Annotated in this window: 49 protein-coding genes; 27 read left to right on the forward strand and 22 right to left on the reverse strand. The window is 44.4% G+C overall.

The features are described from left to right. The first annotated feature begins 172 nt into the window (after positions 1-172). From AC58U0_RS15945 to AC58U0_RS15980, 8 genes are all read left to right on the forward strand, one after another. Positions 173-1,996, forward strand: coding sequence for a sensor histidine kinase (locus tag AC58U0_RS15945; protein ID WP_497379942.1), 1,824 nt, complete (start codon positions 173-175; stop codon positions 1,994-1,996). Further along, a complete protein-coding gene (locus AC58U0_RS15950) occupies positions 1,989-3,509 on the forward strand; it encodes a response regulator (RefSeq protein ID WP_497379944.1) in 1,521 nt (506 codons plus the stop codon). Before AC58U0_RS15945 ends, AC58U0_RS15950 begins: the two co-directional genes overlap by 8 nt. A 175-nt stretch (positions 3,510-3,684) precedes the next feature. Next, a complete protein-coding gene (locus AC58U0_RS15955; RefSeq protein ID WP_497379946.1) occupies positions 3,685-5,157 on the forward strand; it encodes an ABC transporter substrate-binding protein in 1,473 nt (490 codons plus the stop codon). 76 nt (positions 5,158-5,233) lie between these two features. After that, complete coding sequence (locus AC58U0_RS15960; RefSeq protein ID WP_029199042.1) at positions 5,234-6,172, forward strand: ABC transporter permease; 939 nt, start codon at positions 5,234-5,236, stop codon at positions 6,170-6,172. A gap of 29 nt (positions 6,173-6,201) precedes the next feature. Further along, positions 6,202-7,119, forward strand: a complete 918-nt coding sequence (locus AC58U0_RS15965; RefSeq protein WP_497379948.1) for a carbohydrate ABC transporter permease — start codon at positions 6,202-6,204, stop codon at positions 7,117-7,119. A 46-nt stretch (positions 7,120-7,165) separates the two neighbouring features. Then, entirely contained in the window at positions 7,166-8,485 is a 1,320-nt protein-coding gene (locus AC58U0_RS15970; protein ID WP_497379949.1) for a glycoside hydrolase family 125 protein, read from the forward strand. Next, positions 8,482-11,613 (forward strand): beta-galactosidase, encoded by a 3,132-nt coding sequence (locus AC58U0_RS15975; RefSeq protein ID WP_497379950.1) that lies wholly within the window; start codon positions 8,482-8,484, stop codon positions 11,611-11,613. The genes AC58U0_RS15970 and AC58U0_RS15975 overlap by 4 nt, the downstream gene beginning before the upstream one ends. A 3-nt stretch (positions 11,614-11,616) precedes the next feature. Then, the gene (locus AC58U0_RS15980) at positions 11,617-14,346 is read left to right on the forward strand and encodes an alpha-mannosidase (protein ID WP_497379951.1); all 2,730 of its coding nucleotides are present in this window, start codon (positions 11,617-11,619) and stop codon (positions 14,344-14,346) included. 86 nt (positions 14,347-14,432) lie between these two features. Here AC58U0_RS15980 and AC58U0_RS15985 read toward each other — a convergent pair whose 3' ends face one another. Further along, a complete protein-coding gene (locus tag AC58U0_RS15985) occupies positions 14,433-16,034 on the reverse strand; it encodes a phospholipase D-like domain-containing protein (protein ID WP_497379952.1) in 1,602 nt (533 codons plus the stop codon). A 123-nt stretch (positions 16,035-16,157) separates the two neighbouring features. Beyond that, positions 16,158-16,361, reverse strand: coding sequence for a CsbD family protein (locus AC58U0_RS15990; protein WP_497379954.1), 204 nt, complete (start codon positions 16,359-16,361; stop codon positions 16,158-16,160). A 157-nt stretch (positions 16,362-16,518) separates the two neighbouring features. On the opposite strand from AC58U0_RS15990, the gene AC58U0_RS15995 reads away from it, so the two are divergent. The 5 genes from AC58U0_RS15995 (at position 16,519) to AC58U0_RS16015 (ending at position 21,757) form a co-directional block, all read left to right on the forward strand. Then, positions 16,519-18,003, forward strand: a complete 1,485-nt coding sequence (locus tag AC58U0_RS15995) for a mechanosensitive ion channel (RefSeq protein WP_497379955.1) — start codon at positions 16,519-16,521, stop codon at positions 18,001-18,003. A 159-nt stretch (positions 18,004-18,162) separates the two neighbouring features. Then, positions 18,163-20,697, forward strand: coding sequence for a transglycosylase domain-containing protein (locus tag AC58U0_RS16000; protein ID WP_497379956.1), 2,535 nt, complete (start codon positions 18,163-18,165; stop codon positions 20,695-20,697). A gap of 101 nt (positions 20,698-20,798) precedes the next feature. After that, positions 20,799-21,077, forward strand: coding sequence for a hypothetical protein (locus AC58U0_RS16005; protein WP_497379958.1), 279 nt, complete (start codon positions 20,799-20,801; stop codon positions 21,075-21,077). Further along, the gene (locus tag AC58U0_RS16010) at positions 21,074-21,262 is read left to right on the forward strand and encodes a hypothetical protein (RefSeq protein WP_497379959.1); all 189 of its coding nucleotides are present in this window, start codon (positions 21,074-21,076) and stop codon (positions 21,260-21,262) included. The genes AC58U0_RS16005 and AC58U0_RS16010 overlap by 4 nt, the downstream gene beginning before the upstream one ends. 150 nt (positions 21,263-21,412) lie before the next feature. Then, on the forward strand, positions 21,413-21,757 hold the full coding sequence (locus AC58U0_RS16015; protein ID WP_497379961.1) for a DUF3243 domain-containing protein: 345 nt from the start codon (positions 21,413-21,415) through the stop codon (positions 21,755-21,757). A gap of 99 nt (positions 21,758-21,856) precedes the next feature. Here AC58U0_RS16015 and AC58U0_RS16020 read toward each other — a convergent pair whose 3' ends face one another. Then, on the reverse strand, positions 21,857-22,465 hold the full coding sequence (locus AC58U0_RS16020) for a DUF2238 domain-containing protein (RefSeq protein WP_497379962.1): 609 nt from the start codon (positions 22,463-22,465) through the stop codon (positions 21,857-21,859). Between the two features lie 414 nt (positions 22,466-22,879). Between AC58U0_RS16020 and AC58U0_RS16025 the strand changes: the two genes are divergently transcribed. The 7 genes from AC58U0_RS16025 (at position 22,880) to AC58U0_RS16055 (ending at position 29,851) form a co-directional block, all read left to right on the forward strand. Beyond that, the gene (locus AC58U0_RS16025; RefSeq protein ID WP_497379963.1) at positions 22,880-23,782 is read left to right on the forward strand and encodes an NAD(P)/FAD-dependent oxidoreductase; all 903 of its coding nucleotides are present in this window, start codon (positions 22,880-22,882) and stop codon (positions 23,780-23,782) included. A gap of 24 nt (positions 23,783-23,806) precedes the next feature. Continuing rightward, positions 23,807-24,058, forward strand: coding sequence for a hypothetical protein (locus AC58U0_RS16030; protein ID WP_497379965.1), 252 nt, complete (start codon positions 23,807-23,809; stop codon positions 24,056-24,058). Between the two features lie 398 nt (positions 24,059-24,456). After that, the gene (gene gap, locus AC58U0_RS16035) at positions 24,457-25,512 is read left to right on the forward strand and encodes a type I glyceraldehyde-3-phosphate dehydrogenase (protein WP_497379966.1); all 1,056 of its coding nucleotides are present in this window, start codon (positions 24,457-24,459) and stop codon (positions 25,510-25,512) included. Then, complete coding sequence (locus AC58U0_RS16040; protein WP_497379968.1) at positions 25,491-25,667, forward strand: hypothetical protein; 177 nt, start codon at positions 25,491-25,493, stop codon at positions 25,665-25,667. Before gap ends, AC58U0_RS16040 begins: the two co-directional genes overlap by 22 nt. Further along, positions 25,667-28,348, forward strand: coding sequence for a pyruvate, phosphate dikinase (ppdK, locus tag AC58U0_RS16045; RefSeq protein WP_497379969.1), 2,682 nt, complete (start codon positions 25,667-25,669; stop codon positions 28,346-28,348). Before AC58U0_RS16040 ends, ppdK begins: the two co-directional genes overlap by 1 nt. Before the next feature lie 80 nt (positions 28,349-28,428). Next, complete coding sequence (locus AC58U0_RS16050) at positions 28,429-29,037, forward strand: helix-turn-helix transcriptional regulator (protein ID WP_497379970.1); 609 nt, start codon at positions 28,429-28,431, stop codon at positions 29,035-29,037. A 13-nt stretch (positions 29,038-29,050) separates the two neighbouring features. After that, entirely contained in the window at positions 29,051-29,851 is an 801-nt protein-coding gene (locus AC58U0_RS16055; RefSeq protein WP_057306662.1) for a pyruvate, water dikinase regulatory protein, read from the forward strand. A gap of 83 nt (positions 29,852-29,934) precedes the next feature. Here the strand turns inward: AC58U0_RS16055 and AC58U0_RS16060 are convergent, their stop codons facing one another. From AC58U0_RS16060 to AC58U0_RS16115, 12 genes are all read right to left on the reverse strand, one after another. After that, the gene (locus AC58U0_RS16060; protein WP_057306661.1) at positions 29,935-30,126 is read right to left on the reverse strand and encodes a hypothetical protein; all 192 of its coding nucleotides are present in this window, start codon (positions 30,124-30,126) and stop codon (positions 29,935-29,937) included. Positions 30,127-30,306: 180 nt separating this feature from the next. Next, the gene (locus tag AC58U0_RS16065; RefSeq protein WP_497379971.1) at positions 30,307-32,394 is read right to left on the reverse strand and encodes an AAA family ATPase; all 2,088 of its coding nucleotides are present in this window, start codon (positions 32,392-32,394) and stop codon (positions 30,307-30,309) included. 3 nt (positions 32,395-32,397) lie between these two features. After that, on the reverse strand, positions 32,398-33,060 hold the full coding sequence (locus AC58U0_RS16070) for a hypothetical protein (protein WP_497379972.1): 663 nt from the start codon (positions 33,058-33,060) through the stop codon (positions 32,398-32,400). An 80-nt stretch (positions 33,061-33,140) separates the two neighbouring features. Further along, positions 33,141-33,950, reverse strand: a complete 810-nt coding sequence (gene cas6 / locus AC58U0_RS16075; protein ID WP_497379973.1) for a CRISPR system precrRNA processing endoribonuclease RAMP protein Cas6 — start codon at positions 33,948-33,950, stop codon at positions 33,141-33,143. Between the two features lie 117 nt (positions 33,951-34,067). Continuing rightward, positions 34,068-34,730 carry a response regulator gene (locus AC58U0_RS16080; RefSeq protein ID WP_497379974.1) on the reverse strand — a complete coding sequence of 221 codons (663 nt, stop codon included), beginning with the start codon at positions 34,728-34,730 and terminating at the stop codon, positions 34,068-34,070. Continuing rightward, positions 34,708-37,071, reverse strand: a complete 2,364-nt coding sequence (locus AC58U0_RS16085) for a sensor histidine kinase (RefSeq protein WP_497379975.1) — start codon at positions 37,069-37,071, stop codon at positions 34,708-34,710. Before AC58U0_RS16085 ends, AC58U0_RS16080 begins: the two co-directional genes overlap by 23 nt. Before the next feature lie 64 nt (positions 37,072-37,135). After that, positions 37,136-37,303, reverse strand: a complete 168-nt coding sequence (comX, locus tag AC58U0_RS16090; protein WP_497379977.1) for a competence pheromone ComX — start codon at positions 37,301-37,303, stop codon at positions 37,136-37,138. A gap of 90 nt (positions 37,304-37,393) precedes the next feature. Beyond that, a complete protein-coding gene (locus AC58U0_RS16095; protein WP_497379978.1) occupies positions 37,394-38,308 on the reverse strand; it encodes a polyprenyl synthetase family protein in 915 nt (304 codons plus the stop codon). A gap of 19 nt (positions 38,309-38,327) precedes the next feature. Beyond that, on the reverse strand, positions 38,328-39,185 hold the full coding sequence (locus tag AC58U0_RS16100) for an RAMP superfamily CRISPR-associated protein (protein ID WP_497379979.1): 858 nt from the start codon (positions 39,183-39,185) through the stop codon (positions 38,328-38,330). 1 nt (position 39,186) lies between these two features. Then, entirely contained in the window at positions 39,187-39,870 is a 684-nt protein-coding gene (locus tag AC58U0_RS16105; RefSeq protein ID WP_497379980.1) for a hypothetical protein, read from the reverse strand. 189 nt (positions 39,871-40,059) lie between these two features. Then, a complete protein-coding gene (locus AC58U0_RS16110) occupies positions 40,060-40,914 on the reverse strand; it encodes a glycosyltransferase family 2 protein (RefSeq protein ID WP_497379981.1) in 855 nt (284 codons plus the stop codon). 12 nt (positions 40,915-40,926) lie between these two features. Further along, a complete protein-coding gene (locus tag AC58U0_RS16115; protein ID WP_497379982.1) occupies positions 40,927-41,898 on the reverse strand; it encodes a glycosyltransferase in 972 nt (323 codons plus the stop codon). 186 nt (positions 41,899-42,084) lie between these two features. Here AC58U0_RS16115 and AC58U0_RS16120 point away from each other — a divergent pair, with 186 nt between their 5' ends. From AC58U0_RS16120 to AC58U0_RS16150, 7 genes are all read left to right on the forward strand, one after another. After that, complete coding sequence (locus tag AC58U0_RS16120) at positions 42,085-43,113, forward strand: sugar phosphate nucleotidyltransferase (protein ID WP_497379983.1); 1,029 nt, start codon at positions 42,085-42,087, stop codon at positions 43,111-43,113. Continuing rightward, positions 43,106-44,905, forward strand: a complete 1,800-nt coding sequence (locus AC58U0_RS16125; protein WP_497379984.1) for a glycosyltransferase — start codon at positions 43,106-43,108, stop codon at positions 44,903-44,905. The genes AC58U0_RS16120 and AC58U0_RS16125 overlap by 8 nt, the downstream gene beginning before the upstream one ends. Positions 44,906-45,176: 271 nt before the next feature. Then, the gene (locus AC58U0_RS16130) at positions 45,177-47,009 is read left to right on the forward strand and encodes an assimilatory sulfite reductase (NADPH) flavoprotein subunit (protein ID WP_497379985.1); all 1,833 of its coding nucleotides are present in this window, start codon (positions 45,177-45,179) and stop codon (positions 47,007-47,009) included. A 38-nt stretch (positions 47,010-47,047) separates the two neighbouring features. Continuing rightward, positions 47,048-48,769, forward strand: a complete 1,722-nt coding sequence (gene cysI, locus AC58U0_RS16135; protein WP_497379987.1) for an assimilatory sulfite reductase (NADPH) hemoprotein subunit — start codon at positions 47,048-47,050, stop codon at positions 48,767-48,769. A 348-nt stretch (positions 48,770-49,117) separates the two neighbouring features. Further along, a complete protein-coding gene (locus tag AC58U0_RS16140; protein WP_497379988.1) occupies positions 49,118-49,447 on the forward strand; it encodes an ArsR/SmtB family transcription factor in 330 nt (109 codons plus the stop codon). A gap of 18 nt (positions 49,448-49,465) precedes the next feature. Beyond that, positions 49,466-49,975 carry an SRPBCC domain-containing protein gene (locus AC58U0_RS16145; protein ID WP_497379990.1) on the forward strand — a complete coding sequence of 170 codons (510 nt, stop codon included), beginning with the start codon at positions 49,466-49,468 and terminating at the stop codon, positions 49,973-49,975. 353 nt (positions 49,976-50,328) lie between these two features. Then, positions 50,329-50,478 (forward strand): aspartyl-phosphate phosphatase Spo0E family protein, encoded by a 150-nt coding sequence (locus AC58U0_RS16150; RefSeq protein ID WP_497379992.1) that lies wholly within the window; start codon positions 50,329-50,331, stop codon positions 50,476-50,478. Between the two features lie 105 nt (positions 50,479-50,583). Here AC58U0_RS16150 and cydS read toward each other — a convergent pair whose 3' ends face one another. The 7 genes from cydS to pdxR all read right to left on the reverse strand — a co-directional run bounded on the left by cydS (position 50,584) and on the right by pdxR (position 57,386). Continuing rightward, complete coding sequence (gene cydS, locus AC58U0_RS16155) at positions 50,584-50,688, reverse strand: cytochrome bd oxidase small subunit CydS family protein (RefSeq protein WP_437180065.1); 105 nt, start codon at positions 50,686-50,688, stop codon at positions 50,584-50,586. 5 nt (positions 50,689-50,693) lie between these two features. Beyond that, complete coding sequence (locus AC58U0_RS16160; protein ID WP_497379994.1) at positions 50,694-51,725, reverse strand: cytochrome d ubiquinol oxidase subunit II; 1,032 nt, start codon at positions 51,723-51,725, stop codon at positions 50,694-50,696. Beyond that, positions 51,722-53,065, reverse strand: a complete 1,344-nt coding sequence (locus AC58U0_RS16165) for a cytochrome ubiquinol oxidase subunit I (protein ID WP_497379995.1) — start codon at positions 53,063-53,065, stop codon at positions 51,722-51,724. Before AC58U0_RS16165 ends, AC58U0_RS16160 begins: the two co-directional genes overlap by 4 nt. 362 nt (positions 53,066-53,427) lie before the next feature. Beyond that, positions 53,428-53,751: a luciferase domain-containing protein gene (locus AC58U0_RS16170; protein WP_497379996.1), complete on the reverse strand. Its 324-nt coding sequence runs from the start codon at positions 53,749-53,751 to the stop codon at positions 53,428-53,430. Positions 53,752-53,782: 31 nt separating this feature from the next. Further along, positions 53,783-55,159: an MFS transporter gene (locus tag AC58U0_RS16175; RefSeq protein WP_497379997.1), complete on the reverse strand. Its 1,377-nt coding sequence runs from the start codon at positions 55,157-55,159 to the stop codon at positions 53,783-53,785. A gap of 59 nt (positions 55,160-55,218) precedes the next feature. Then, positions 55,219-55,788 carry a TetR/AcrR family transcriptional regulator gene (locus AC58U0_RS16180; RefSeq protein ID WP_497379998.1) on the reverse strand — a complete coding sequence of 190 codons (570 nt, stop codon included), beginning with the start codon at positions 55,786-55,788 and terminating at the stop codon, positions 55,219-55,221. Positions 55,789-55,943: 155 nt separating this feature from the next. Then, entirely contained in the window at positions 55,944-57,386 is a 1,443-nt protein-coding gene (gene pdxR, locus AC58U0_RS16185; protein ID WP_497379999.1) for a MocR-like pyridoxine biosynthesis transcription factor PdxR, read from the reverse strand. Positions 57,387-57,671: the final 285 nt, after the last annotated feature.

Raw genomic sequence — 57,671 nt, forward strand, 5'->3', positions numbered from 1 at the left:
AAAGAGGTCTAATAGTACAATTGGTTATTTGTCGCCATTGCAATTTGAACAGTTGTACTACGAAAGTGCAGCTTAGCTAAGTGGTGTCCACTTTCTTGACAGAAGAGCAAATTCATGTGCGGACGCTGATATGCTATAATGTACCCGATTAACAGCAGGAGTTGATGGCAGGATGGGGTTCCGTAAGATGTACCGAAATTACTTAAAAAATAACTTGTTTATGAAGCTGCTTCTCCTGTTCTCATTGATTACCGTCATTACGATTATTTCGTTTTCTTACTTCATGTATCATTCGATGTCGCAAGCGAATATCAATCGAGAGCTGGATATACAGAAGAAGGCAATGACGAATGTGAACAATTATTTGGGAGGGAAATACGATTCAGCGCAGTCTATCGTGTTCGGCTTATATCGGGATAGCTCGCTTGCCGCGGGCATCTCTTTCATGCTGCAGCACCCTTTCCAAGAGTATGTGCAGCATGGTCTGGAGCAATACAATTTAGGCGGCAACACCACGTGGAATGCTGGTCTGCAGTATTTTAAAAATCGGGTGGAAGATGACGAAGATATTCGCAGTCTGATGCTGTACAGCGTGGATCAACAGATCTTATACGTACTGGATCATAACCGGCAATTGAAGATCGTTCCTACGAATGCAGCCCACTCCTACATTCCTGAAGTCATGGCGCTTGATAACAAAAGCGTTACCTTGCCGAATATATGGGTCCGTGAAGCCGCTGGTCAATGGGATAACCATTTGTACTCGATTAGGACCCCCATCAACGACAAGCAAACCTTGAAAAATATAGGGCAACAGGTTGTGTACTTCAGCTCAGACGGTATTTGGAAGATTCTCTTGAATGATAAGGAAGAGTTAAAGGGAACGATTCTCGTTCTATCACCGGATGGAGGCGTCCTGTTTGATTCTTCGGATCAGTATTACGGCAAGCCTTATCCTTACATGAATCAGGTAAGTTCGTTATACGAGAATATTGGTTCGAATCAAAGCGGATATGTGACGAAGTTGACGCAGAGTAAAGGGGATTTTATTGTCGTCGGGATCATTCCGAAAAATGAACTTGAAGCATCCTCAAGGCGAATTGGCAGCACGATCTTTATGATTAGTGCGGTCTGTATCTTTTTCGCCATTTTGATTCCTTCCCTCGTTGTGATGAATGTCTCTAAACGCACCAACCAGATCATTCGCTTTACGCGGAAGGTCAAGCAAGGTGATCTGAATGTACGGATTCCAGATGTGCGAGAGGACGAGCTGGGACAAATTTCTCGGAGCTTCAACGAGATGATCGAAGAGCTGAATCAATATATCGATAGGGTGTATAAGGCGGATATTAAGCAAAAGCATACAGAGTTAACGGCCCTGCAAGCACGCGTCAATCCTCACTTTCTATACAATACACTCGAAGTTATTCGGATGAGGGCTATCTCTCATGGGGCTCATGACGTTGGCGAAATGATTTACAGCTTATCGGCGTTATTCCGCAGCCTGGTACAGCAGAAAAAGATTTACACACTGAAGGATGAGCTTGAAGCTTGCCGCTTATACCTCGAGCTGTTCCAGATTCGCTATAAGGACAAGTTCATGTATTCGATCGAGTGGGATCGGAAGCTGGCATCTACACGCATAATGAAAATGTCGCTGCAGCCTGTAATTGAGAATTATATCGTTCATGGCTTGCGAAGCGAAAGCACCGATAATGAGCTTCATATCCGTGTAAAACAAACGGAAGAGTTCCTTCATGTGCAAGTGGAAGACAACGGAAACGGTATTACGCCGGAGCGTTTGAGCGAGCTGGAGTCCTTCTTACAAGCAGAGGAAACCGAAGGCGAGTCCTTCGGCTTGCGGAGCATCAATCAACGCCTAAAGCTGCTCTACGGCAGCAGGTTTGGCTTACAATTAAATAGCGAACCAGGTAAAGGTACGGTAGTAGACATATGGCTGCCTATGGACGACGGAAAAGAGGGTTATGATGTTTAGGGTTTTTCTTGTGGACGACGAGCCTTTCATTATTGAAGGGTTGTATGACATTATTGATTGGGCCGAAGCGGGTTTGGAAATTGTCGGACATGCCAGCAATGGGCAAAAGGCATTAGATGCCCTGCAGGAAACGTCGGTGGATATTTTGTTGACGGATATTTCCATGCCGGTGATGACCGGTTTGGATCTGATTCGCCAAGCCCGAACGGTTCATCCCGATTTGAAAGTCATTGTGCTCAGCGGTTTCGATGAGTTTACCTACTTAAAAGAAGGCATGCAGCTCGGGATCGAAAATTACCTGCTGAAGCCCATCAATATCCAAGAGCTGAAGGCAACGCTTCACAATACAGTCGAGAAGCTGAATACATTTGAAGAGAATCGGCAAGTTCAGGCCTATAGCAAACAAGTATTGAAAGACAACACGCTTCATCGTTGGTTAACCCATCAGATTGCGCCTTTGGAATTTTATGAACGCGCGGACCTTCTGGGCATGAACCTCGATCGTGCCTATTTGTTAGCTTCTGTAATCCGAGTGGCATCCGATGCAGATGAGGTTTTCGAATTTATCTATGATAAGGTACAAGCCTATGATTGGATCACCGCATTCTTCGATATGGATGGCGATATCGTTCTGCTTGCAGCTATAGATGATGCTGACAGTGGCAGAACGGATTTGACGGCTTTGCTTGAGCAGCTTCAAGCTGATCTTCAGGATCGTCCTCTCCGCATATCTATCGGCAGTGTAGAGCCTCTGCCTGAACAGGCTGGACAAAGCTATACGGCCGCGAAGAAAGCGCAGGAGTATTTCTGGGTATATCCAGAACTGAACATGATTGATTATACGGAGCTTGCTCTGAATCAAGACAATCGAAAGGTCGATTTCTCCATCATAGATTGGCCGGTCTACGCGAAACTAATTATTGCCAAAGATCAAGTGAATTTGCGTGAGCAAATTCAAAACGATTTCAAACGGATTCAAGCGCTTCCGGGCATTACGCCGCATGATTTTCAGAATATCGCGTTTGAGATGATCATTCATTTCAAGCTGGAGATCAAAGCAATTCGCCACACTGAGGAACTAGATGCGTATAATCACGCTTTTCACCGAATCAGGAGCGCAGTTACGCTGGAAGATTTGGAAACGGCCATCCTCGAGATTGCTCATACGACAATTGGTTTCTTAATTTCAGACGTTCGAAGTCCTATTGTGCAGCAGGTTTTAAAATATATCCATCAGTCTTATGCGGAAGAGCTTTCGCTCAAAATGCTGGGGGCGCACTATCATATTCACCCCGTTTACTTGGGACAATTGTTCCATAAGGAAATCAATGAGACGTTTACGGAATATATCAATCGGTACCGGATCGAGAAAGCAAAGGAATTGTTAAAGACAACGAATTTAAAGGTTCATGTCATTGCCAATGATGTGGGCTATTCGGAATTAGGTTACTTTTATAAACAATTTAAAAAATATGTGGGAATCTCCCCAACGGATTACAGAGGATTGCTCTAGGGAAAACTGAGGAGCAGTCCTTTTTTTTGCCGGAAAGGATAAATAGCTGCTTTTTTCTTAACTTTAGACAGGGTTCATTTAGTTTATCGTCTATTTGTAACTGCTTTCATGAGGTACTGTAAAGGTAGCCCAACGGGGCGTAAACAATAGAGCATTTAACAGGGAGGATACAAAAATGAAAAAACGCTTGGTCACCACACTAGGATTGACGCTAGCCGTTTCCATGGCACTTAGCGCGTGCGGCGGCACCAAAGATGCCGGCGGTGCGAAAGGGAATGAAACGACAAATAAACCGGTTGAGTTAATCTGGTACACAATCGGAACACCGCAAAAAGACGTGGACCGCGTCATGGCTGAAGTGAGTAAATACACCGCGGAAAAAATCGGCGTTACCGTGAAAATGAACATGGCGGACTGGGGCGACTACGCACAAAAAATGCAAGTCATGACGGCATCCGGCACACCGATGGACATTATGTTTACGTCTTCATGGGCTTTTGATTACGTGCAAAACGTGCGTAAAGGCGCATTCAAGCCGATTGACGAGCTTCTTCAAAAAAATGGACAAGGTATCGTGAAAGCGCTAGATCCTGCCTTTCTTAACGGCTCCAAAGTGGACGGGCACAATTACGGCGTACCTGCCAATAAAGAGCTTCCAGCTCAAGACGTATGGCGTTTCAACAAAAACCTGGCTGACAAATACAACCTTAGCCTAGATAATGTGAACACACTTGAAAGCTTGGAGCCACTGCTCAAAACAATCAAAGAAAAAGAACCGAACATTTACGGATTAGCCGTGGATAAAAATTTCATGCCTTATGTGCCTTATGATTACATTATTGAAAAAATGCCAATGGCTGTGAAAGTAGACAATGCAGATTTCAAGGTGGTCAACATTCTTGACACTCCGGAAATGAATCAAGCGCTTAAAACGATGAACAAATACTACAAAGCGGGATATGTTCCTACAGAAGCATCGACGCTTTCCTCGCTTAACGATGTGCAAGTAACTGGCAAATGGTTCGCGGATAAAGCGACGAATCAACCGTTTGCGGACAACCTTTGGTCAGCTAGTTATGGCTATCCAGTCGTTTCCAAAGCGGCAAGCCCTGCTTTGATTTACAACTGGTCCGTAATGGGCTCTATGCAAGCGATCTCAGCTAATTCCAAATATCCGGAAAAAGCTATGGAATTCCTGAACTTGCTGAATACCGATCCAGTGCTTCGTAATATGGTCGATTCCGGTATTGAGGGTGTTCACTACAAAAAAGTCGATAACGACAAAATGGAAAATTTACCAGAATCCAAAAACTACGATATGCCGACTTTCTCTCTCGGAAACGTTCTGCTGACGTATAAAGATGTTAAAGATCCTGCGAACAAATGGGAAGAGTTCAAAAAGTTTAATGATACCGGCAAGCCTGCACCTCTGCTTGGCTTCAACTTCGATCCTTCCAAAGTGATCAATGAAATCGCCGCGGTTCAAAACGTAAAAGAAGAATTCTGGGCAACATTAATGACGGGTACTGTAGATCCGGATAAATACATTCCGCTAGCCAACGAAAAATTCAAAAAGGCTGGTTTGGATAAAATCATGGCTGAAGCGCAAAGTCAGATTGATGCTTGGAAAGCAGCTAACAAAAAATAATTCAACATGGTTGATTAGGCGAATGTCCAACATTCGCCTGATCTTTTTCACTACAATGATCTAGAGGGGTGATTTTATGAAAGGAATAGGAGCATTTTTTAAAGATGTTAAACAAAGTAGAGTTCTGCTGCTAATGGCATTGCCGGCGACGCTTTGGTTCCTGTTCTTCTCTTATTTGCCGATGGCCGGTATGGTGATTGCTTTTAAGCAGTACCGCTATAGCCGCGATGGTTTTTGGGCAAGTATTATGGAAAGCAAATGGGTAGGACTGCAAAATTTCAAATTTTTATTTAGCACCAATGACGCCTATATCATTACAAGGAACACACTGCTCTATAATATTGTGTTCATTATTGCAGGGCTTGTTCTTTCTGTAGGTTTAGCGATTGTGTTATCAGAAATCGTCAATAAAAAACTGGCAAAGCTTTATCAAACAGGGATGTTCCTGCCTTACTTCCTATCGTGGGTAATCGTCGGCTACTTCGTGTTCAGTTTTCTTAGTGTCGATAAAGGTATGCTGAATCACATTCTGTCCGGGTTTGGAATCGATCCGATTCGTTGGTATAACGACAAGACGTATTGGCCTCTTATTATCATTTTTGTATATCTGTGGAAATCGGTCGGTTACAGCAGTGTGGTATATTTGGCCGCGATCATGGGGATCGACAAATCGCTGTATGAAGCCGCAATGATTGACGGAGCGAGCAAATGGCAGCAAATCAAGCACATTACGTTCCCTATGCTGAAGCCTCTTATGACAATTCTGACATTGCTGGCTATCGGACGCATTTTCTATGCAGACTTCGGATTGTTCCTGCAGGTGCCAAGAGATTCAGGAACTCTGTACTCAGTAACGAATGTTATTGATACGTATGTGTACCGTGGCCTCAAATCTACCGGAGAAATCGGCATGAGTACAGCAGCCGGTCTATATCAATCCGTTATCGGCTTCATTTTGGTAATGACTTCGAACTATATCGTTAGAAAATTCGATAAAGATAATGCATTGTTCTAAGCTAGGTATAAGGAAAGGAGGACATCCAAATGATTGCTAAACCAATAAAAAGCCGTGACTTTCATAAATTGCCGCCTGCTTTGAATATACTCTTTAATCTTGTCGCGGGGCTGTTTGCGCTCGCTTGTATCTTTCCGTTTTTGTTTGTAACGATCATTTCATTTACGGATGAGAAGTCGTTAAGTACGAATGGATACCGCATTATCCCAGAAAAATGGAGCCTTGAGGCTTATCGTTATCTCTTCAAAGCGGGGGATCAACTGTTGCTTTCCTATGGCGTTACCATTCTTGTAACTGTGGTTGGAACGATTGTAAGCTTGCTGATCACAGCTACGTTTGCCTATGCAATTTCACGTAAAAGCTTTAAATTCCGCAATGCCTTCGGTTTTTTTGCTTTCTTCACGATGCTGTTTAACGGTGGACTTGTACCGACATATATCGTTGTTACACAATTGATGGGACTTAAAGATTCAGTCTGGGCTTTGATTTTGCCTTTGGCCGGAAATGCATTTTACATTATGATTATGCGTACTTTCTTCGTCACATCTGTTCCTGACGCCATTATTGAATCTGGGAAAATCGACGGGGCCGGTGAATTTGGGATATTCGTCAAACTAGTGCTGCCGCTCTCGCTTCCGGGACTAGCCACTATAGGTTTGTTCAGTACTTTGGGATACTGGAACGATTGGTTTAATGCATTGCTCTATATCGATACACCCAAACTAGTACCTTTACAATCGATGTTGATGCGGATTGAGAACAGCATGCAATTCCTGCTCCAGAATACCAGCAACCCTTCTGTTGGCGTAGGCTTACTGCAATCACTGCCGCAAGATACGTCCCGTATGGCAATGGTTGTTCTGGCAACCGGGCCGATTATTTTTGCTTATCCGTTCTTCCAACGGTACTTTATCCAAGGCTTGACGATTGGTGCCGTGAAAGAGTAACGTAAAAGTGCTTTCTTCGAAACTAGAAAAATTTGGAGGACTTACCGTGGAACAATTCAGACTGCCGAAAATTCCGATGCCGAAACTGGAGCTGCCAAAGGCCATTCAAGAAGTATTGCTGGAAGCCGAAGAGAAGCTGGCGCATCGTCCGAAGCTGCTGCAGCTATTTAAAAATTGTTTTCCTAATACATTGGAGACGACGACCAAATTGATGGAGGATGGCACGACCTTCGTCATCACCGGAGATATCCCTGCGTCATGGCTGCGCGATTCGGTGGAACAAGTTATGCACTATGTGCCATTTGCCAAACAGGATTCTGATCTGCAGCGCATCATTAGCGGTTTAATCAAGCGTCATATCCAATATATTCATATCGATCCGTATGCCAATGCGTTTAACGAATCAGCGAACGACTGGCACTGGAACAAGGCGGATCAAACGGAAATGTCGCCATGGGTATGGGAACGTAAATTTGAACTGGATTCGTTGTGCTTCTCGATGCGGCTGGCTTATGCGTATTGGAAGGAAACGGAGTTAACGGATATTTTCGATGCGGGATTTAAAGCTGCGATGTTTAAAATCTACGAATTGTTCAAGACGGAACAATACCACTTTGCAAAGTCGCCTTATCGTTTCACACGCAATAACGGAATTCCGACGGATTCACTGCGCAATAACGGGATGGGGATGCCGGTGAATTACACGGGCATGGTATGGTCAGGCTTTCGTTCAAGTGACGATGCCTGCGACTTTCATTACAATATTCCAGCGAATATGTTCGCGGTTGTGGCCCTTCGCCACATGCAAGAATTTGCGGAATGGGTGTTCAGGGATATGGACTTCCTCCATGACCTGAAAGCCCTTGAAGCGGATATTGACCATGGAATCCAGCTGTATGGTATCTATCGTCATCCCGCGTTTGGGCCGATTTATGCCTATGAGACAGACGGCTTCGGCAACTATTGCTTAATGGATGATGCGGGCACGCCAGGGTTGATGTCAATTCCGTATCTGGGTTACGTATCGGCGGATGATCCGATCTATCAGAACACAAGACGATTCGCGTTAAGCAAAGAGAATCCGTTTTATTTCGAAGGCAAAGTTGCCAGAGGCATCGGCAGCCCGCATACGCCGGACGATTACATTTGGCATATGGCCTTGTCCATGCAGGGCTTGACGGCTTCCACAGATGAAGAGAAGCTGGCGATGATCGCGATGCTTGAAGCAACGGATGCAGACACCGGGTTTATGCACGAGGGCTTTCATGTCGATGATCCAACGATTTTTACGCGGAAATGGTTCGCCTGGTCGAACAGTTTATTCTCCCAGTTGGTGTATAAAGCGATGAAGGATGGTTTACTATGAGTCGACCGGTCATTATTTTCTATGATGCTACATTTCCGATCAGCAATTCCTGTGAAGTGAAAGCTGATCTACTCGCGGAGCAAGGTGCTGTTGTTGTAGGTGCCGATGCACTTGGAGAAGCTCTCCGGTCGACGGTTGATGGATGCTTCGTTAATCTGCATGCCCCGTATTTCCCTAAGTCCGCATGGCCGGAAATCCTTGCATTCTTGAAACGCGGCGGCGGGCTGCTAAGTATTGGCGGCGCAGCCTTCAAGCGTCCGGTGCGCCGGGAAGCCGGTGGCTGGCATATAGAGTCGGAGCAGACCGCTTATCATCAGCAGTTGTACATTCATGAAATACTTCGTGTTGAAGCCGTTCCAATGCGCTCCTATACCGCGTTAGAAACCTTGCCGCTGCTTCAGGGGCAGGAATCGATGTTCGCGCTTGCAGATACGTGGAATCTGGTTCCGCATACGACACGCAACAGCGACTTGCCCGATCAAATGGGCGCTGCGGGTACCATGAGCACACAGATCTATCCGCTTTTGAAAAGCATCAGTAAGGACGGCCGCGAAGTTGCTGCGCCTGTCGTTCTTTGGGAAAACTCGCGAGGCACGTTTATCGGCTCGCGATGGATGTTTGTTAATGTACCGCTTAGTCCTTCGTTTTGGAGCGAAGGCGGTGCCCAAGCATTGATGGCGTGGGCGGCATTTTGTGCGAATGGCGTTACAGAGCTGTGGATGAAGCCGAATTATGCCAGCTTCGAGCCGGGAGAGCATGCCATGCTGACGCTTCAGACTCAGCTTATCGGAGGGCTCCAAGCTGGAGCTGCCTCGAAGCAATGGACGTTTGATCTTCGTGTAGCGCATGAGGGTGGCGCACAAGACGTGTGGACCCATCGTTTGACAGCTCAAGTGAATAAAGAATTCAACGTGGTCCGCATCCCGGTACCGCTAGACATACAACGTGGTTTATACCGTGTCACTTGCACGGCAACGTCTGAGGATGGCGAGCTTCGTATGCTTCGCCAAGGCTTCTGGGGACACGATCCTTTGCTGCTCGCGGAGGGACAACCGATAACAATCGGTCGCGATTACTTCATGAAAGACGGACGTCCGCTGCCGATTGTCGGCATGACGTATATGACCTCCGATGTCGCTCGCAAATTCTTGTTCCTGCCCAATAGCGATGTCTGGGATCGAGACATGGCCCAAATGGCCAAAGCCGGCATCAATTGGATCCGAACAGGGATTTGGACGGCTTACCGCAATATCATGCAGGTGGACGGACATGCTTCCGAAGAGGTTCTGAGAGCAATTGATGCTTTCTTCTTAACGGCTAAGAAGCACAATCTCCAGGTAACGTTCACCTTCTTCTCTTTTACGCCAGAAACTTGGGAAGGGGTTAACCCTTATCTTGATCCGCAAAGCGTAGAGGCACAGAAGCGGTTTATCCGCTCCATTGTTTCACGTCACCGTGCGACGACGCATGTGGATTGGGATCTGATCAACGAGCCATCCATGTTTGATCCCGCACTGATTTTTTCCGCGGGACCGCGTTCCACTCGGGATATCTACGAACAGCAGGCTTTTGTAGAGTGGCTTAAGCAGCGCCATGGCAGCATCGAGCTTCTTCAGGAGAGATGGAATATGTCGCCTGAACAGCTTCCGACCTTTGAGTCAGCGGCTATTCCCGAAGCTGAAGAAATCAATTTTGACGTGCAGGATATGCACAAGGGCAAGAAAGGAACTCGCTGGCTGGATTACTGTTTGTTCTCTATGGAGATGCATAACCGTTGGGCCAAAGAGCTCTACAATACGATTAAAGAGATCAGTCCTGATCATCTCGTTGTGGTCGGTCAAGATGAAGCGCTTGGCGCACAGCGGCCTTCTCCTTTGTTTTATGAGGAGGCAGTGGATTATACAACCGTACACTCGTGGTGGCTGAACGATAACCTCGTTTGGGACGGCATTTTTGCCAAAACAGCGAATAAGCCAAATGTTATTCAAGAAACAGGCATCATGTACGTGGAGACACCGGATGGACGCGCTAAACGCTCGGAGAACGAACTGCGAAGTCTGCTGGAGCGCAAATATGCCTATGCATTTGCTACCGGAGGCGCCGGTGCTATTCATTGGATTTGGAATACTAACTTTTATATGGATAATGCGAACGAATCGCATATCGGTGCGCTTCGTGCTGACGGCACAGAAAAGCCAGAAGCTGATGTTTCTTACGATTTCGGGCGGTTTATGGCTGAAATCAGAGATTTGTTCCAGGATCGGTCGTTGGAGGATATCGTAGCGATTTTCCCTTATTCGAACGATTTTTCCAACCGGAAATTGGCATTTGATGCGACGACTAGTATGACGCGCGTGCTGTCCTATCAAATGAAGATGCCGTTCCGTGCAGCATCGGAGTATCATTTGGATGCGCTGGAGGACCAACCGGCGAAGCTGATCCTGCTGCCGAGCGCGCATAATTTGGATGAACAAGCTTGGTTGAAGCTTGTAGATATCGTACAGCGTACGGGTGCAACGCTGCTTGCGACAGGTCCGATCAGCATTGATGCGTATTGGAAACAAACGCCGCGTCTAATCGATGAGCTAGGTGAAGCAGAGCTTCACAACGTACGCCGAGAAGAAATGCTTGGGCTGCAAGGTGCAGCGCTCCCGGTTTCCTTTGACAAGCGTCGAATAGCTGAAGTCGTGAAGGAAGTGCGGACTGGACATTCAGCCGCGGGAACAGAGTCTGCTAACGCAAGCGATGCGGTTGTCGATATTTCGCTGGGCAAAGGCAGACTCATTTGGAGTCCGCTGCCGGTTGAATTGAACGAACGATTGGATACGGTCGCCCGCCTGTACCGTTATGCCATCGATGCCGCGGGCTGTGAAAGCGGATTGGAATGGCTGCAAGGCGGCGACATTGCAGGTGTATACGGAAGGAAGTTAAGCTTTAAGAACGGCTTCCTGTATGTATTCGTATCTGAATTTGCATGGAACGTGGATGTCAAAGTGAAGGATACGGATAGCGAGGCAACTTATGCATTTACACTAGAGAAAGAGCGTTCCGTTCTCTTTGCTGCTGATGCCGAAGGCAATCTCATCTCCGTGTACCGTCCGGAGGCAGTCCATATTGAAAGGAGTTAAACGATGAGTACCAAGAGAACCGCTCATATCATTTCCCATACGCATTGGGACCGGGAATGGTATTTACCCTATGAGAAGCATCATGTTCGTCTCGTTAAGCTAGTAGATACGCTGCTGGATAAAATGGATCAGGATCCGAATTATCGCAGCTTCTTTTTGGACGGACAAACGATTATTTTGGAGGACTACCTCCAAGTTCGACCGGATCAAAAGGATCGACTGACCAAATTCATTCAGGACGGCCGTATTTTAATAGGTCCGTGGTACATTTTGCAGGATGCGTTTCTGACCAGCGGCGAAGCCAATGTACGAAATATGCAGATTGGGCATCAAGATGCGAAGAAATATGGCGACGTATCGAAGATCGGTTATTTTCCCGATACGTTCGGACTTGTAGGCCAAACACCGCAATTGATGCAGCAGTCCGGAATCACGAATGCTTTATTTGGCCGTGGCGTGAAGCCGACTGGCTTTAACAATACCGTGTCGGACGGTGATTATGAATCGTCATTCTCGGAACTGCTTTGGGAAGGACCCGATGGTTCCCAAGTGCTTGGCATACTATTCGCCAACTGGTATTCGAACGGCAATGAAATTCCAGTAGACCAGGAAGAAGCGAAAGCGTACTGGGAGCGGAAGCTAGCGGACGCGGAGAAATACGCATCGACTGGCGAGCTGCTCTTTATGAATGGGTGCGACCATCAGCCGGTTCAGTTGGACTTGCCTGAGGCGATTCAAGCTGCGCGCGAGCTGTATCCGGATACGACCTTTGTTCATTCGAATTTTATCGATTACTTGCAGGCAGTTCAGCGTTCCTTGAAGCATGAACTTTCTACGGTAAAAGGTGAGCTTCGCAGTCAACGGACAGACGGTTGGTCTACACTCGTGAACACAGCATCCGCTCGTGTTTACTTGAAGCAGATGAATCAGCTGGGACAAGCGATGCTGGAAAAAGTGGCTGAACCGCTGGCAGCTTTCGCGCACGTCCTCGAAGTTGAGGAGAAATACCCGCATCATTTGTTCACGTATGCTTGGAAAACATTAATGCAAAATCATCCGCACGATAGCATTTGCGGCTGCTCTGTAGACGAAGTGCACCGCGAAATGGTGACTCGCTTCGAGAAAAGCCGGCATGTAGCGGAATCGATCGTCGATGACAGCAAACGTGCGATTGCTGAAGCGATCGATACGTCGAGCTTTGCGCAAGCGGGCGAAAGCGCCCTGCCGGTCGTTGTTTTCAACACCTCCGGTTGGGAGCGTACCGGCGTAGTGAGTATCGAGCTTGATGCCTTGCGTTTGTACTTCCGTGATGGCTACACGCTTGAAGAAGCAAGCAGTTTTGCGAAGGCGGCGGATCTTTCAGGCCGTACGCTTGTGGATGCGCTGGGGAACGCTATTCCATGCACAATCGAAGATCTCGGACTGCAATTTGGTTACGATTTGCCGGACGACAAGTTCCGTCAGCCGTATATGTGTCGTAGAGTGAAGCTGACTTTTGAAGCGGAGAAGGTTCCTGCTTTAGGGCTGAAGACGTACGCTTGGGTGAAGAGAGAAGAAGAGATATCAACTTCTTCGCTGCTAGCGGGAGACCGGGTACTGGAGAATGACTCGCTGAAGATTCAAATCGCGGATAACGGTTCATTCACGTTGACAGACAAGAAGAATGGCCGTACTTACCGGGACTTAGGCGTATATGAGAATACCGGGGATATCGGCAACGAATATATGTACAAACAACCAGATGGCGAGACGCCGCTTACAACACGCGGTCTAGCTGCACATATCCGTGTGTTAAAGGATACGCCCTATCAGGCATCTATTGAGATTGTACACGACTGGGAAATTCCCGAGTCGGCGGACGAATTACTAGAAGAAGAGCAGCGCGATTTGATCTACTATCCACACAGAAAAGCGCAGCGGTCTGCTCGCATGGTACCTATGCAGATCCGTACCATTGTCAGTCTGAACCGCGGCGGCAAAGGAGTAGAGATCGAGGCCACCTTCAACAATCAGGCTAAAGATCATCGTTTACGGATGTTGTTCCCATCCGATTTGAATACACAAGTTCACCGCGTCGATTCCATGTTTGAAATCCCGCAGCGCGACAACACGCCGACAGCTGAATGGGAAAATCCAAGCAATACGCAGCATCAACAGGCATTCATTGATGTAAGCGAGGCGGAGGCAGGTCTTGTTGTTGCTAACCTCGGATTGAACGAATACGAAGTTCTGCGGGACGGACGCAATACGATTGCCGTGACGCTGCTTCGCTCGGTTGGCGAGCTTGGCGACTGGGGCTTGTTCCCGACGCCGGAAGCGCAGTGTCTGGGCGAGCACACCGTCCGAATGACCATCATTCCGTATAGCGGCGAAGGGGAACAATACGGCGCTTACGAGCAAGCCTACCAGTTCCAAATTCCGTGGACGTTATGTCAAACGTGCATTCACACTGGGCGCATCGCACCTACGTATGCACCATTCCGTTGGGAAGGCGATAAGATGGCCTTTTCTTCCATGAAAATGAATGAAGGAACTGGCGATGTGCTGCTCCGTTGGTACAACATGAGCTCCCAAAACACTGAGCTCAAGCTAAGCTCCAACATACCTCTCTACTCCTTCTATAAGAGTACGATTATGGAAGTACACGGGGCGAGTATTGATGCTGATGCCGAAGGTCAAATGTCTTTGCTGACAGGCCCTTGCGAAATTGTTACAATCGGGATTCAACGATAAGACAAAAAAGATTGCCAACTATCCGGCTCGTCTGGCCAGGAAGTGGGCAATCTTTTTTATATTCTAGGCAATACTTTTATGCAAAATTAGGAGAAATATTTCAGTACTTCATTCAGATAATTGCTTGGATGAAGCTTTGGATACTTATAAAATTTTTTAATGTCCGTTATTTGCCGGGAGACGCTCAGATTATAATCCACCATTTGTTTGATTTTATCAGCAAAGGGTTTGTTTTTCACCAGCAGCCCCAATTCAAAGTCATGAAGCCCGCTTCGCTCGTTTAAGTTGTACGATCCATGAAAAATACAATTCGCTCGTTTATCATAAACGATTTTCCAATGGGAGAACCGCTCGGTATAGCTGTAATCGTAGAAGGAGATACCCTTCTGAAACGGCTTATACATATTGGATAGAACCGCGGCTTTGTTGGTTGGATGATCGTTGACTTCAAGCGGATTACAGATGGTAAGATGACGTGACGCTGCATCGTCTAACCTTTTCAGCCTATCCCAGAAAACCGGATCAATGAGATAGGGATTCATGATAATGACTTGATCTGAGGCATAGGTTATCAATGAAAGATAGTACTCTTGAATGAGGTTTACCGGGTTGCCTGGGAAACAAATAAATAGCGTACACGCTGCATCTCCGCAGTTTCGATTCATTTCTGGATAGTAAAATGAATGATTCACATCAAACAAGCCGCCTCCCAAAACGAACCATTGCGAAGCAAACAGCTCATTTAACAATAAGGCAACAGCTCCTTGTATGCGAAAACAACCATCCTGCCACTGCTCTTCGCCTCTGGGAATACCCATTCCTTTTCCATCTATCTGAGCATCATCAACGGTTTTTACCGGTGTTTCAAATAAATACTGATCCCCTACATTTAGACTTCCCACGATAGAAGTAAAACCATCAATGATAAAAAATTTCCGGTGATTCATGACATTCAAACCAGAGACGACCTCATTCTGAACTAGATCCTGCAGAAATAAAATCGTTTCGGCAACACCTTGTGATTTAAGCTCCACACGCCTTTGCTGCCAATCCATTTGACTATAGCATTTATGAAAAGTATTGATAGTTTCGCCACCGTGGGCTTTCAGCATATTGGCCAAGCTTTGAAAATCACCAAACCCATTGTTGTTGTTATAACCAATTGCGGTCACGCCATAATCGACCATAACTCGTACTTTTACTCCACGGTTCAATGCATTAACAAGTGCCTGTATAATAAGGTTACCGGAACGGTCGTTGTAAAACAGCATCACGGATAAATGAATGTAGCGCTTTGCTTTATCGATCTCTTCTAACATCATTTTTAAACAATCCGGTCCAGTCACATAAGCGTCAACCCGGTTATTCCTGACAGTTTGGGGTGTTAGGACTTTTAATTTATCTAGATCCAACTCACTAACAATCGCTTCCAGCTGTTCCAGGTTCTCAGCTGAAAATTCAGGATTGTCCAAAAGCTCTTCACATGAAGTAAATGCCCCGCCCAGCTGCTGACGAAAGCGTGCAACCTTCTCGCGATTGATGAGGCCCTCAGCTAATATAGTTAAAAGCGCTCCTTTATCTGTAAGCGGCTCTAAGGGACCATTGGAACAAAAATAATTGACGAAATTTACCATACCTCCGCAAAGGCTTTCATCCCAATTTGGGAAGCTTAATTTCTTATGCGTCATTAAGAATCCCTCCCTTTCCATGTTAATAAACCCTCTACCCCAATCAGAATCAAGAGAGCAAACGAAAGAGCCTTGAAGCGCAATCCGTTACAGTAACGGACGCGTTTCAAGGCTCAATTTCTTTTATACTTTATGCGTAGAAGTCCAATCGTGATATTCTCTTTCAGCGTCTTCCTTGCTATGTCCATAGCGCTCTTGCAGCTTGCCGACCAGCTTTTCGCGCTCGCCGTTAATCACGTCAAGATCGTCGTCTGTCAGCTTGCCCCATTGTTTTTGGGCTTCACCCTTCAATTGCTTCCACTTGCCTTTGAATACATTGTTGTCCATCGAACTCACTCCTTATAGTTTTGATGAATAACCTTGCCCGGGAAGTTATTACCCGTGAGAAGCTTTTTTCAAACAAACGTTTCGTTTTTCGGAGGATCGTGTATAGGTATACTAGTACATCACGAATACCAATAACCGTACAGAGAGGATGATTGATTTGGACTGGACTTGGAATCAGTGGATGGTATATTTCTTTAATGGGAACATGCTGACACGTATCTTAGGAGCACTATTAATCTTATGGCTTGGCCTTTGGATAGCCGGGGCTGTAGGTAGGGCAATCTCAAAAGGATTAGCAAGAACCAGTGTCGACCACTCATCAAAGCGATATCTCGGAGACAATAAGGTAAGCCAAGTGGCTGGGACGGTGATTAAGTATTTTATCATCTTACTTACGATTCTGATGGTTTTACAGCTGCTAAGCTTCACTCCGATCCTGAATCCGTTCCTCGGATTTATAAATGCCCTTACCCAGTACATTCCGAACATTTTGGCTGCAGGCTTATTAGCCGTAATTGCTCATGTGATCGGAACCTTGGTCAAATCGATGCTACTGAGCCTTTTGTCTAGTCACAGCGTGCAAGATAAAGCTAAGAAGCTAGCTTCTTATAAGGAAGCCATTGCAAAAATCGGTTATGCACTGGTCATTCTGCTCTTTGCACCAGCTATTCTGGATTCCTTGCATATCCCCGCGATTGCAGGTCCGCTTAGCAGTATTATCAGCTTAATTATTAACTACTTGCCATTATGTATCGGAGCTATTCTGATCATTGTCATTGGCCACTTCATAGCTAAATTCGTAGCTAATCTTGTGGAATCCCTGCTTACGCCCTTCCGTTTGGAAAGATGGACTGGTGACGGTATCCATGCAGCTCATGTGATCGCTAGCATCGTTTACTTCTTAATCATCTTCCCAATTGCCGTTCAAGCCATGAACATGCTGCACATGGATTCGATCCAAAAACCGGCTGAACAAATTTTGAATATGATTATGTTCTGGATTCCTAAGATCGCTGTTGCTGCTTTCTTGATGTATATCGGATATATTTTGGCCAAAATCGTTCGTAATCTGGCGATTACGCTAATTTCTCCATTAAACATCAATGAAAAGGTGCAAAATATGTTTCCTAGAAAAAAGGAAACGATCTCGCCGAGTGTTTATAAAACAACACTAGAAAATGATTCCGATTTCGGTGCCAGTTCGCTCCAACTCGAATCTTATCCAATTACCCGTTGGATTGCCAATCTCATTGGCGTCCTTGTGTTTGGATTCTTCCTTGTAGAAGCAACCAAACTGCTTGGTCTAGGGTTTATTTCCACAACCGTTGCTTATCTGATGGCATTGCTGCCTAGATTGGTGTTGGTCGCCATCATCATTCTGGTAGGTAAAGCAATCGCTATGATGGCAGAACGTATGGTTAAAGACGACAACCCGATGAAAGGTTTCATCTCACCGATTATCATGGTACTGGCCTTCGTAATCGGTCTTACAGAAATCGGCATCGCCTCGATCATCATCACATCTGGATTTATGATGGTCCTAGGTGCCCTTGCTGTAACGTTCATCATCTCTGTAGGTATTGGCAGCATCCCAGCAGTGAAAAATTACTGGCAGGATAAACAGAATAAACCGCGCTTATAAAGTGCAAAAGAAAAGCAAGTCCGCGATTGCAGCGATGCGAATGCGGGCTTGCTTTTAGATTAAAATTAACTTTCGCTGTGTTTGGCTGCTGCTACTTTGTGGTAATGATCCGTGTAGGTTCTTATGATTTTCACATCTATGTACTGTGGGGGGCTACATATGAAAAAAAATGAACCTGACGGAACAACGTCGACACACAAAAAAGTAAAGAAAAAATCCATTTTAAGAATTTTATGGAAAACGTTCTGTTTGCTGAGCCTGACCTTTTTTATTGCCTTTCTTATTGTCGGCGGATGGGCTCTGAAGAAGGGGATGAGCATGTACGAACAGACTGATATATCGAAGCTGGGTAAAGAGCCACCGCGTCCGACCGTCATTTATGACATCTCGGGGAATGTGGTTACTGAGCTTAGCAGTTCGCGTATGGCATACATACCTTATGATAAATTTCCTAAGTCAATCGTTGATGCCATTATTTCTGTCGAGGATTCACGGTTTTATGAACATCAGGGAGTAGACGTCAAAGGAATAGGACGAGCCTTATATACGAATCTGCGCACCCGCAATGTTAGGCAGGGAGGCAGCACAATTACTCAGCAGCTGGCAAAAGTTATGTTGTATTCACCTAAACGAACATTTTCCAGGAAGATTAACGAAGCTATCGCTGCTGTGAAAATTGATCGGACTTACACTAAAAATCAAATCCTCGAAATGTATCTAAATTACATTTACTATGGAGAAGGCGCTTATGGAGTGCAGCGGGCTGCTCAAATTTATTTTGGCAAGGATGTAACAACACTCACGCTAGCCGAATCTGCTATGCTGGCAGGATTGCCCAAAGCGCCATCTAATTATTCACCGGTTGAAAACCTGGCTAAAGCTACAGCTCGCAGAAATCTAGTATTAAGTTTGATGGCTGAACAAGGCCGAATTACCCTGTCACAACGGGACCATGCCATTGCTGAACCGATCCGATTGGCACAAAAGTCAGTCCTAGCGGAAACGAATAAATATGCCTCCTATGTAGACCATGTTCTACACGAAACAACCGATAAGTTTGGGTTAACTGAACAGGAAGTTCTAACTTCAGGTCTTAAAATTTATACGAACCTGGATCCCAAAGTGCAAGAAGCTGCTGAAGCTGTGTACAACAACCCCGAAATGTTTCCAGAGGATAAAGGTGGATTACAAAGCGCTATAGCTGTCCTTGATGCAAAAACAGGTGGCATTCGCGGACTGGTTGGCGGTTTAAGCAAAAATAGAACCTTCCGCGGATTCAATTACGCAACGCAGCTGAAACGGCAGCCCGGCTCGGCACTCAAACCTATCGTCGCTTATGCACCTGCACTTGTGATGGGATACAAGCCAACGGATCTGATTGATGACCACGAAACGGATTTTAATGGGTACAAACCTCACAATTATGGAGATAAATTTCATGGCTGGGTCACCATAGAAGACGCACTGGCTCAGTCTTATAATGTTCCGGCCGTTGCTATGCTGAAGGAAGTTGGGATCGGAGCAGGAATGGATCTTGCCCAAAAAGCCGGCATTCCCCTCACGGATGAAGATCGGATATTGGGTATTGCTCTTGGCGGAATGCATACCGGTACATCGCCTTTAGCCATGGCTCAAGCATACACCATGTTTGCTAACAGCGGGATAAGCTCGGATGCTTATGCGATTGTGAAGATTGCCGATCGTAACGGCAATGTGATCAATGAAGCTAAATCTATAAGTCATCAGCTATTGGAACCTTCTGTCGCGTATACAATGACTACCATGCTGCAAAAGGTCGTTTCTGAAGGGACAGGTACTAATGCGCAAATGGCATGGCCTGTTGCGGGTAAAACGGGAACCACACAGCTGCCGGATGTGGCGGAATTCAAAGATAAAGCCGGCAATCAAATTGATGGTTCCAAAGATGCCTGGTTTGTCGGTTATACCCCGGAGCTTGTTGCAGCCGTATGGCTCGGTTATCAGAACACGAACCGGGATCATTATTTAACAACGACCGGCGGTAAATATCCAGCGGCGATATTTAAAGAAGTGATGAGTCTTGCATTGAAAGATAGTACCCAGACCGCATTCGCTATGCCCAGCGGCTATCGCCTGCCGGACACGGAGATAAAGCGGATCAACGGGATTGCTGAAGGTAATGTGATGGTAGCATCGGCTAAGCAGTCTATCCCGACTCCTTCGTCTGAATTGCCCACTCCAGATGTGTCGGCGTCACCAAGCCTGTCGCCAAGTGCTAGCCCGGGTGTGCCGGTAGTTGAACCAACGACGTTGCCTGTTGGAGACCCGGGTAGCCCAGATGACAAGGGAGCCAAGGCGGACGAAGGGGCAGACAAAGGCTCCGATGTCAGCGGTGTCGCTGGCAAGCCTAAGGGCTCAGATGAAGGCGGAAGCTCTAGTGCGACCTCGCGTCCTGAACCAACGGCCGAGCCATCGGCAGCTCCAACGCAAACGGTCGCGCCTTCGACGGCTCCAACACCGACACCAACACCAACACCAACACCAACACCAACCGAAGTGAATGCTTCTCCACCACCGGCTAAAGCATCATATGATCCTGCTGCGACGACGGCCACCGCCGGAAATGGCAATGGCAGTATGACAGAGGGCAAAGGAAAATCAACTAGCGACCCAAAGGAAGTAAGCGGCATGCCAAAAAGCAGCGTCGCTGAATAATGACAAGAGACCCACGTCGAGGCATTATCGATGTGGGTCTCTTGAATTGCAGCGGTTGGAGTTATCAAAAGATAAGAGAAAAAGTGGGAGGAAGGCCACGTATGAAAACCAATAGATCTCATTCAACAACCAAGCGATCTGCGGCAAAGGTTATACCTTTCCCATTAGTACCCATAAAAGAGCGCCGCATTAAGCTTTGGATGGTCGTTCTGATCGCTCTAATTTTACTTTTTACAGGGGTCATGATCTATCAGACTCACAAGTCTTTACCAGCGGGTATCTCCATGGAAGGTCCTGTTCACATGGTATCGGACGAGGATATTCAGTTTCTCTCGGACTTGACGGTTACTACAAAACCGGACAATCCTTCCCGCCGTTGAGCCGCACGTTAACGGATAAGCTGATTGCCGCAAAGGCGAGTCATCCGAAGATTTCCATCGTGGTCATAACAGATGACATCAACACCTCTTACGGCTCGAGTCCTGCACCAGAGTTGGAACGCTTACAGGCCGCTGGGATCCCGATGTACTCGCTGCAGAGATGGCTAGGATTGACGACCTTTTAGCACGATTACAGGGGGCGAATTCTCTTTGAAGAAAAGTTTTCTGCAAGTTGTCTTTCCTCTGGTGTAAGTTTCAATTTGGTCTATTAAGGTTAAGTATTGAGAGACAGCTGCATTACATCCTTTATAACCAAATCTAAGGAGGAATTTCTCATGTCCGAGCATAATCATGTTATGGATAAGGATGAAAAAGTTTTCGTAGATAAGGTCAATCATGCGATATCGAATATGGATGAGGGTAAAAAGGAGCAAATTCTTGCGAATTTTGCTGAATTCAAAGGCTACTTAGGCAAAAGGATTGAGCTTGGAGCCAACATTGGGCTGAAAGAAGAGCAGCTTGCGGTGATTGCGGAGAAAATAGCTGGTTATTTGGCTGCGTACGAAGAACCTCGCAATAGTGAAGAGAAGCTGCTTCAAGAACTTTGGCGAGTAGGGACTCCAGAAGAGCAGCACAAGCTGGCTCATATGTTGGTACGTCTAGCGAAGTCGGCGAATTGAACGGCTTCGGATTGAGCAAAGAGCAGTGAAGAATAACGCAAATAGACCAATCTAAGTCAATCTGACTTTAGATTGGTCTATTTTTCTTAGAACACGAGGTCAGGATTTCACGTCTATCAGAGGCATTTTTTTCTGCTTCGCCTTGAAAACTAAATAGATGCTGGTTGCTATTGCACCTATGGTTCCACATATGATATCCGTCATCGTGTCGACCAAGCTTCCGTTTTGCGAATGAAGACCGAACAGACTATCCGTCGTATACTCGTATATTTCCCAAACGCCGGCCATGGCGATGGAAAAGAAAAGGCAAAACCACACGGCAACTTTCGCATTCGGTACGGCCGCTTTCTCGCCTTTACTTGCTTTCATAAAAATCATTAAACCGACGAAGCAAAGGATCAAGCCTGAAAAGAGATGCTCAATTTTATCCAAGTAAGGGATAACTTTGTAAAATCCAAATTCGTTAGCCAAAAACATGGTGATAAAAATGAACAATAAGACGGAAAAGCGCAACGCTGCAAACATCGTGGTCTTTGTGATTTTGACCACTATACGAATGATCAGCAGCACAGCAACAATCAAAACGGCCTGAAACATTTTTGCTGGGATACCTTTCACCCAAAAATAAACGAAGCAGACTGCGGCAGTCGCATACATGGCCAGTTCGAAGAGGTTGTTCCATTTGTCTTTGCGTTTTTCCATTTGCATCGCTATCACTCGCCTCAAATTCAGAAATTAGTCGTTTCTGTAAACATTAAACAATATATTTTACTCTTAAACAAGACAGCACAATCATTGAGGGATAAATATTTGCATTGTTACTTCAATAATTGCCCGGGAAATGGCCAAGCCGAGTTCCGTCTCTCTATTTTTACCTTTTTCCGTATCCCAATATCCTTCCCGAGCGATTCTATTTGATCAAGTCCTTAGGAAGAGACGGCCATTCTTGACACATCGTAATTTAATAGATATTATAGATATATAAAGTCTATAATAGGGTTTCGTTGATTTAGCTCACAAAGTTAACTTCAGTATGAGCTAAGTCGTTTTTTTTAAAAGTAATTATAGATATTGAGAATCTGTTATAACCATAATTCTAATTCTAAATAGGAGATGATCATCATGATTTATGATTGTGCCATTATTGGCGGAGGACCAGCGGGTTTGAATGCAGCACTGGTACTTGGAAGAGCAAGGAGAAGCGTGGCTTTGCTTGACAGTAATCAACCTAGAAATGCCGTAACACACGCATCTCATGGATTTATCACGAGAGATGGCATAGCACCGGCCGAGTTCCGACGTATTGCCTATGAAGAAGTGCTGCGTTATCCGTCAGTTAATCATTGGCAGACTGAAGTTACATCTGTTAACAAAACCGAATACGGTTTTGAGATGTTGACTTCAACAGGAGTAAGCGTTCAAGCGCGAAAACTGATTTTGGCCACGGGTGTGAAGGAGGTCTTTCCTGAGATCGAAGGCTTTTATCCGTTATATGGGAAAAGTTTATTTAATTGTCCTTATTGTGATGGCTGGGAGCTCCGGGAACAACCGCTTGTTGTTGTCTCCGAGTATCCGACTGCTTTCCATACGGCGAAACTTCTCCTCAATTGGAGTAAGGATGTGGTACTATGCACGAACGGTCATGCGTCATTGTCGGTGCAGCAAAAAGAATGGCTTCACTCGAAGGGAGTTGCGGTCATGGAACAACCCATTGCGGCCTTTATCGGTCAAAATGGATTTCTTGAGCAGGTACGATTTACAGATGGTACTCATATCCTTAGAGCCGGTGGCTTCGTTACTCCTAAATTTGTGCAAAAAGGCTCACTTGGGGAAAGTTTGGGCTGCGAGATGACGGAATTAGGTGGAATTAGGACAGATGAGTTTGGAAGAAGTTCAGTTATGGGTTTATATGCCGCTGGGGATGCGTCGTATTTCATGCCTTCGCAATTAATTTATGCCGCGGCCGATGGCAGCAAAGCAGCTATGGGTGTGAGTATGGATTTGATGGAGAAATTCATAGAATGACCGTTTTTTGTTTCGAAGATTTGGATGACACTAGCTCTAGAGTCAAAAAAGCATTCCGATAGAGGCACAGCTCAATTGTACATTGACGGTAACGTTCAGGGGAATCCGGTAGATCAGCGTCAGGGCAGCACGAATTATTCGATAGTGAGCTTTGGGGAAGTGACCTTTACTTCACCGGGCAATAAACAATTTAGACTACAAATTACGGGTAAAGATCCGGGCAGTAACTCATACAAAATGGCTAACGACACCATTAGTCTTACAAAGATTAATTGATGCTGTATTAACTACCGCCTTACGACTAACCATCGTAAGGCGGTTTCTTTATTAGAATTTATTTATTTTGGGTTTGGGGTAAGTATAGCTTACCCCTTATTTATTCGGGCGCTCCAGATTAAGCGCGTTTTCCGCGCTTATTTGTTATACAGAAATTACGAAAGTTGCAAATCTCCACCGCAGCGCGAGCCTACCAGTTGAACGCCGAAAAGGTGCTTAACTGATAAGGAGACTTAGCTCCTCCTTTTTCTTAAATATGACGTTATATATGACGTCATATATAAAGTAAATCCCATGAATAGTGATAAATAATGATATTTTTGTGAACATAAAAATATATATTGTACATTATATAACCTTGTGATACATTTATGACATACTAAATAACGAATTGGAGGATGGAGATGCGAGTTGGAATTAGTGGTACAGGTAGAATCGGAAGGCTTTGTTTGAGAAAAGCATTGTCCGAGAAGCAGCAGGAGTTTGAAATCAACGTGATCAACTCAACAAGCCCCATTCAAGTATTGGCCCATTTGTTGAAATATGATTCCGTTCATGGCACATGGGACGCGAAAATTGATGTGTTAAATGATAACTTAATGAGGATTAACGGAAAGCTGATTTCCGTCATTTGTGAAAGAGAGCCAGATTTATTGCCGTGGGAGGATTATGGTGCCCAATTGGTTGTGGATGCAACCGGAAAGTTCAATCATCGGCATGGCGCTGAACGACATTTATTTGCTGGAGCCAAGAAGGTTTTGATTACAGCACCAGGGACGAACATGGACCTCACAGTTGTCATGGGTGTGAATGAAGAGAAGTATGATCCTAAGCAGCATCGCTTGGTATCTGCAGCTTCATGTACAACCAACTGTATCGCACCAGTGCTACATATCCTAGATGAAGCTTTTTCTGTTAAACAGGGTTGGATGACAACGGTTCATGCTTTTACGAATGATCAAAATCATATGGATAACCCGCATAAAGATCTTCGACGTGCGAGGGCATGCACCAATTCTATTATTCCGACTTCGACTGGCGTGGGTAAAGCGCTTATCGATGTGATTCCTCATCTCGCATCCCAAATTCAAGGCGTGTCCGTTCGCGTCCCGACACAAGATGTTTCACTGTTAGACCTCCAAGTGGTGGTCGGCCGTAAAGTTAGCGTGGATGATGTGAAGTTCGCCATTAAAAAGGCGATTGCAGGGCAAATAGGATCTTTTGTTGACTACAATGAATTGCCGCTTGTTTCTGCGGATTATATAGGTAATGAGAAATCTGCCATCATCGACGGTCTTAGCATTATGACGCACGATAACCAAATCAAGCTGCTGGCCTGGTATGACAACGAATGGGGTTACACAAACCGAGTCATTGATCTAGTAGCTCATATGTCACGCGCCGAAAGCACTCAATTAAAGGGGGAAACGAAATGTCTAACACAAACCATGTAACATTGGCGGCCATTCATCGGTATGATCTGGGTGTTATCATTTGTAAATCATGTAATGAAGTGATTGCAACGTTACCTACGGACGGATATAAAAAATTCTATAGTTTGTGCAATTCACCCCTATGTATCGATAAAAATAAGGAGGCTAACCAATAATGATTCAGAAACAAGTGGTACCCTTTCAGGAGGGAAATGCTTCAATGAAAGCTTTACTGGGAGGAAAAGGGGCTAATCTCGCTGAGATGACACGTGCCGGGCTTCCCGTACCACCGGGTTTCACCATTACAACTGAGGCCTGCTTAGCTTTTTTTAAGGTTGGCAATCGGATCTCAGAGGAACTGCTTGAACAAATTGCAGCAGCTCTTAAGCAGTTAGAGAAACAGAAGGGACAAACGTTCGGGGATGCGAACAATCCACTTCTTGTTTCCGTGCGATCCGGCTCTGTCTCTTCGATGCCGGGCATGATGGATACCATTTTGAATCTAGGTCTCAACGACGTAACCGTTCAAGGGTTGGCTGCTCTTACGAACAATGAAAAGTTCGCTTATGATTGCTACCGTCGCTTGATGCAGATGTTTGGAAACGTGGTGCTTGGCATTGAAGGCTATCATTTCGAGCAGCTGCTGCATCGGTTGAAAGAGAAAGAAGGCGTCCATCAAGATCAGGATGTTACAGCTGACGGTTGGAAGGGTCTTATCGAAGATTACAAAAAGTGTATTATTTCAAAAACAGGTCAAGCTTTTCCTCAGCATGTCTATGAGCAGTTGCGATTAGCCGTTGAGGCTGTATTCAAGTCATGGAACAATCAAAGAGCCCAGATTTACCGCAAAATCAATCGGATTCCAGATGAACAGGGGACAGCTGTTAACATTCAGAGCATGGTATTTGGCAATATGGGCAGCAGCTGCGGCACAGGCGTTGTCTTTACGAGAAATCCATCCACGGGTGAGAATACATTTTTCGGTGAATATCTGATTAATGCACAAGGGGAAGATGTAGTTGCAGGTATCAGAACACCGCTGGCGATTGCCGCGCTGAAAAGCGAAATGCCTCAGATTTATGAGCAGCTGTTTGCGGCATCCAAGCAGCTAGAGAAGCATTACAAAGATATGCAGGACATCGAGTTTACGGTTGAAAATAATAAGCTTTACCTGCTGCAAACACGAAACGGGAAACGAAACGCCCAAGCTGCGCTCAAGATTGCTGTCGATTTGGTCCAAGAAGGTTTATTGACTAAGCAGGAAGCCGTTGAGCGCATCGAAGTGTCACATCTTGATCAGCTGCTGCACAGAGGTATCGATGAAGAGGCTGTAAAGGATGTGTTGGCCAAAGGACTTCCTGCTTCGCCGGGCGCAGCGGTTGGACAGCTTGTGTTTGACGCAGACACGGCTGCAGAATGGAGCCGCGCCGGCAAGACGGTTATTCTAGCAAGAAACGAAACAACACCCGAAGATATTCATGGCGTGATCGCATCGGAAGGTGTGCTCACGAGCCGCGGAGGAATGACGAGCCATGCCGCTGTTGTGGCAAGGGGAATGGGCAAACCATGCGTATGCGGTTGCGAAGAAGTGCGAATTGTGCTTGATGAGAAGCGGATGTTGGCGGGAAGCAGAGTCGTAGAAGAAGGCGATTGGATTACGCTCGACGGTGCAACCGGACGCGTAATTGTCGGTGCTATGCCATTGCGAGAAGCCAGGATGACGGATGAGCTTCTCGTCATGTTGAAGTGGGCGGATGAGATTCGCACGCTGAAAGTATACGCGAATGCAGATAATCCAGAAGATGCGAAAATCGCGAGACAATTAGGAGCCGAAGGGATTGGTTTATGCCGAACAGAGCATATGTTTTTCTCGCCAACACGTTTGCCTGTTGTTCAACGAATGATTTTGGCGGATGATAAAGAAGATCGCTTGCAGGCTCTTTCACAGCTGCTTCCCATGCAGCAGTCAGATTTTGAAGGCATGTTCGAGGAAATGGATGGCCTTCCGGTAACGATTCGGTTGCTGGATCCACCTTTGCATGAGTTTTTACCCAACCTTGAAGATCTGCAAAAAAGGTATACGGAGCTGACTTACAATAAAAGTGTCTCAGACTTAGAAAGAGAAGAGATCGCTCACCTTCTCCGCAAAGTGCAGGGTCTCCATGAGGCTAACCCTATGCTCGGACAGCGGGGCTGCAGATTGGGAATTGTATATCCAGAAATTTATGATATGCAGATAGAGGCTATCTTCCGGGCAGCTTCAGGCTGTATCGACAGAGGCATCCGAGTTCTTCCGGAAATCATGATTCCGCTTGTAGGCCATGCCAATGAACTGAAAATTTTGCGAGAGCTTGTTGATTTTGTTGCGGAACAGGTTCTTGGTAAAGATAAACTTCGGGATTGTCCTTACAAAGTAGGGACCATGATCGAGGTTCCACGAGCGGCTCTAACTGCGCGCCAAATTGTGGCGTATGCCGATTTCTTCTCTTTTGGCACCAATGATTTGACGCAAATGACGTATGGTTATAGCCGTGACGATGCGGAGGGGAAATTTCTTACCCACTATGTTGATCAGAAGCTTCTTCCGCATAATCCGTTTCAAGTGCTTGACACAGAAGGAGTCGGACAATTAATTGACTTGGCCGTGAATGCAGGCAGGCTCGTTAAGCCGTCCCTCAAAACGAGCATATGCGGGGAGCATGGCGGAGATAAAGAGTCGATTTTCTTTTGCCACTTGACCGGATTGGATTATGTTAGCTGTTCTCCTTACCGAATTCCTTTGGCTCGAATAGCTGCGGCACAAGCGTTCATCTTGCATGGTGTTATCGGTGAACAAAAGGTCGCTCAAGCCATTTGATACAGCGAGAAAATCGGTTAAAATAGGGATGAACATGAAAGTTCGGGGAGGGAAATACGATAGAACTTACATCCCGTCAAATGGAAATTATTGAACGTGTAAAAAAACATGCTCCGATTACCGGAGAAAACTTAGCAGAAATGCTCGGAATCGCCCGTCCTACTATTCGTTCCGACCTTGCCCTGCTTGTTATGCTAGGTTATTTGGATGCGAAGCCAAAGGTTGGTTATTTTCTCGGCAAAACACTGGAGCGGGAAGAATCATCATACAAAAAGCTTGATGGCATTTATGTGAAAGATGTTATGGGTTTACCTGTCGTTCTTCAAGAAACAGCTACGGTGAATGATGCCGTCGTCTCACTGTTTCTTGAGAATGTGGGTACTCTGATGATTGTGAGCGGTAATCGGGCATTAGTTGGTATTGTATCTAGAAAAGATTTGTTAAAAGTAACGTTAGGCAATGCAGGTGCTCCTTCCATGCCGATAAGTCTTGTGATGACGAGACACCCGAACATCGTTACCGTAAGTCCGGAGGACCATGTCATTGATGCGGCGCGCAAAATGATTCATCATCAAGTTGACAGTCTGCCCGTTGTGAATTTGGACTCTGAACAAGACCAGTATGGCGTTATTGGACGAATAACGAAAACAACCATGACCAAATTAATGTTGGAACTAGCAGCGAATTAGGAGGTATTCACGGGTGGAGGAGAAAGTCCATACGATATTCGTTTGCTCAGACTCGGTTGGGGAAACGGCAAACACGGTTGTTCAAGCGACAATTCGTCAGTTTAACGCCAGTCAAGTTCATGTAAGGCGTTTTGGAACTATGCGTACGGAGGAAGAAATCCGAAGTATGATGGAGGAAGCTTCGCGACTAGGCAGTTTTGTTGTTTATACGCTCGTTCTTCCGGAATTAAGAGAGATGATGCGTCAAGAAGCGATTCGCCTAAACGTGACTAGCATTGATGTCCTAGGTCCTGTCATGCAAGCTTTCATTGATACGTTTAATGATTCTCCCAAAAGGAAAGCAGGGTTGCTGCACCAAATGGATGAAGATTATTATAAGCGCGTCGAAGCGATCGAATTTGCTGTAAAAAGCGATGACGGAAAAGACACAAGCGCTCTAAAACAAGCTCATATTGTTTTGTTGGGCGTTTCAAGGACGTCGAAAACACCGCTAAGTATTTATTTGGCGCATAAAGGATACAAAGTAGCCAACTATCCTTTAGTGCCGGAAGTAAAGCCGCCTCAAGGGTTATTTACGCTTAACAAAAGCAAAATGATCGGATTGACGATGAGCGCTGAGCAGCTTGTGAAGATCCGTACGGAACGGCTGAAAGCAGTTGGGCTGCCATTTGGCGCTAAATATTCGGCATTAGAAAGAGTGGCGGAAGAGCTGGAGTATGCATTCGGCTTGTATAAGCAGCTTGGATGTACCGTGATCGATGTCACCGAAAAAGCTATTGAGGAAACGGCTGGTATCATACTGGACGCCATGTAACCGCGAATCTTGGCTTAATAATAACATGCGAAACGAACTTTAGAAGCAATTCTAGAGGTTCGTTTTTTTGCTATTTTTTTAGCTTATTTCCGGTCGTTTGGCCGTCGATTCAAGCCGCTTAAGCTGATCGGTTTTTCAATTTCCGCATAGTTATCATCGATATCACTACGAATCGAATTCAGTAGATGAAGAGCGTGGCTTCTTTCTTCATACTCAGGAATCAATTGGATCAGTTCTTCCAATCGTTTTAATCTCGTTTCTGTTACAAATCTCATTAGCGAAGCTCCCTTGCTTAATTCCTGTATCCTATACTATTCGTCTATGAGGGTTCATATCGGTCTGTAAGTAACGAGAATGAACGAACGACTATCCCTGAAATAGGGGGTTTATTTCAAAAGAAATCATTGAAAATGTTACTTCAAATTTAAACTTGCTTGTAATCCCTGATAAAAGGGTTATGATTTCGGACAATATTGTTCGAAGCGCTGAATCAAACGTGATTTACGCACGAAACCGGAACGCTTGAGTCCATCAACAAATTCATTGAAATCCCCTATAAGTATTAATTCTTTTTTGGCTCGGGTAATCGCTGTATAAAGGGAATTTCGGTACCACATGGAGTGGCGGTGAGATAATTCTTTTTTTATGTCTGCCACTACAATAATGACACCTTCATACTGACTTCCTTGCGTCTTAGTTGTTGTAACCGCATAAGCCAACTCCAGATAGGCTAGCATTTCATCCAACGTGTAGTCTACGTCTATATTGGTTTCAAAAGAAATTCGTGATCCGGTTACAGAATGATAGCTCCGAATAATTCCCATATCCCCGTTTGCAGCCTTTTTTGTATTCTGGATTTGAATGACAGGATCGTTCACGCTCATCCCAATCTCCGATGGGGTTGGATTCAATTGCATCTTGAGGAAAGGGTTTAATTGGTTGGTACCTAGACTAAATTCTTCTCGGTACATGGATACGATGGGGTACTTGCCATTATGTTTTCGATACTGCAGCACTAATTGTTCTTTGGCTTGCTCGATCGTATCCGTTCTAATAAAATGAATCCCTTCTTGATGAAGAAGTCCTTCATCAACTTCACCTTGTAAGATGGATCTTGCCAATGCAAGAATTCCGCTATCGTTTCTGTAATTGGTTTGTAAGGTTACGGTTGGGAAAGCATATTGAATCATATCAATGAAAGGCCGCCCTGGTCCGATCGGTTCCAGCTGATTGGGATCCCCGATAAAAACAAGCTTGGTTCCGCGTTCAATTGACCATAAAATATCCCGCCATAAATAGTCATTAATCATGCTGGCCTCGTCAATGATCAACACATCCGCATTTAAGGGATTTCTCTTATAATTGTATATAACACGGCTTTTTTCATGGATACCTTTACCCAAGAGAGAATGAATCGTTTGAGCAGGATGTCCGGTGGCTTCTGAGATCCGTCGGCTTGCCTTACCTGTTAGGGCTGCCAGCTTGATCATTGCATTTGGGATGATTTCTTTTAAAATGGCAAGCAAATAAGAAACCCAACTCGTTTTTCCTGTTCCTGCCTCGCCTTGAATCAATAGGACAGGTTGCAGGAAAAATTGTTCAACTCCTTTCCTTTGTTCTTCATCCAGAATCGGGAGCTTTCCTTCTTGCATCAACCGATCCATCACGACTGCATACTGCTTCGGGATCTTTCCAACTACTGAAGTTAAGTCCGCAAGCCGCTGTGCAATTTGAATCTCGGTGAAGTATAAGGGACGGAAATAAAATAATCCGCCTTTGGTTCTTAGCATTTGATGCTCATCTTGATCAGCAAACCGATCAATTTCAATATGGATACGCTCTTGTGAAATCGACTTTCCCAATAATCGAAATACTTTGTTTACCAGTTCGTTAAGGCTGAGATAACTATTTCCGCCATTTTGGTATTGGGAATAAACATATTGAATGGCACCCCAAATTCGTTCAGAAGAATGGGGGGGGATCCCTTTATTTTGAGCTAGCTGGTCTGCTACTTGGAATGGAATCGAAGCAATTTGGCAGAGCTCATAGGGGTGGTTTTCCAGTATCACTACCGCCTGGGGACCTAGTTTTTGATTGATTTCATGAATCTTTTTCTGTGATAACGAAAACTGACTTAAATAATTGATGAGATTAGGAAGCGCATAACCATGGTTTAAGTATGATGTAATCTGATCATGGATCTCTTTTTTATTTCCTAACCACTGTTCTAAAAGTTCCGGATGTTCCAGGATTTCACTAATTCCCCGATGACCTAAATATTTGTCCAGCAACTGAATGGTATGTCGATGTTTCTCTATGAAATGTTTGGGGAGAAAGTGAATTAATTTCGTAGTTAGATAATACTTTTCGACGTAAAAAACGTTATCCGTTCTAAAATCTCCTTGGATTATGATTGTATCCTTCGAGGAGGGCAGTGACTTCGCCCGGAATCGAAAAGAGATTCCTTCCGTAGTCTGAAAGCTCCCCTCATTCCATAACCCTTTAGGTTTCATCGTACTAACGACACCCGTGTAAGTTTCCATGACTTATTCCTCCGAAATTTGATCCCATATTGCTCTGCGGCCTGGCCGATCAACTTTTTTCGGACGGTGAGTCAAGCTTGATTTAGTGTCTTGGTGAAAAGCAACGGATGAAATCCAGTCTCTGGGGTGAGGTAAGTAACAAAGCTCCGATTGATAAGACGTATAGCTTGGAGGAATGGGATTAATTAGTGTGTAATACCACTTCGTTGTTTTATCTGGATAATATGTGATGGGGATTGTCCGCATGGGTTGATCTTGATAGATCCATGAGCGGTCTTCCGATATTTCTGAAATGACGATATCTCCGACTTTTCCGTATCCTTGCGAACGTTTAGGACCTAATGCGGGAATATAGGAAACCAGATCTCTAATTAATGCTTTATCTCCCCGTACATAGAAGGTAACTGTCGTCGGGGGGATTAATGTATAAGGCCTCACATGGTACGATTTAAAAAATCCTCCAGTTATGTCTGTTTTTTCCGGCACATCGCCGTAATAACGTTTCGTATAAAATTGCGTATTTCGTCCTGGGCTCCTAATGAATCCAACGCTGGCGAGGTAGAGGGAGGAATAAAGCGAGTGACGTTCAATAGGTACTTCTACTGAACAAAAAGAATGCGGATCCTCGTCTAATGGACACCCGTCTTTAACCGTTTTAGCTTTCATAAGGAGAGCATCAAAAGGGATAGGGTAATCAGGAATTATCATTTCAGTAAGCACATGAAAGACCACTTTGAGGTTTGTGCTCATGAGGAGAATACTTTCTTACTAGTCACATGGTCTGTGTGCTTTTCGGCCATTGGTGTAACCTCGATGCTCCCCATCCCATATGCACATTTCCAGCCTATTCCGGAATAATTGGAAAAATACAGGAGTGTATTAAGATGCTGTTTCAAGTGAAGATCAGTATGAATATTCTCAATGACTACTCTCCCGGAAAAGGTAGTAAGTTTAATGTCTGATCGAATATAATACAGCTCTGTGCCAATATTATGTGAGGAAATCAACATCCCTGATGCCAATTTATGTACCATTTCTGCATCATGATCGGATGTCAAAGGCAATCCTGAAAAATCGTTCCATTTGCGAAAGATGCTCCCTACAATATTTTCGGGGATAGGAAGTACAATGGTTTTATGATCATGGTTAAAAGCGGTTTGTTTAAATTTCATTAGAAATTTATTGGAAATAGGTAACTGAAGGAAAGAGTCATAACTCATCATCCGAGCATCGGGATGCTTTTCAGGATGAATAGCGCAATGTTCAATGAGATAATACCTGCCGCCTAGTCGCACTTTTTCGCCAACGATCAGGCTGCGATAAAATTCGAGAAGTATTCGGTAATCAAAAAATATAACTTGAATGGAAAGCTCATCTCGTTTATCCTGAACCATTCGTTTTATTGCGAAAGGTGACTTATCCGCTTCATGGTAATATTGACCGACCTCTGTTTGTCTGATCTTACTGTAGATCCAGCCATGAATAAAGTACGGGTAAATCTTACAGTAATCTAATTCATCCTGTTTTTGCAGAATAAGCACCATTGAAGCAATCATAGGCATCCACATCCTTTATACTAAAGGATATGATGACAAACCTTACATTTGACCGAAAACGAGACTGCAGGATACCACATTTTCTTTGCGGTATCTCGCAAGAATAGCACTCCTTTATTAGGATAATACTTCTTTACCAGGAATGAGTCCGAGCCGTTGGGCGGCTAAGATGGCTTCCGCTCTCGAGCTCACATTCAATTTCCCGAATATACGAGTCAAGTTGTATTCGACGTTTCGTTGGCTCATTAACAGGGTTTTCGCTACTTCTTTATTGCTTTTCCCATCAGCCACTTTTTGAAGAATAGCCAGCTCCGTTTCATTAATCGATATGCCCTCGAAAAATGGTTCCGTTCCTTCAGATGCGACTTGTATCACTTTTCGTCTTAGCTGCTTAAAAAGCGTTATTGGAATGATCGTTTCACCGCGCAGAGCACATCGAATAGCTGCAATAAGTTGCTCACGCGATGCCGTTTTACTGATATAACCGGAAATGCCGGCTTCAACACCGATATTATAATAAGGATTAATGTCATAACCTGTATAAATGAGAATAGGTGTATCTATAAGAAGATCATTTATCTTTTGTGTCAGTTCCAACCCGTTCATGGCAGGCATGTTCAAATCTATAAGTAACAAGTCAAATGTTTGGTTTTTCAACAGTTCTAACGCCTGTATGCCGGTAGAAGCTACGGTAGCATGCATGTCGTTTTCTTTTTCGATCATATGTTTTGTACCCTCAACGATCGGTGGATGGTCATCAACCAACAATATCCGAATCACAGGGATCCTCCTCCACTTTTTCAGAAATGACGGGTTGTATGGCTGCCGGCATCCAAATCGAAACCTCAAAGCCATTTCCCAGAGTCGATCGGAAGCTAGTTTCTCCTTCAAGACTGGTGACCCTTTCCTCGATTCCATGCAGCCCCATGTGTTTAAACGAAGGTTGGTATCGTTCGAGATTCATGCCAATACCATTGTCCCGATAATGAAAGTAAAGGTTTCCATTGGCATTGGATAATTTCATATCCACCCGGGTAGCATTTGAATGCCGCGAAGCATTTCTTAGAAGTTCTTGTACAATGCGATAAAGGGCCAATACATGATCAAGATCCAAAATGGCATCAAAATCCGAAATATCGAGTTTAACCGCATAATCCGAACGGAGACTTACTTGTCGAAGTAAAACCTTCAAAGCTTCTACTATGCCTATTTCCTTTAAGAAAGGCGGGCGCAATTCATTACAGGTTTCACGGATTTGTTCGATGATATCCAGAAGTCCTTCTTTGACATCGTTCAGATCTGTCTTCATATCATCCTGCATGTCATAATGAATTAAGATGCTTTCCAACTTTCGGTACCAAAGCAAGAGATCCTGCAGAGAAGAATCGTGCAAATCTAAAGCCAATCGGCGTCTTTCCTTCTCGGACAAACTGAATATAAACCTTAATATCCATGATGGAGCTGCATGTTGTTTGGTTACGGCCTCTTCCAAGGCGTCCGTTAATCCTTCAATGAAATACAGATTTTCATAAACGAGACTAATATAATGCGCGAATGTTTTAAGCCATACTCTTTCATCCTTATTCAATTGGACCCGATTTATTTTATCGTGGATCCATACGAGAGAGTACTTGTTCTTATTTTTACCTACGATCAAAAAGATGCCGTGCTGGATATCTTTCAACTCGCCAACTGAAATGGATGGGGATTGATTTTTAAAGTGAGCGGTTATCAATTGTTCCGGAAAATCCGAATGTCCTCTTTTTAAATGTAACGATAAAGTTTGTTCGTCCAGTTCTAACAGAGAGACTGATTTTATATACAATACAGACTTGATTTCTATGATAAATCGTTCCTCTAAATCGGATACCTTCATGACTTTCGCTATATCGTTAGAAAATCGATCCAGACTGGCCTGAAAATTATATTTTTCTGTGAAAAGTTTGGATTTCAAAAGGAAATCCAGGTTTTCTTTGATATACAAAAACGCTACGATAACCAAATAGACGATAACGGAGGTTCTCACAACATTGTTTTTGTGTGATAAGTAAATCACCAGAACAATTAAAGCAGTAGGAAAAAGTGCCAGAATGGAGTAATAACGTATCCGTTTAATAATAAAATCAATATCTAGCAGACGATTTGCCGTGATGAGATATATAAAAACTACAGGAAGAATCAGCAGGAAAATTGCAGCAAGCGGTCCTGGTATTAGTGCTTCCCCAAAAAGTAACTTTGCAATAACATTTAAGCCTACATATGGAAAGAACGCAAGGGAGATTCCCAATATCATTATTTTCAAAACGGGTTTATGGTTTGTTTTTCGATAGCGTATGTAATTGGAAATGAGCACATATAAGCAAATAAATAGGTCCAATGAAAAGACGACAAGCTGAATATTCCGTATGATAGGGAAAAGGAGACCAAATTCACCAATGATGAATAGAAAATTTATAAAAACGACTAACCCATTGAACAAATAACAAGCCGTCAGCAGCCGACGGTGAAACAAATGAATGTTATAACGAATGTAGTAACGATATAGAAAGTGTAAAAACAGCAAAGGCGCTAATAATAAACCAATTCCATTGATTAGTCTAGCAACAGCATCTCCCTGTGCTGCAGCCCCCGCGCTTAAATAGCTGAATCCAATATCCAGAAAAAAACAAATAAGTAGGATGACAGACTCATCGTCTCGTTTTTTGTTATGCAGGAAAACAGAAAGACAAAAAAGGACATAAAAGAAAAGTGTCGGAACTACTGTATAATAAATAATCTGCTGGGGATAAAATTCCTTTATTACATGATAGGTAATAGTCTCGTTATTTCGATTCAATTCTAATGTCTCAATATGTTCAATGATACCGAATTTCTTGACCGTAGGATGATGATCCAGAGGGTACTGATTCACTAGTGTAATGAAATCACCGACTTCGATGCCATGCTCATGAGCCCAGCTTATTTGATCAATATCAGATACATGCCATTCACCCAGGTCGTTTTTTTGCACGTTCAAGCCTATATAGGGAGTTGTTATTGTAGGAAATATTAAATAGAAGGCAAGGATTAGAATGGCTAAAAATAAAGTTCCAACCAGACAATTTTGCCGAACCGCTCCCATAGAAATCACCTTCCAAAAAAAGAGCCAGGCTCCCCTGACTCTTTTTGCATTGTTTTTACGCAGCTTATTGCCAATATGTGAATGTAGAAAGAGTATAATTCCTGCTGCTGAAAACATCGAGAACCGCTTTTTGTTCGGTCTCCGACAACCCGACTAAACTAGCCTTTCCGGCTTTCAATTGATCAATGACGTCAGGATGTTGCACTAAATATTGAACCGCATTTTTAATCAAATTAATCATCTCCTCTTTACCCGTTTTTTTAATTTTCATAGGCAGCAAAAGATTCAAGTTGTTTTTATGTGTTATACCCTATGAACGGATTCAAACATAATATAGCAGTTTTTCTTTCCACGCTTGCTCCACGCCAAGGTCCTTGATTCGTTCTGAAGCGTTTAGTTGATGCACTCTCATAATGACATTGGCATACTCAATGGCACCGGATTGTTCGATTAATTCTTTGATTTCGAATTTCTGCTTATATAGAGCTTCTTTTCCCAAATGATCTTCGTAATAGTCCCTGATGATTTGAAAACTAGGCAGCTGATTTTGTAGTAAAAATAAGGTCGGAAGTGTCTTTTTTTTATGAATAAGATCGTTTTTTTCATCCCACCGGACAATATCGTTCATATCGTTCTTAATCTGCGCGGCAATCCCTATTAACTCTGCATACTCTCTTACCGTACTGTGATGTGCTTCACCCGCCAGAGCGGTTCCAACAAGACAGGCACAAGCGAGAAGAGAACCGGACTTATTCTTAGCCATTTGAATATAGTCTTCTTCGGAATGAATCGAATGGGTCAAATCGGTGTATTGTCCGTTAACCGCTTTTAATACCTGTTCGTTTAAATAATCGAGGGCTTTACATTTTCTGCCATTCTCAAAAGTGGTTTGTACTAACACAGTTATGCTTAGCATTAGTAAGCCTATTGCGATGTTCGTAGATAAAGCAGGCTCTATTTGGCTCCATGGAACGGAGGGATTGTCTTGGTCTTGTAGGTCGTCGAATATATCAAGAGCGAGAATCATAAGTTCTATAGAGGCAGCAGCCTGATAAATAAGCGGCGAGTTCCCGCCAAACATTTGATAGTGCAGCATAGTAAGGTCTGCAAAAGGACAATTTTTTTTCATTTTATACGCGATAAAGCTTGAAGTATGCATTGTCATCGCTTGGTTTGGAAAATAATCATAAACAGCTTGCTGCATGATTTTTTCGATTATCACTGCATTTCCTTGCATAATAATGACACCTCGTATCTCACCAATTTGCTTGAAGAAACTTCAGAATGGATTCTCGATTGTCCCGGATGTAATCCAAGTAAGGTGTTGATGCAATCTCGCTGCTTACTTCATAGTTAAATGCGACCTTACCATGTCCCTGCGCAATTTTTCCCCCTATATGTCCAAAGATGCGCAGTTGCTCCAATAGATGGACAAATAATGCGGTTTCCACTTGATTCGTGCCCATTAATGTAAAACTATGTATAAATTCGATACCTGGAAGAATGTATTCCATGGTGTAAATCATCTGGTTTCCAGAAGGTTTATCATTTTGTTCTAAATCATCCATTCGGGTATAAAACAGCCAATCTGTAATTTCTCCAGCTCGAATTCCCGGTTTCGGTTTGCCATAAAGCTCTGCTACCTCATCTACATACGGGATAAGAAAATCTACCATTACTTTGCCCTGCAGAATTTGATTTTGATAAGAACAGCCGAAGAGGGAGACCAAGGGGATATTTCTGCGAAGCTCTTCCATAATTATTTTTGCAGGCTTCGATAGTCCTTCGTTACTGGACTTGCGTTTTCCCTTTCCTCCGCCTTCTTCCAATGAACCGCCGGAAAAGAGCAGGTAATATAACTTAGGTTGAATTTGATTTGGATCCAATTGCAGGTTTTCTAAAAAGGACTCGCCGCCTAAACGACGCATAATGCCGCGTATACTGTTACCGCTGATTACCGGTATTAACACTTGTTTTCCTTCGTAGTAAACTTTCATTTTACGATGAAAAGACTGATTTCCTTGCGCGAGGACACCTTCATCGGGGGTATTGGATCTATGAATAATGGGCTGGAGGGACCTGGCCGTACCATTGATTTTGTATACGGAAGGCATACTATTCCTCCTTGCCCATTGGCCTTGCCAATTCGAGAATAAAAAACAAAAATGAAGAGTATCTCCAGGGGGAGATGAGCTGTTCAAGTTGATCCAGCTTGCTAGGAGGGCTATTTAATTTGCCTAAATCGTTTTTATGCCAAATTTGATTTTGTGTAGCACCGAGTTCATACAACAGTCTTACAGCTTCATAGATGCTTTTATAAACCGATGAATGAACAACAATGGAATCTTCACCAAATTGAACATGAAAATCCGTTGGTTTGTAATTGATCTTACTACGCAAAACAATATGTTTTCTGTAATCAGAAGGGACACAAATAATAAATGGGGGCTTTGGCGGCTCATAAATAATAGTTGTTCTTAGAAGCTCCCAATCTAGAAGGAATTTGCGTTGATAAAAATGAAGCCCCGCTGTTGACACGATCGTTGCTTTTCGTCGGAAATCATCCGTTTTTAGTACAAATGCGCAAGGAAGGCAAAACAACTTGCTATTTCTGTCCTTGTGAAGGTGCCAATTGGTATACCTAGTTAATTCGAATTGACTCATCGAAACCATTTGATTATAAGGATTTCCGCAATATGCACAAACTTCACCATTTCGGGCTGACCGGCAGTCCATATGATCTAAGGAGTGATCGTAGCCGTATTCAAAAACGAAGTGGGAAACTGTTTTATACGCCATCCACTCGCTCCTTAATGGAAAAGATTGGTTCAATTAAGAAGATCATATGATTCCTTGAGTTATTTTATGCGCAGCTGATTTCCATACTAAACTGGATTTCGGCAGTCAAATGCGGCTATTTCTATAGGATCTGATCTCTATATGTTTCTTCATATTTATACTTGAAGACACGAAATAAAAAGGAATGAACTACTTATAAAAGCCCGCTAATACTTGGGCAAAAACATACGGATCATAAAAACGTGAATGCCAATTTTTTTTAAGCAGCTTCTGGATCCACCCGTCTCTTGCGGGATCAGGGATATGAGGCTGAAAGCACATGCGCCAATGTATGCGGGCTTCTTCTTCGGTTGGATGTAATCCGAGCCTATGGAGCTGGTTTAATTGAATCACCCAGGCATGATAGGATTGCTGATCCCGGTGGATTCGGCTTACTTGGGATTCGTGCAAACGATATTGGAGAAGAATATCGGGTAAGTTGACGAGTTGGGTGTGCATCATCAATTCCGTCCACATGTGATAATCCTCTGCATGCCTGTAGTTGGAATTGTAGCGTATGCCGGTTTCGGCCAAAATTCTTTGACGGATCATGACCGTGGGATGAGCCAGACAGCTGCGAAACATCAAGATGCACTTTACCTCCTCCACATTCAAAGGCATCCTCCATATTTCATCGCTTCCAATCACTTGAACACAAGTCCCGCAAACGCCTATGTGCGGATTCCCTTCCATATACGTTAGCTGTATCCGCAAACGATCAGGCATACTGATATCGTCTGCATCCATTCTGGCGATGAATTCACCCTCAGCGGCTTGTATCCCCTCATTTAGACATGCGACTAACCCCTGATTAACTTCATGATGAAGTACTCTAATCCGTGGATCATGAAAAAATTCAATAATCTTAAGGCTTTGATCCCAAGAACCGTCGTCAATAATCAAGAACTCGAAGTCGCTGAAGCTTTGGTTTAAAATGCTGGAGATCGATTCGTATAAATAAGCTTCTCCATTAAAGACGGGCATCAACACAGTGATTCGGGGCATCACGCCACCTCCTTACAATGGGTACTTAAGCACTTCACGGTAAACCTCCAAATAACGCTCGGCCATGAGAGTCGATGAAAAGTGATCAGAAGCCTGCTTTCGCAAGAGAGAAGGAGGTGGGAACCAGGCATTATTAACTTTGTAAATCATATCTTCAAGGCTATCGCAAATTAGTTCAGGAAAAGCGCTCAGCACCTCAGGAACTGTACCTTTGCGGAAAGCCAGAACCGGTGAACCGCAGGCCATTGCTTCAACCATTACCAATCCGAAGGCTTCCTCGTCTGAAGGAAATAGGACACACTTAGCATGCTTGAGGATCCGAATCCGGTCATTGCCGCCCACTTCGCCTACATATTCGATATTCGGATTTCGTTCAATCCTGGGCTGTATTTCATGGATGAAAAACGAGTAGTTCTCCGGCTCGATAATGTCAGCAGCCGGACCGGCAATGACCAACCGTTGTGCTGTTCGCTCGGCGACCTCTATCGCTTGGAGAATCCCTTTGCTTTTAATGAGCCGGCCCATGAACAGCAGGTAATCCGATTTATGCTGCGTGAATTCATACTCGTCCAGCTGAATGCCGTTGTGAACCATAAATCCGCGGTAACTACCCAGCTTATTCAGCATGTAATGGCTTAAAAAAACGGGATGCTTGATTGCACTGCACCACGGTACATGAATGGAGCAGACACATGGGGGTGCTGGCAATGTCTGACCGATTACGGACCCGTGGGTATGGTCATGAACGATATCCGTTGCCTTAGGAAGTGTATCCTGTACAAAACGCGAAAGCTGCCATGCATCTCGAGAATGTCTGTATGGTATGAGAGTTGCACTGGTGCAGCTTCCAGGAAGTGCGTATAAAAATACGTCGTGTCCTAGACGTACAAGCTCTTCGGTCAAATCATATACAACTCTTTCGATGCCGCCGTATTTTGCCGGAGGGACCGTTATATAATCGGGTGCCACTTGAACAATTCTCAAAACTCTCAACTCCTTTTTCCTCGTACACCTTGCTAACAACTTATTCCGCTCGCGATCTCTCTGATAGGGCAAAATGTACGGGTTAAGGGGATTTTTTTGTGTTCAGGGTACTTGTCTATACCGCAGCCCTACAGATCACATATGTTGTATCATCATTGATCTGTATGTAGGGAGGAGCACATTCGAATGAAAGGCATCCTATTATGCGCCGGCAAGGGCACCAGGATCCAGCCGTTTTCGTTGACACAACCGAAGACTTTGATACCGATAGCGAATTCCACAATTCTGGAACGGTGCATCCGAAAAATGGTCGAAATCGGTATAGAAGAAATTGCTATCGTAATTAGTCCATCTCAAGAAACGATCGTGGATTACGTAACCAAACATATCCAACATCCGAAAGTAACCTTCATCCTCCAGAATGAACCCAAAGGCATTTTCCATGCCCTATGTCAAGCAAAGTCTTTCATAGATAACGAGCGGTTTGTCCTTATGTTGGGAGATAACATCATAGGGGAATCTTTAGAATCCTTGATAAAGGCTTTTGAAGGCAACCAGGGGGCTTTATTGCTAGCTGAAGTCCGCAATCCTCAGGATTTCGGAGTTGCCGAAGTCCATGGGGAACGTATTTTGCGCTTGGAGGAGAAACCGCTTCATCCGGTAAGTCGATTAGCCGTTATAGGTACTTATGCGCTGGATCCCGTTATTTTTGAAGTTGCTCGCGATTTATTGCCTTCCGCCAGAGGAGAGTATGAGCTGACCGATGCCCTGCAGTGCATGCTTACAGAAGGGCTGCCGATTGCCTATCGCATCACGGACCGGCTCTTCGCGGATGTCGGCACGGTTGAACGATGTCTTGAGACCAATCGCGCTCTTCTTGATGCTGAGCTGAATGGCAAAGTCGTTATTGGACCGGATACGCTTATCCGTAATTGTACGTTCATCGGTCCAGTCATTATTGGCGGCCGTTGTAGACTGATCAATGCCGTTATCGGGCCCTACGTTTCGGTTCAGGATGATTGTGAGGTAAATGACTGTCAAATCGAGAATAGTATTTTGATGCAAGAGAGTTCTATCAGGCATATAGATTCGAAAATAACCCTCAGCATTCTCGGACGGAGAGTTCGGTTAACCGACCTTCACCGTTCTAATAATGAAATCCACTATATACTCGGAGAAAAATCAGAGATACAAGGAGAGGAAAGCATTGAATAACGGAAATGAACTCCGTTTCACCGGAAATGAATACATGATCATTTGTAACGATATCAGGTCTTTATCGAACACCTTTACTTATGAGTTCTGGGTAAAGGCCGAGGTTGAACACCAGATGGATTTCGAGAGCCATATAGGTGGAACCGGGATCCACGGGAAAAAATATGCTTTTGGACCGGAAGGTTTCAGTGGTCAGGATGCAGGCATGGGGATCTCGATCGGTCTCAACGGTATTGCTGTCTACGAGCATGCTGTGAATTACTTGCCTGCAAGGCTGGTTTGTCCATGGGATTTTTCGGAGTGGCAGCATGTCGCTGTCGTATATGACAATAAAACACCGAAATTGTATATCAACGGACGTTATATGAAACAAGGCATTCCTAGCGAGCGGGAACAAGTGTATGCATCACGAATAGTCGGCGGCTATCCGTATGGGTATTTCGAAGGATGCTTAAAGGACATCCGAATATGGCGCGGGATAAGATCGGAGAGGCAAATCGCGGAAGGCATGCAGAAGGAATTGACCGGTGATGAGCCTGGTTTATTCTTTTATGAGAATCCATCAAAGCGTATTCGGGTTTATGAAGGGAACAAATTGGATACCCAAATCAGCGTTATTATGCCATCCCATAACCGGTATCCCCTGAACTTATTTGCTCTAAATACGCTTAATACACAAACTTACCATGCTTCTCAAATGGAGGTCATCTTTATCGATGATGGGTCAACGGACGGAACCTGGGATCACATTCAAGCGATGTTCCACCCTGGTTTTCCCATAAAATATATCCGTTTCTTGGCGTCTAAGGGAAGAGGGAAAGTGAGGAATATTGGCATTCGCGCAGCAGCAGGAAAAGTACTGCTTTTTCTGGATACGGAAATGTTATGTCCTCCAAATCTGTTGGCAAATCATATGAAACATCATGTGAGAGGGGAGCCAAAGGTGGTTTCCGGAAGTATGAGGAAAAAAAGGGTGTATACGGTGTATACCCCTGAAATGAGCAGCCAACAGCTAGCGCACATGTATGGGTTATACGGAAATAACCCTAGCGTTGTAAACATGTTGAATGAGGCTGCTTATCGTTATGCGATACAACTACTGCCGGTTGAGCATATGTGTAATCCTGAGTTTTTGGATCGTTATGCTTACAGGTACGATTACTTTCAAGAAATTTTAGAAACGTACGGCGGAAAATTCCATGGCTTTCATTATGCTTGGGTCAATTTCATCACCAGTAATGTCTCCGTTTCTAAATCATTAATAGAGAGAGCGGGCATGTTCGACGAGCAATTTTACGGATACGGTTGGGAGGATTGGGAGCTGGGCTTCCGACTTTCTAAACAGGGAGCGGCTTTTATTCATGATGAAGAAGTCGTTGCGTACCACCAAGAGCACGCAGTCTCCGCTCAAAATATGGAGCAGTCGATGAAAAATTTCTACTTGTTTCAGCAAAAACATCCGGTTATGGAGGTTCGCTTGTTTGTATTGGATATGATCCCGAAACGTAAAAACCTCTGTCAATCCAATCTATATTTGGACGATTACAAAAGTTTCAGGTTGCGTTGGCCGAACCAGTTTCACTTATTTCATACGATCCTTCTTCTTTTATTGGAACGTGCAGCTTATTTGTTGTCGGAGGGCCGCCCCATCGAACACCTTTGGGAACACATCGGGATTACAAAGGATTCTCTTTCTTTTGAGCTGTTGCTCGGGGAAGTGAGTGAAATCCGTCATGGAGGCATGTATCCGCACCTCATCGAGCTCTATGATATTTTAATGTCGATGGCATAATATTCAAATGTTGTAGATTTTTTGAAGACCGTTAATGGAGGAGCTTGCCAGAGGCAGCTCCTTTTTCTTTTGTTAAGGTGGTATACATAAATAAGAAGGTAACGGTCCAATAAAAGGGGTTTTACCCCTTTATCAGTATTACTGATAGATCATATAAGATCATTCTAATTGACCTATTTCGACATACATGATAGTTTCAAGAGAGTGAAAATAATGCGAAAAATGTATAATAGGAAATAATATCATTGCAGGCTATGAGAGGTGGATATTCTTGGTACTTCAAGTAACAAACAGTCCTTTTAATCAGGAACAAGTAGAATTACTGAATCGATTACTTCCTACACTAACGGAATCACAACGAATCTGGCTGAACGGGTATCTTGCAGCACTTCAGGGATCGGCTGTCGTGACGGCGTCTGGTGCAGCTCCTGTAGCTCCCTTAGCGACTTTGGCGGCGAATGCGCCGGTAATCTCTAAAGAGGTGACCGTACTCTTCGGATCACAGACGGGTAAAGCTCAAGGATTAGCGAAGAAAATGTCCAAAAAGCTAGAAGAGCAAGGTTTTCAGGTAACACTCTCCTCGATGGCTGACTTCAAACCTAACAATTTGAAAAAGATTCAAAACTTGCTTGTTCTAGCGAGTACTCACGGAGAAGGAGATCCACCGGATAACGCTATATCCTTCCATGAATTCCTTCATAGCAAGAGAGCTCCTAAATTGGAGGATCTGCGGTTCTCCGTGCTTTCACTTGGAGATACATCTTACGAACTTTTCTGCCAAACAGGCAAGGATTTCGACAAACGTCTGGAAGAGCTTGGCGGCAAACGCCTTGCGCCGCGTGTCGACTGTGACGTGGATTTCGATGAGCCAGCTGCAGAATGGATGAGTTCCGTTATAGGCTCTTTAAGTGAAGCTTCAATGGGCTCGACTGTTGTGAGTGGCGTTGGAGCAGCAGTTGAAAGCGGTACTGAATCGGAATATTCGAGAACAAATCCATTCCAAGCCGAGGTTCTTGAGAATTTGAATCTGAATGGCCGTGGATCGGATCGCGAAACCCGCCACATTGAGATCTCCTTGGAGGGATCCAATCTTCAGTATGAACCGGGTGATTGCTTAGGTATCTATCCGGAGAACCACCCGCGCCTTGTAGATGAATTGATCGAAGCCATGGGTTGGAAAGCTGAGGAACTCGTTACTATCAATAAGAACGGCGAGAAGCGTTCATTGCGCGAAGCGCTGCTTCATAATTATGAAATTACTGTACTGACAAAACCGTTGTTGGAGCAAGTGGCAAAGCTTACTTCAAACAATGGGCTGCAAGAGCTGTTGGCTGCAGGACGCGAGCAAGATTTTAAATCATATATCAGTGGGCGGGATTTATTAGATTTGGTGCAGGATTACTCCCTTAAAGGCGTACCTGCAGGCGAATTCGTAGCGATCCTTCGGAAGATGCCTGCTCGACTGTACTCAATCGCGAGCAGTTCCAAAGCTTTCCCGGATGAGGTTCACGTTACCGTCCGTACGGTGCGTTACGAGACTCAAGGTAGAGAACGTTATGGCGTGTGCTCTGTGCAGCTCGCTGAGCGAATCAAGTCTGGCGAAACGCTGCCGGTTTACATTCAAAACAACCCGAATTTCAAGCTTCCCGAGAATCCGGAAACTCCTATCATTATGATCGGACCTGGCACGGGCGTCGCTCCGTTCAGAGCCTTTCTCGGAGAAAGAGAAGAGACAGGGGCCGAAGGCAAATCATGGCTCTTCTACGGTGATCAGCACTTCTCCACAGATTTCCTTTATCAGATTGAATGGCAGAAGTGGCTTAAGGATGGCGTGTTGACGCGCATGGATGTTGCGTTCTCCCGCGATACCGACCAGAAAGTATATGTGCAGCATCGGATGCTTGAGAAGAGCGCGGAGCTTTATAAATGGCTTCAAGAAGGGGCTATCGTGTACGTATGTGGTGACGAAAAGAAAATGGCACACGACGTTCATGCAACCCTAGCAACAATTATAGAACAAGAGGGCGGTTTCAGCTCGGAGGAAGCAGCGGAGTATTTGACCCGTATGCAACAGCAAAAACGTTATCAGAGGGATGTTTACTAAGTTCAGATCCCAAAGATCGCGAGAGGAGAAAGGCCAATATGTCAGAAAACAATTTACTTTCAAAGAACAGTGCGCCGCACAGCGAAGTAGAACACATTAAAATGAGAACCAATTACTTGCGGGGGAGTCTCGAAGAGACGCTGATAGACGCAATTACGGGGTCCATCCCCGAGGATGATAACCGTCTGATGAAGTTTCACGGAAGCTATATGCAGGATGACAGGGATCTGCGCAACGAGCGGCAAAAGCAGAAGCTGGAGCCAGCCTATCAGTTCATGCTGCGTGTTCGCGCCGCTGGGGGAGTCGTTACACCAGAGCAATGGTTGATGATGGACCAGGTCGCACAAAAGTATGCTAACGGAACGATCCGTTTGACGACTCGTCAATCTTTTCAACTTCACGGCGTGTTGAAGTGGAATTTGAAGAAAACGATCCGTGAAGTCAATGATTCGTTGTTAAGCACGCTAGCTGCGTGCGGTGACGTTAACCGAAACGTCATGTGTAATCCGAATCCTTACCAGTCGGATGTTCATGCCGAAGTATACGAATGGGCCTGCCGCGTTAGCAACCATCTTGATCCACAGACCAAAGCCTATCACGAGATCTGGCTTGACGGCGAAAAGGTAGTGGATAGCCAGGATGGCGTAGAGCAAGAGCCGATCTATGGAAAGGTGTATTTGCCGCGTAAGTTCAAAATCGGTATTGCAGTACCGCCTTCCAATGATGTGGATGTCTTCTCGCAAGATCTGGGTTTCATTGCTATTGTTGAAGATGGACGTCTGAAAGGCTTCAATGTATCTGTCGGTGGCGGCATGGGGATGAGCCATGGCGATCCGTTAACTTACCCGCAAGTAGCCCAAGTGATCGGATTCATCACGCCGGATCAAATGGTTGATTTGGCAGAGAAGACAGTTACGATTCAACGGGACTATGGCGATCGTTCTGTGCGGAAACATGCACGTTTTAAATATACGATTGATGACCGCGGCATTGATTGGTTCGTTGGTGAACTAACCGCTCGTTTAGGCTGGAAGCTCGAAGCGGCGCGTCCATACCATTTTGATCATAATGGAGATCGCTATGGCTGGGTTAAGGGAACTAACGGGAAATGGCATTTCAACCTGTTTATTCAAAACGGTCGTGTTAAAGACGAAGATAACTACCTGCTGATGACCGGACTTCGTGAAATTGCCAAAGTGCATACCGGGGACTTCAGACTTACGGCGAACCAGAATCTGGTGATCGGTAATGTGAGCACTCAGAAGAAGAAAAAGATCGAAGAGCTGATCAAAGAGTACGGTCTTACGGACGGGCTTCAGTACTCAGCATTGCGCAGAAGCTCTATGGCCTGCGTGTCTCTGCCAACTTGCGGTATGGCGATGGCTGAGGCTGAGCGTTACCTTCCTGACTTAATGGATAAAATCGAGCCGATGTTGGAAGAAGCCGGTTTGAGTGATAAAGAGATTGTCATTCGCATGACCGGTTGTCCGAATGGATGTGCCCGTCCAATGTTAGCGGAAATCGCGTTCATTGGTAAGGCACCAGGCAAATACAACATGTATTTGGGCGGTGGACATTCCGGAAACCGACTGAACAAGCTGTATAAGGAAAACATCGGCGAAGTGGAGATTCTCGAGTCATTGCGACCGATTGTTAATCAATACGCGAAGGAACGACAAGAAAATGAGCATTTTGGCGATTTTGTCATTCGTGCCGGTTATGTCAAAGAAGTTCGTTCCGGACAAGACTTTCATTCGTAAAATATGGTTAACCTAATTCAATAGCTTTCCTGAAATTATCGGAAATAGAAAGAAGTGCGTTCACTTAGACGCACTTCTTTTTTTCTCTGTTTAATGGTTGATTTTACGCCAAATCAAACGATTATTTTCAGCCACAGCATCGTCGTTCCTCAGCAAGACATAAATGTATTTTGGATTGAGCACACTCGCCAATAAACAAATCTTGCTCGAGTTCACTTACAAATCAATTCGAGAATATTCCTTGACAGGAATATTCTCCATGAGGTATATTGTTATTGGAAATAAGGAAACTTGCTAACGAAACGAGGTGGCCGGACTTGACTAGAACTGGAACTGGAAATCATCATCATGGATAACACAACATTTAACGCACTGGCCGAACCCAACCGTTTACGCATTGTTGAGCTCCTGTTAGAGGGTCCCTTAACTGTAGGGGACATCGCCGATGGCCTTGGGCTTCGCCAGCCTCAAGCCTCGAAGCATCTTCGTGTTCTTCTCGAGGCCGGACTTGTGGAGGTGCAGGCTGTCGCCAATCGCCGGAACTACAAACTTCGTTTGGAACCATTTCAAGAACTGGACACCTGGCTTAAAACCTACCGCAGTGTCTGGGATGAACGACTTGACGTACTGGAGAATTACCTTCAGAAGCTGCGAAACAAAGAAAACAAACAAAACTAAATTGTAGGAGGAATTTCAATGTCAAACCAAATGATTACCAAGGTAGAGGGTCAGGAACTAATTTTGGAGCGTGTTTTTAACGCGCCACGCGAGCTTGTATTCAAAGCATTCTCCGAGGCTGAGCATCTAAAGCATTGGTGGGGACCTCGCGGCTGGACGCTTACAGTTTGTAACGTTGATTTTCGTCCGGGCGGTATCTGGCATTACTGCATGAAGTGTATCGATCAGAACCAAGGAGATTTTTATGGATACGAATCTTGGGGCAAAGCAGTCTATGATGAAATCGTTGAGGCTGAGAAAATTGTTTACGTTGATTACTTCTCGGATGCCGAAGGGAATGAAACGGAGGGGATGCCGTCATCTCGCATAACGATGACTTTTGTAGAGCATGAAGGCAAGACGAAGCTTGTCAGCCGCTCAAAATTCGCTTCACCTGAAGCGCTCAAAACCGTCATGGAAATGGGCATGGAGCAAGGTATTACGGAAACTTGGGATCGTCTCTCCGAGCATCTGCAATCCATTCAATAATCTCGTATCACAAGGCCGTCGGCATAGAGCTGACGGCTTATTTTTTTGATTGTCTGATTGACAACAATTTGGTCTTTTTATAAGTGTAGAGCTACTTTAGGCTGGAATTGTTGAGTTTTTACAACTTTCGCGCGGATAAAGCGAAATAAAGCTTGTCTATTGTTGTATTAAGTACAACTTTGTCGTTCTATCCGATATGTTGGCGTAAAAAATCAAAATCTTTATTCGACACTGAAATAATATTTCACAAATTTGTCATAAAGTTTAACGACCCCATCATTACCTTTTTCTGCGTCCTGTTTTATAATAGGTATACAAACCATCATTGAACAGAATTGGTGTGAATAATTGATATGGAACTACTATTATTAGAAAAAATCGAAGCTTTACGCAGTGAAATGGTAGAAGAGGCGTATTTACGCGGAAGTTTCACGCATGAGAAAGTAGTAGATCTTAGTCAAAAATTAGATGAATATATTGTTAACTTTCAAGAGTTAAAATGATATTACCTTCATAGAGAATGGACCAGAGGATATGCAACTGAGATCCTCTTTTTGCTATTTAAGAAGATCAATTAGCTTGTGTCCAGGGCAGGGCATAAATTTCGGTTATTCAGGAAACTTATCCTGCCCTCTTGAGAACATCATGAACAAAATCCCGATTGAAAAAGCTACAAGCAATAAAGGCGCAATCATAAGCAAAAAGAAATCCATAATCATCACCCTTTCTTGGAGGGATTCCCTCGCACATATTCAGCGTCGAACAGGAACAGCCGCATCAGTAGTACAAGTGATGGAATAAGCAGACATAAACCAGCAAGGAAAACGACAATTAGGGAGATTGCCATAGCATCGTTCGTGAAATTTTGATAAATGGTGATAAATGGGTAAAGGATATACGGCAAGTGTGAAGCTCCATATCCGAAGAAGGCAAAAGCGAATTGCAGCATGACAAGAATAAATGCCCAACCAAAGTTTTTTCGTTTAAAAATCAGATAGACTGCTGCTATGAAGCATAGTAACGAAGCAACGAACATCCAAGACAGATCAAGCATAGCCTTAAAATGCTCCGGATTGTGCCAACGAATAGCGAAAAAAACAAATATACTGCACACGATTGTTGGCGGACTCCAGCCTAGTGCGTAGCTTCGGACGATTTCAAGTGCTTCATAATCCTGCGCTTTGTTAGCATAATAGGAAAGAAACATCGCAGAAATGTACAGAACGCTAACAAGTGCAAGCAACACAACCGACCAGGAATAGGAGCTTGTAAAGAGCTTGCTAAAGTGTAAAATAACCTTGCCATTCTCCTCTGTCATATAGCCTCCCTCCGATATCGTTAGGACGGTTGATAAGGAAGCGGGAATGAGGAGGCCGGTTGCTCCGTACAAAAATGTATACAAGTGGCTTTGTTTTTGCATTTGTCCATAAATACTAAAAGCATAGTAAGAGCCGCGTATCGCAAGCAGAACAATCGCGATGCTGCCAGGCACCAAAAGAGCTGTTCCAAAGTAATACGAGCTATCCGGAAAGAAGCCGACTATGCCGACAAAGAAGAAAACGAGGAAAACATTCGTTACTTCCCATACGGGGGATAGATAACGTTTGATGATGTTTTCAACCAGATGTTTTTTTCCTGTAGCGTAGGAGTAATAACTAAAGAAGCCTGCCCCGAAATCAATGGAAGCAACGATCAGATACCCATACAGAAATATCCATAGTACTGTAATGCCGATTAACTCGTATTTCATTGTGTAGGTCCCCCCTCAATACCTCTGCTCTTGAGTTCTTCTTGTACATCGCTGTTCATGAACATTTTCCTAAGTACTTTGATCAAAGTGAACCCAATAGCTACATATAGAATGCAGAACAAAAGAAGCATCAAATCCACATGTGTAGAAGTAGTCGCTCCATGAGCGGTCTTCATAAAACCTCGAAGTATCCAAGGCTGTCTGCCTACCTCTGCATATATCCAACCCAATTCTATTCCCAAAATGGCAAGTGGACCTGAAAGGACGACCAACCTCAACAGCCAACTTGGATATTGGACACTTTTTAATTTGTAAACCATCCAAACAGATCCCATAGAAAGTACCGTAAGGAAGATGCCTATCGTGACCATCGAATCAAAGTAATAATGAACAATAAGTGGGGGACGCTCAGCTACAGGCGTTTCATTTAAGCCCTGAACCTCGGAATTCGGGTTATCGTGAGCTAGAATGCTAAGGGCGAATGGGATTTTCAACCCGTATTTAATCTGATGATCTTCTGTTAAAATCCCTCCTATAACAAGCGGCACCTGTCTAGCTGTCTCGAAATGCCATTCAGCGGCAGCCAGTTTCTCGGGTTGGTATTTGGCCAAAAATTTCCCGGAAAGATCTCCGATCAATGCGGTTGTAATCGAAAAAATAAGAGCAGCGACCATCGTTAGCTTGAGCGCTTTACGATGATAGAGCGAATTGCGCTTCTTAAGCAAAGCAGCTCCTGCTATCGCCGCAAGGACGAAGGCGCTAGTCATATATGCAGAAGAAAGCACATGTGCTACCTTCGTTGGCGTAGCGGGATTGAACATAGCTATAAGCGGCTCAATGTCTGTAATGGAACCGTTGTTCAGCTTAAAGCCCTGCGGGGTATTCATAAACGCGTTAACGGTTGTAATAAAAAAAGCAGACGCTGAAGATCCGAGCATAACCGGAATACTTAGCAAGAAATGAGTGATGGGCTTGCGGAATCGATCCCAAGTGTATAGATAGATGCCTAAGAATATAGCTTCAAAGAAAAAGGCAAAGGTCTCCATAAACAAAGGCAAGGCAATTGCTTGGCCGGCAACGCGCATAAAGCTCGGCCACAGCAGGCTGAGCTGGAGACCTATCGCGGTTCCAGTGACAACACCAACAGCTACGGTTATAACAAAGCCGCGGGCCCAGCGCCGCGCAAGAAGCAGGTAGTAAGGATCATTTCGCTTAATGCCAGACCACTCGGCGAATGCGATCATGATCGGAATACCGACACCTACGGTAGCGAAGATAATATGGAAGGCGAATGTGAGCTCAGTGAGCATTCGGCTGTAAAGCACGGAATCATAAGTCATAGGTGATGTACTCCTTTTCAGCTTGAAAATTGCTTGGGAATGCAGTTATTACGAATACGCGATCATCTGCCGGAGCCAGGAAAGAAGCATGAGAGAAGCGACAATGATACAGAGCCATATTAGCCATTTCTCTTGCTTTTTGTACTTATCTATATGATCACCTACTGTAGGGGTCAGAATGAATGGCCCTATTAGAATGCCAATATTATGAAATTTTACTCTATGTACTTGATTGCCAATCCGACATTTTTGTGAACAGTAAACCCTCCCGATATTCATGCATACAGGAAAACCCTCAGGCAAAGTGCCTGAGGGTTCTCCATCGAATACCAAACTAAAAATAATATGGAGTCTTCTTATCATCACTCATTTCGTTTTGCCACTAGATAATCATACTTGAATCGTAGAAGTTCAATGGCGTTAGTAACATCCCCATTTGACGTTAAATAAACAGAGACCCAACCGGAATCAGGATACATATGATGGGGTTGCGCACACCCTGAAACTATAAGCTGATCGCGAAACGATTTTGGCATGAGCAAGTCGACTAGATGATCTCCATGTAGATGACCAATTTCTTTTCCGATAAACAGAAATTCAATCCCTCCGAAACGGTGTGGCTGCTGAGTTACTTCTGGCCATGAAAGCAATTGATCGATAATAATTTGCCTCACATTACCATTCATCTTTATGTTCCCTCCCTAATCAATGATTTGTTCAGTGTTCTATTGCAACGCTTTGTTTCTTAGTACGGAATTGTAAGTGGTAGAAGAACAAGATCCCCACATGCATTGCGGCAAGAACGAGATAAAAATTGCTGAATAGGTAGCTGTTCGGATCGACATTTAACGGATTCCACTGAACAGAGGGACCCTGTGCAACCACAATACCGTAAACGCCTGCAGCGATTCCTTGGGCTATAAAACTGACCATCGAGATAAGTCCCATGCCCACGCCAACCTGATCTTTGGGCAATGATATTGAAGCGGAATTGGAGATCGCAATCTGTATGAAAGATTGGCCTACGTTTCCGAATATCAAAAAGAATGAAATCCATAGCGGCGAGATTCCTGTAAAGATGGACAACAAGATAAAACAGGTAATTAAAGAACCGGAAGCAACTGAGAACAGATAGGAATTGCCTTTCAGATCCGCTAGTTTCCCGCCTTTTCTCCCCAGAAGAGCGGAGGCTGCTGCAGCAGGGACCATGGCGAAACCGATCCAATTGGAACCAAGATGATAAACTTGCGAAAACAGAATCGGAGTTAAAAAATACAAGGAAACGCCGATGCCGCTGATGAGAAACGCCAATGTTATTGCGATCGTATATTTCATGTTACGAAACAACCGAGGTTGGATAAAAGGTTCTTCAGCCGTACGAATTCGTACGATGAAGAGGATTAAGGTCGCTAGACCGATAACCAAATACCACCAGGTTCGATTCGTGACTCCTAGCAGAAGCAGCGAAATGGATGCGGCGAGCAAGCTTCCGCCAAACCAATCGAATTTGCGCGGAGCTTGTTTCACTTCATGCTCGAGATATTTTCGATACAGCGGCAGCAATAACAGAATCAAGAGGGAAGGCAGAAACAGCCATCTCCAATTGGCAAAGCTAACGACAATCGCGGATATCACAGGCGCAAGAGCACTTCCGAGAGCAATCCCGACGGCTGTCATGCTTAATGCGGAGCCTCTCTTCTCAGGCGAAAAGTACCGTACAGGGATAATCAATGCAATTGCCGGAATAGCCGCAGCCCCTGCAGATTGAAGACACCTTCCGAGTAGAGCGAACCAAAAGGTTTGGGAAACAAGCCCTATAAGAGAACCCGCCGCAAACAACGTCAGACCGAACGTCAATAGGCTCTTCAGTTGGAATCTGTCAGCCAGTTTCCCGTAAGTCACAGTTCCAAACGCATAGATAAGCGTATAGGCGGATGACAGCCAGCTCACCTGAGCAAGGGTAAGATGAAACTCCTCGCTAATTTGTGGGAGAACAACGTTAAACATTAGGGCGCTCATCGATGACATCATAACGGTAAACATCAATAATCGCATTAAGATGGGGCCTTTTTGCAGTATGGTTCCAGAATTCATGGTTCAACGCTCCTTTGCATGAATGCAAGTACATGCTTGCATTATAATTTATAAAAAAGCTAGGGAGTTAATGCCCTAGCGAATAACCGCACACCTTCTTCAATAAATTCGTCCAAATCTATGGGGGAAAAGTTGCTATTGAACGCACCATGATTCATCAACATGAAAGCATATGCCTGTATGTCAGGTTTTGAAGTGATCACTTTACCTTGCTCAGACATGGAAATCAAATAATTCGTTAAAAGCTTCCTAAGTTCCTGAGGATGACGGTGGGCCTCCTGATAGACTTCTGGAGGGAGACTGCTGCTTCCTTTTTGAATGATCTGAAACAGTTTTCTATTCCGATTCATGAGATAATGATACTTTCGGCTGATAATAAGAAGGTCCTCATGCAGCTCGCCTGTCAAAGATTCGTTAAAAAGCTTTGTCATCTCTAAGGCATAGTGATAACGGTTGAAGGCAGCCGCTAACAATTTCTCTTTCGTTCCGAAATGGCGAAATAACGTGACTTCGTTCACTCCGGCAGCAGCAGCGATTTCCTTAGTTGTCGTACCATCATATCCTTTTTCTGCCATGAGATCGATTGTTGCTAACAGAAGTTTATCACTCGTACTTTGATTGCTGCTCATTGATCTACCCTTCTTTAATGCAAGTACTTACTTACATTATTTATTGTATGAGAGTCATGCTGCAATGTCAAGGACTGGAAGAACACATATTTAAGTCGGTATAATAATAGCTGCCCCTTCTATGTAAATAGAGAAGGGCAGCTCTCACAATCCTATTAATATTTCTGTGTTAATGCATGAAAAGCCTGAGCTAGTTTGGATATACCAGGAGCTATCTCATCCATAGAAGGACGAGCAAAGCTTAATCTCAGATGTCCAGGCTCAGAGCCAAATACCGTTCCTGGCATAAACACGACCCCTCGTTTGATTGCTTCCTCCAATAACTTCTGATCATCAACCTTGTCCTTGATCGTGCACCATATATTGAGACCTCCTCGAGCTGGGATAAAGCTGATTTGGTCGGGTAACTCTTGCTGAAGGGATCGAATCATCAGATGCTGCTTCAGAGAAAGGGAGTCTCTTAGGAAGAGCGTATGTTGATCAAACAATTCCGATCCCAGAAATTTATTAGCAAGCCATTGTGGGACAATGCTTAGGCCAAAGTCCATTTGCTGGCGAGCATCGGCTAATCGTTGTACGACAGCCTGGGGAGCTACTAACCAACCGATCCGTAATCCTGAAGCTGCAATCTTGGATAAGGAACCGACATAGAGTACGGAACCGTGAGTATCGATGGATTTCAACGTATCAGGTGGACAATGATCAAAGGAAGTAAGGCTGAAAGGATCATCTTCTACGATGGGTATACCGAGTTCTGCGGCGATCTTCAGCAAGGCTTCTCTTTTAGATGCTTGAAGGATCGTTCCTGTCGGGTTCTGATAGTTCGGATTCAAAAAAATCATGCGAATGCGATGTTGGCGGTACAAAGTCATAATGTCTTCGGGATCGATGCCATCTTCTTTTACGGGTAAGCGAAACATACGGAGCCCGGCAGATTGGAACATGGATAAAGAATAGTAATAAGACGGATCTTCAATGGCAACCGCATCCCCAGGAGCTAACAAACATTGCATAATCAAATACAGAGATTGCTGTGAGCCGGATGTGATAAGGATGGAAGCTTCTGTCGCTCGAATCCGTAATCTTTCCTCCAGAAAACCTACAAGAGTCTCTCTAAGCGGCAAATACCCACTCGGATCGTCATATCCTAAGTAGGCTTCGAAAGGAATGTCCTTCATTATTTGCTTAATCGCATCATTGGGGAATAAGTCGGCAGATAACTCGCCACTAGCAAAGTCAATGATTGATTCTCGTTCACGTAGAACCTCGCGTACCCGGCGGATATAGGGAAGATTGGGGGCAAATGTGCCTCCTTCTACATATTGACGCCAATTGGGTGTTAAATTAGGCCGAATACCCCAAATATGGTTGCTGACCATGGTACCGCTTCCGCTTATACTTTCGACTATTCCTCTTGCACGTAATTCCTCATAGGCTTGTACGACGGTGCTTCGGTTTACTTCCAGCCGTTCGGCAAGCTTACGTTCAGATGGCAAGAAACTTCCGGGCGGATATTCGCCATGTAGGATACTCCGCTCCATCTCATCTGAGATCTGTTGATAGAGAGGTTTTTTACTTGTTCGGTCAGGTTTGCGCATGTATACCACCATCTTTGAGAAATATCCATTTATTCCATAGTATAATACAGTTCACGAATTCGTTGTTGAACTCTCGCGTAGAATATTTGACAAACTCGCTAATCTTTTAATAATGATGGGGATAAAATGTGTAAGAATGAATAAAAGGTTTGGTTATTATTCACATAATAATTGAAAAATATGCCAAATCAAAAGGATTTGTGTTTTTCATTAAGTTTCAATAAAGTCACAGGAGATTGGATATGATTGTCGAAATGGTATGAGTTTTGGAACTAAATACTGAGT

The sequence above is a fragment of the Paenibacillus sp. J31P190 genome, assembly GCF_059692075.1.

What these genes read in the sequence shown, in the direction of transcription:
- AC58U0_RS16150 (WP_497379992.1), top strand. Translation starts at nt 50,329, where the DNA reads ATGGAACTACTATTATTAGAAAAAATCGAAGCTTTACGCAGTGAAATG.
- AC58U0_RS16175 (WP_497379997.1), bottom strand. Translation starts at nt 55,159, where the DNA reads ATGAATTCTGGAACCATACTGCAAAAAGGCCCCATCTTAATGCGATTA.
- AC58U0_RS15975 (WP_497379950.1), top strand. Translation starts at nt 8,482, where the DNA reads ATGAGTCGACCGGTCATTATTTTCTATGATGCTACATTTCCGATCAGC.
- AC58U0_RS16095 (WP_497379978.1), bottom strand. Translation starts at nt 38,308, where the DNA reads ATGCAAGGAAATGCAGTGATAATCGAAAAAATCATGCAGCAAGCTGTT.
- AC58U0_RS16060 (WP_057306661.1), bottom strand. Translation starts at nt 30,126, where the DNA reads ATGAGATTTGTAACAGAAACGAGATTAAAACGATTGGAAGAACTGATC.
- AC58U0_RS16005 (WP_497379958.1), top strand. Translation starts at nt 20,799, where the DNA reads ATGAAAACCAATAGATCTCATTCAACAACCAAGCGATCTGCGGCAAAG.
- cas6 (WP_497379973.1), bottom strand. Translation starts at nt 33,950, where the DNA reads ATGATTGCTTCAATGGTGCTTATTCTGCAAAAACAGGATGAATTAGAT.
- AC58U0_RS15985 (WP_497379952.1), bottom strand. Translation starts at nt 16,034, where the DNA reads ATGACGCATAAGAAATTAAGCTTCCCAAATTGGGATGAAAGCCTTTGC.
- AC58U0_RS16020 (WP_497379962.1), bottom strand. Translation starts at nt 22,465, where the DNA reads ATGCAAATGGAAAAACGCAAAGACAAATGGAACAACCTCTTCGAACTG.
- AC58U0_RS16065 (WP_497379971.1), bottom strand. Translation starts at nt 32,394, where the DNA reads ATGGAAACTTACACGGGTGTCGTTAGTACGATGAAACCTAAAGGGTTA.
- AC58U0_RS16165 (WP_497379995.1), bottom strand. Translation starts at nt 53,065, where the DNA reads ATGACTTATGATTCCGTGCTTTACAGCCGAATGCTCACTGAGCTCACA.
- AC58U0_RS16120 (WP_497379983.1), top strand. Translation starts at nt 42,085, where the DNA reads ATGAAAGGCATCCTATTATGCGCCGGCAAGGGCACCAGGATCCAGCCG.
- AC58U0_RS15950 (WP_497379944.1), top strand. Translation starts at nt 1,989, where the DNA reads ATGTTTAGGGTTTTTCTTGTGGACGACGAGCCTTTCATTATTGAAGGG.
- AC58U0_RS16100 (WP_497379979.1), bottom strand. Translation starts at nt 39,185, where the DNA reads ATGCCTTCCGTATACAAAATCAATGGTACGGCCAGGTCCCTCCAGCCC.
- AC58U0_RS16085 (WP_497379975.1), bottom strand. Translation starts at nt 37,071, where the DNA reads ATGGGAGCGGTTCGGCAAAATTGTCTGGTTGGAACTTTATTTTTAGCC.
- AC58U0_RS16140 (WP_497379988.1), top strand. Translation starts at nt 49,118, where the DNA reads ATGGATAACACAACATTTAACGCACTGGCCGAACCCAACCGTTTACGC.
- AC58U0_RS15945 (WP_497379942.1), top strand. Translation starts at nt 173, where the DNA reads ATGGGGTTCCGTAAGATGTACCGAAATTACTTAAAAAATAACTTGTTT.
- ppdK (WP_497379969.1), top strand. Translation starts at nt 25,667, where the DNA reads ATGATTCAGAAACAAGTGGTACCCTTTCAGGAGGGAAATGCTTCAATG.
- AC58U0_RS16170 (WP_497379996.1), bottom strand. Translation starts at nt 53,751, where the DNA reads ATGAATGGTAATGTGAGGCAAATTATTATCGATCAATTGCTTTCATGG.
- AC58U0_RS16180 (WP_497379998.1), bottom strand. Translation starts at nt 55,788, where the DNA reads ATGAGCAGCAATCAAAGTACGAGTGATAAACTTCTGTTAGCAACAATC.
- AC58U0_RS16050 (WP_497379970.1), top strand. Translation starts at nt 28,429, where the DNA reads ATGGAAATTATTGAACGTGTAAAAAAACATGCTCCGATTACCGGAGAA.
- AC58U0_RS16160 (WP_497379994.1), bottom strand. Translation starts at nt 51,725, where the DNA reads ATGAAATACGAGTTAATCGGCATTACAGTACTATGGATATTTCTGTAT.
- AC58U0_RS16105 (WP_497379980.1), bottom strand. Translation starts at nt 39,870, where the DNA reads ATGGCGTATAAAACAGTTTCCCACTTCGTTTTTGAATACGGCTACGAT.
- pdxR (WP_497379999.1), bottom strand. Translation starts at nt 57,386, where the DNA reads ATGCGCAAACCTGACCGAACAAGTAAAAAACCTCTCTATCAACAGATC.
- AC58U0_RS16070 (WP_497379972.1), bottom strand. Translation starts at nt 33,060, where the DNA reads ATGAAAGCTAAAACGGTTAAAGACGGGTGTCCATTAGACGAGGATCCG.
- AC58U0_RS15965 (WP_497379948.1), top strand. Translation starts at nt 6,202, where the DNA reads ATGATTGCTAAACCAATAAAAAGCCGTGACTTTCATAAATTGCCGCCT.
- AC58U0_RS16110 (WP_497379981.1), bottom strand. Translation starts at nt 40,914, where the DNA reads ATGCCCCGAATCACTGTGTTGATGCCCGTCTTTAATGGAGAAGCTTAT.
- AC58U0_RS16145 (WP_497379990.1), top strand. Translation starts at nt 49,466, where the DNA reads ATGTCAAACCAAATGATTACCAAGGTAGAGGGTCAGGAACTAATTTTG.
- AC58U0_RS16030 (WP_497379965.1), top strand. Translation starts at nt 23,807, where the DNA reads ATGACACTAGCTCTAGAGTCAAAAAAGCATTCCGATAGAGGCACAGCT.
- cysI (WP_497379987.1), top strand. Translation starts at nt 47,048, where the DNA reads ATGTCAGAAAACAATTTACTTTCAAAGAACAGTGCGCCGCACAGCGAA.
- AC58U0_RS16000 (WP_497379956.1), top strand. Translation starts at nt 18,163, where the DNA reads ATGAAAAAAAATGAACCTGACGGAACAACGTCGACACACAAAAAAGTA.
- AC58U0_RS15955 (WP_497379946.1), top strand. Translation starts at nt 3,685, where the DNA reads ATGAAAAAACGCTTGGTCACCACACTAGGATTGACGCTAGCCGTTTCC.
- AC58U0_RS15990 (WP_497379954.1), bottom strand. Translation starts at nt 16,361, where the DNA reads ATGGACAACAATGTATTCAAAGGCAAGTGGAAGCAATTGAAGGGTGAA.
- AC58U0_RS15980 (WP_497379951.1), top strand. Translation starts at nt 11,617, where the DNA reads ATGAGTACCAAGAGAACCGCTCATATCATTTCCCATACGCATTGGGAC.
- cydS (WP_437180065.1), bottom strand. Translation starts at nt 50,688, where the DNA reads ATGGATTTCTTTTTGCTTATGATTGCGCCTTTATTGCTTGTAGCTTTT.
- AC58U0_RS16015 (WP_497379961.1), top strand. Translation starts at nt 21,413, where the DNA reads ATGTCCGAGCATAATCATGTTATGGATAAGGATGAAAAAGTTTTCGTA.
- AC58U0_RS15960 (WP_029199042.1), top strand. Translation starts at nt 5,234, where the DNA reads ATGAAAGGAATAGGAGCATTTTTTAAAGATGTTAAACAAAGTAGAGTT.
- gap (WP_497379966.1), top strand. Translation starts at nt 24,457, where the DNA reads ATGGAGATGCGAGTTGGAATTAGTGGTACAGGTAGAATCGGAAGGCTT.
- AC58U0_RS16025 (WP_497379963.1), top strand. Translation starts at nt 22,880, where the DNA reads ATGATTTATGATTGTGCCATTATTGGCGGAGGACCAGCGGGTTTGAAT.
- AC58U0_RS16040 (WP_497379968.1), top strand. Translation starts at nt 25,491, where the DNA reads ATGTCTAACACAAACCATGTAACATTGGCGGCCATTCATCGGTATGAT.